The 57,671-nt window shown below is 38.6% G+C and carries 48 protein-coding genes and 1 pseudogene (1 of these 49 running past the window's edge); 40 read left to right on the top strand and 9 right to left on the bottom strand.

Annotated features, from left to right (window positions below; all coding sequences use genetic code 11):
• Positions 1–583 precede the first annotated feature (583 nt).
• From DS745_RS04750 to murA, 14 genes are all read left to right on the top strand, one after another.
• On the top strand, positions 584–955 hold the full coding sequence (locus DS745_RS04750) for an NADH-quinone oxidoreductase subunit A (protein WP_129077140.1): 372 nt from the start codon (positions 584–586) through the stop codon (positions 953–955).
• On the top strand, positions 946–1,482 hold the full coding sequence (locus tag DS745_RS04755) for a NuoB/complex I 20 kDa subunit family protein (RefSeq protein WP_129077141.1): 537 nt from the start codon (positions 946–948) through the stop codon (positions 1,480–1,482). The genes DS745_RS04750 and DS745_RS04755 overlap by 10 nt, the downstream gene beginning before the upstream one ends.
• Complete coding sequence (locus DS745_RS04760) at positions 1,479–1,955, top strand: NADH-quinone oxidoreductase subunit C (protein ID WP_129077142.1); 477 nt, start codon at positions 1,479–1,481, stop codon at positions 1,953–1,955. The genes DS745_RS04755 and DS745_RS04760 overlap by 4 nt, the downstream gene beginning before the upstream one ends.
• 15 nt (positions 1,956–1,970) lie before the next feature.
• Positions 1,971–3,080, top strand: coding sequence for an NADH-quinone oxidoreductase subunit D (locus DS745_RS04765; protein ID WP_129077143.1), 1,110 nt, complete (start codon positions 1,971–1,973; stop codon positions 3,078–3,080).
• Entirely contained in the window at positions 3,080–4,036 is a 957-nt protein-coding gene (gene nuoH / locus DS745_RS04770) for an NADH-quinone oxidoreductase subunit NuoH (protein WP_129077144.1), read from the top strand. The genes DS745_RS04765 and nuoH overlap by 1 nt, the downstream gene beginning before the upstream one ends.
• 5 nt (positions 4,037–4,041) lie before the next feature.
• Positions 4,042–4,497 (top strand): NuoI/complex I 23 kDa subunit family protein, encoded by a 456-nt coding sequence (locus DS745_RS04775; protein ID WP_129077145.1) that lies wholly within the window; start codon positions 4,042–4,044, stop codon positions 4,495–4,497.
• Positions 4,494–4,991: an NADH-quinone oxidoreductase subunit J gene (locus DS745_RS04780; RefSeq protein ID WP_129077146.1), complete on the top strand. Its 498-nt coding sequence runs from the start codon at positions 4,494–4,496 to the stop codon at positions 4,989–4,991. Before DS745_RS04775 ends, DS745_RS04780 begins: the two co-directional genes overlap by 4 nt.
• Position 4,992: 1 nt before the next feature.
• Positions 4,993–5,301 carry an NADH-quinone oxidoreductase subunit NuoK gene (nuoK, locus tag DS745_RS04785; RefSeq protein WP_196121195.1) on the top strand — a complete coding sequence of 103 codons (309 nt, stop codon included), beginning with the start codon at positions 4,993–4,995 and terminating at the stop codon, positions 5,299–5,301.
• Positions 5,302–5,490: 189 nt separating this feature from the next.
• The gene (gene nuoL / locus DS745_RS04790; RefSeq protein ID WP_129077147.1) at positions 5,491–7,380 is read left to right on the top strand and encodes an NADH-quinone oxidoreductase subunit L; all 1,890 of its coding nucleotides are present in this window, start codon (positions 5,491–5,493) and stop codon (positions 7,378–7,380) included.
• The gene (locus tag DS745_RS04795) at positions 7,377–8,903 is read left to right on the top strand and encodes a complex I subunit 4 family protein (RefSeq protein WP_129077148.1); all 1,527 of its coding nucleotides are present in this window, start codon (positions 7,377–7,379) and stop codon (positions 8,901–8,903) included. Before nuoL ends, DS745_RS04795 begins: the two co-directional genes overlap by 4 nt.
• A gap of 5 nt (positions 8,904–8,908) precedes the next feature.
• Complete coding sequence (locus DS745_RS04800) at positions 8,909–10,363, top strand: NADH-quinone oxidoreductase subunit N (protein ID WP_129077149.1); 1,455 nt, start codon at positions 8,909–8,911, stop codon at positions 10,361–10,363.
• 347 nt (positions 10,364–10,710) lie between these two features.
• Positions 10,711–10,944 carry a DUF1146 family protein gene (locus tag DS745_RS04805; protein WP_129077150.1) on the top strand — a complete coding sequence of 78 codons (234 nt, stop codon included), beginning with the start codon at positions 10,711–10,713 and terminating at the stop codon, positions 10,942–10,944.
• Positions 10,945–11,084: 140 nt separating this feature from the next.
• Complete coding sequence (locus DS745_RS04810; protein ID WP_129077151.1) at positions 11,085–11,870, top strand: YwmB family TATA-box binding protein; 786 nt, start codon at positions 11,085–11,087, stop codon at positions 11,868–11,870.
• A gap of 33 nt (positions 11,871–11,903) precedes the next feature.
• The gene (gene murA / locus DS745_RS04815) at positions 11,904–13,229 is read left to right on the top strand and encodes a UDP-N-acetylglucosamine 1-carboxyvinyltransferase (RefSeq protein ID WP_129077152.1); all 1,326 of its coding nucleotides are present in this window, start codon (positions 11,904–11,906) and stop codon (positions 13,227–13,229) included.
• 109 nt (positions 13,230–13,338) lie between these two features.
• Here the strand turns inward: murA and DS745_RS04820 are convergent, their stop codons facing one another.
• Complete coding sequence (locus DS745_RS04820; RefSeq protein ID WP_129077153.1) at positions 13,339–13,596, bottom strand: hypothetical protein; 258 nt, start codon at positions 13,594–13,596, stop codon at positions 13,339–13,341.
• 164 nt (positions 13,597–13,760) lie between these two features.
• On the bottom strand, positions 13,761–14,462 hold the full coding sequence (locus tag DS745_RS04825; RefSeq protein ID WP_129077154.1) for a hemerythrin domain-containing protein: 702 nt from the start codon (positions 14,460–14,462) through the stop codon (positions 13,761–13,763).
• Positions 14,463–14,621: 159 nt separating this feature from the next.
• On the opposite strand from DS745_RS04825, the gene DS745_RS04830 reads away from it, so the two are divergent.
• The 5 genes and pseudogenes from DS745_RS04830 to DS745_RS25085 all read left to right on the top strand — a co-directional run bounded on the left by DS745_RS04830 (position 14,622) and on the right by DS745_RS25085 (position 20,310).
• Positions 14,622–15,056, top strand: a complete 435-nt coding sequence (locus DS745_RS04830) for an SRPBCC family protein (protein ID WP_129077155.1) — start codon at positions 14,622–14,624, stop codon at positions 15,054–15,056.
• A 473-nt stretch (positions 15,057–15,529) separates the two neighbouring features.
• The gene (spoIID, locus tag DS745_RS04835; RefSeq protein ID WP_129077156.1) at positions 15,530–16,567 is read left to right on the top strand and encodes a stage II sporulation protein D; all 1,038 of its coding nucleotides are present in this window, start codon (positions 15,530–15,532) and stop codon (positions 16,565–16,567) included.
• A 104-nt stretch (positions 16,568–16,671) separates the two neighbouring features.
• Positions 16,672–18,546 (top strand): FAD-dependent oxidoreductase, encoded by a 1,875-nt coding sequence (locus DS745_RS04840; RefSeq protein ID WP_129077157.1) that lies wholly within the window; start codon positions 16,672–16,674, stop codon positions 18,544–18,546.
• A gap of 121 nt (positions 18,547–18,667) precedes the next feature.
• Complete coding sequence (locus tag DS745_RS04845) at positions 18,668–19,456, top strand: stage II sporulation protein SpoIIQ (protein WP_129077158.1); 789 nt, start codon at positions 18,668–18,670, stop codon at positions 19,454–19,456.
• A 527-nt stretch (positions 19,457–19,983) separates the two neighbouring features.
• Positions 19,984–20,310: pseudogene (locus DS745_RS25085) on the top strand (putative nucleotidyltransferase substrate binding domain-containing protein).
• A 25-nt stretch (positions 20,311–20,335) separates the two neighbouring features.
• Here DS745_RS25085 and DS745_RS04860 read toward each other — a convergent pair.
• Positions 20,336–20,965: a class D sortase gene (locus DS745_RS04860; protein WP_129077160.1), complete on the bottom strand. Its 630-nt coding sequence runs from the start codon at positions 20,963–20,965 to the stop codon at positions 20,336–20,338.
• Between the two features lie 73 nt (positions 20,966–21,038).
• A complete protein-coding gene (locus tag DS745_RS24515) occupies positions 21,039–21,866 on the bottom strand; it encodes an LPXTG cell wall anchor domain-containing protein (protein WP_161568179.1) in 828 nt (275 codons plus the stop codon).
• A gap of 658 nt (positions 21,867–22,524) precedes the next feature.
• Here DS745_RS24515 and DS745_RS04870 point away from each other — a divergent pair.
• The 9 genes from DS745_RS04870 to DS745_RS04910 all read left to right on the top strand — a co-directional run bounded on the left by DS745_RS04870 (position 22,525) and on the right by DS745_RS04910 (position 31,331).
• Positions 22,525–22,887, top strand: coding sequence for a nuclease-related domain-containing protein (locus tag DS745_RS04870; protein ID WP_129077162.1), 363 nt, complete (start codon positions 22,525–22,527; stop codon positions 22,885–22,887).
• 792 nt (positions 22,888–23,679) lie between these two features.
• Positions 23,680–23,964, top strand: a complete 285-nt coding sequence (spoIIID, locus tag DS745_RS04875; protein ID WP_129077163.1) for a sporulation transcriptional regulator SpoIIID — start codon at positions 23,680–23,682, stop codon at positions 23,962–23,964.
• Positions 23,965–24,070: 106 nt separating this feature from the next.
• Positions 24,071–25,075 (top strand): rod shape-determining protein, encoded by a 1,005-nt coding sequence (mreB, locus tag DS745_RS04880; RefSeq protein WP_129077164.1) that lies wholly within the window; start codon positions 24,071–24,073, stop codon positions 25,073–25,075.
• Between the two features lie 69 nt (positions 25,076–25,144).
• Positions 25,145–25,954, top strand: coding sequence for a flagellar hook-basal body protein (locus tag DS745_RS04885; RefSeq protein ID WP_129077165.1), 810 nt, complete (start codon positions 25,145–25,147; stop codon positions 25,952–25,954).
• Positions 25,955–26,075: 121 nt separating this feature from the next.
• Positions 26,076–26,912 carry a flagellar hook-basal body protein gene (locus tag DS745_RS04890; RefSeq protein WP_129077166.1) on the top strand — a complete coding sequence of 279 codons (837 nt, stop codon included), beginning with the start codon at positions 26,076–26,078 and terminating at the stop codon, positions 26,910–26,912.
• A 31-nt stretch (positions 26,913–26,943) separates the two neighbouring features.
• Complete coding sequence (locus DS745_RS04895; RefSeq protein WP_129077167.1) at positions 26,944–27,210, top strand: DNA-directed RNA polymerase subunit beta; 267 nt, start codon at positions 26,944–26,946, stop codon at positions 27,208–27,210.
• A 98-nt stretch (positions 27,211–27,308) separates the two neighbouring features.
• Complete coding sequence (gene fabZ / locus DS745_RS04900; protein WP_129077168.1) at positions 27,309–27,740, top strand: 3-hydroxyacyl-ACP dehydratase FabZ; 432 nt, start codon at positions 27,309–27,311, stop codon at positions 27,738–27,740.
• A 585-nt stretch (positions 27,741–28,325) separates the two neighbouring features.
• Complete coding sequence (locus DS745_RS04905; protein ID WP_129077169.1) at positions 28,326–29,795, top strand: C40 family peptidase; 1,470 nt, start codon at positions 28,326–28,328, stop codon at positions 29,793–29,795.
• Between the two features lie 147 nt (positions 29,796–29,942).
• Positions 29,943–31,331 (top strand): N-acetylmuramoyl-L-alanine amidase, encoded by a 1,389-nt coding sequence (locus tag DS745_RS04910; RefSeq protein WP_129077170.1) that lies wholly within the window; start codon positions 29,943–29,945, stop codon positions 31,329–31,331.
• Between the two features lie 35 nt (positions 31,332–31,366).
• Here the strand turns inward: DS745_RS04910 and DS745_RS04915 are convergent, their stop codons facing one another.
• Complete coding sequence (locus DS745_RS04915; protein WP_129077171.1) at positions 31,367–32,206, bottom strand: polysaccharide deacetylase family protein; 840 nt, start codon at positions 32,204–32,206, stop codon at positions 31,367–31,369.
• 156 nt (positions 32,207–32,362) lie between these two features.
• On the opposite strand from DS745_RS04915, the gene DS745_RS04920 reads away from it, so the two are divergent.
• A complete protein-coding gene (locus DS745_RS04920; protein WP_129077172.1) occupies positions 32,363–34,273 on the top strand; it encodes a S8 family peptidase in 1,911 nt (636 codons plus the stop codon).
• 42 nt (positions 34,274–34,315) lie between these two features.
• Here DS745_RS04920 and DS745_RS04925 read toward each other — a convergent pair whose 3' ends face one another.
• The gene (locus DS745_RS04925; protein WP_129077173.1) at positions 34,316–35,329 is read right to left on the bottom strand and encodes a C40 family peptidase; all 1,014 of its coding nucleotides are present in this window, start codon (positions 35,327–35,329) and stop codon (positions 34,316–34,318) included.
• 532 nt (positions 35,330–35,861) lie between these two features.
• Between DS745_RS04925 and DS745_RS04930 the strand changes: the two genes are divergently transcribed.
• The 5 genes from DS745_RS04930 to DS745_RS04950 all read left to right on the top strand — a co-directional run bounded on the left by DS745_RS04930 (position 35,862) and on the right by DS745_RS04950 (position 45,454).
• Positions 35,862–38,468: an S-layer homology domain-containing protein gene (locus DS745_RS04930; protein ID WP_129077174.1), complete on the top strand. Its 2,607-nt coding sequence runs from the start codon at positions 35,862–35,864 to the stop codon at positions 38,466–38,468.
• Positions 38,469–38,729: 261 nt separating this feature from the next.
• A complete protein-coding gene (locus DS745_RS04935; RefSeq protein WP_129077175.1) occupies positions 38,730–41,420 on the top strand; it encodes a copper amine oxidase N-terminal domain-containing protein in 2,691 nt (896 codons plus the stop codon).
• A 116-nt stretch (positions 41,421–41,536) separates the two neighbouring features.
• The gene (locus DS745_RS04940; RefSeq protein WP_129077176.1) at positions 41,537–42,022 is read left to right on the top strand and encodes a VanZ family protein; all 486 of its coding nucleotides are present in this window, start codon (positions 41,537–41,539) and stop codon (positions 42,020–42,022) included.
• A 107-nt stretch (positions 42,023–42,129) separates the two neighbouring features.
• The gene (locus DS745_RS04945) at positions 42,130–43,755 is read left to right on the top strand and encodes a stalk domain-containing protein (RefSeq protein ID WP_129077177.1); all 1,626 of its coding nucleotides are present in this window, start codon (positions 42,130–42,132) and stop codon (positions 43,753–43,755) included.
• Between the two features lie 259 nt (positions 43,756–44,014).
• Positions 44,015–45,454 (top strand): ArnT family glycosyltransferase, encoded by a 1,440-nt coding sequence (locus DS745_RS04950; RefSeq protein ID WP_129077178.1) that lies wholly within the window; start codon positions 44,015–44,017, stop codon positions 45,452–45,454.
• A 54-nt stretch (positions 45,455–45,508) separates the two neighbouring features.
• Here the strand turns inward: DS745_RS04950 and DS745_RS04955 are convergent, their stop codons facing one another.
• Positions 45,509–45,871 (bottom strand): EamA family transporter, encoded by a 363-nt coding sequence (locus DS745_RS04955; protein WP_129077179.1) that lies wholly within the window; start codon positions 45,869–45,871, stop codon positions 45,509–45,511.
• A gap of 8 nt (positions 45,872–45,879) precedes the next feature.
• Positions 45,880–46,638 carry a glycosyltransferase family 2 protein gene (locus DS745_RS04960; RefSeq protein ID WP_129077180.1) on the bottom strand — a complete coding sequence of 253 codons (759 nt, stop codon included), beginning with the start codon at positions 46,636–46,638 and terminating at the stop codon, positions 45,880–45,882.
• A gap of 234 nt (positions 46,639–46,872) precedes the next feature.
• Between DS745_RS04960 and DS745_RS04965 the strand changes: the two genes are divergently transcribed.
• The 6 genes from DS745_RS04965 (at position 46,873) to DS745_RS04990 (ending at position 56,643) form a co-directional block, all read left to right on the top strand.
• A complete protein-coding gene (locus DS745_RS04965) occupies positions 46,873–48,174 on the top strand; it encodes a stalk domain-containing protein (RefSeq protein WP_161568180.1) in 1,302 nt (433 codons plus the stop codon).
• An 86-nt stretch (positions 48,175–48,260) separates the two neighbouring features.
• The gene (locus tag DS745_RS04970; RefSeq protein WP_206662913.1) at positions 48,261–49,130 is read left to right on the top strand and encodes a copper amine oxidase N-terminal domain-containing protein; all 870 of its coding nucleotides are present in this window, start codon (positions 48,261–48,263) and stop codon (positions 49,128–49,130) included.
• 15 nt (positions 49,131–49,145) lie between these two features.
• Positions 49,146–50,375: a L,D-transpeptidase family protein gene (locus DS745_RS04975; protein ID WP_206662914.1), complete on the top strand. Its 1,230-nt coding sequence runs from the start codon at positions 49,146–49,148 to the stop codon at positions 50,373–50,375.
• Positions 50,376–50,480: 105 nt separating this feature from the next.
• On the top strand, positions 50,481–52,238 hold the full coding sequence (locus DS745_RS04980) for a stalk domain-containing protein (protein ID WP_129077183.1): 1,758 nt from the start codon (positions 50,481–50,483) through the stop codon (positions 52,236–52,238).
• Positions 52,239–52,449: 211 nt separating this feature from the next.
• Positions 52,450–55,920 carry a S8 family peptidase gene (locus DS745_RS04985; RefSeq protein ID WP_129077184.1) on the top strand — a complete coding sequence of 1,157 codons (3,471 nt, stop codon included), beginning with the start codon at positions 52,450–52,452 and terminating at the stop codon, positions 55,918–55,920.
• 18 nt (positions 55,921–55,938) lie between these two features.
• Positions 55,939–56,643 (top strand): S-layer homology domain-containing protein, encoded by a 705-nt coding sequence (locus tag DS745_RS04990; protein WP_161568181.1) that lies wholly within the window; start codon positions 55,939–55,941, stop codon positions 56,641–56,643.
• Between the two features lie 206 nt (positions 56,644–56,849).
• Here DS745_RS04990 and DS745_RS04995 read toward each other — a convergent pair whose 3' ends face one another.
• Positions 56,850–57,671, bottom strand: the 3' portion of a protein-coding gene (locus DS745_RS04995; protein ID WP_129077186.1) for an acyltransferase. It continues 342 nt past the right edge of the window; 822 of the gene's 1,164 nt are visible here — the last part of the coding sequence; its start codon lies off the right edge, out of view — the gene reads right to left on this strand; it ends in the stop codon at positions 56,850–56,852.

The raw sequence follows: 57,671 nt of genomic DNA on the forward strand, positions 1-57,671 counted from the left end.
GGGCACGATAGGACCTCTTGCGTTACCTTTTCTTTCACTCTCCGCTCGGTTTGGGCACGATAGGACCTCTTGCGTTACCTTTTCTTTCACTCTCCGCTCGGTTAGGGCACGATAGCGCTTCTTGCGTTACCTTTTCTTTCACTCTCCGCTCGGTTTGGGCACGATAGGACCTCTTGCGTTACCTTTTCTTTCACTCTCCGCTCGGTTTGGGCACGATAGGACCTCTTGCGTTACCTTTTCTTTCACTCTCCTCTTCGTTTGGACACGATAGCGCTTCTACATTCTACATTCACATCACAATTAACAATTATTTAATATAACAGCCAAAATTTCCCTATATAACACCGCCCCACCAATCTTCTAAAATTAGACACATTTAGACTGTTGTAAGACAGGCAGCTGCTTGTACTACTAATCTGAAAATTCCTATAATATCAAGTTTTATCTTGTTTTCAGTATTTTGATAGTTTTATGTATAAAAATTTGAATATTTAAAAAATTATGGACATAATTTTACCGGCTTTGTTATAATTTAGTAGGGGAGTTGAATACAAATAAAGCAATGAATGGAGGGAGAGAGCGCATGGATTTGGATTTATATCTAAACAGTTATGTGTATGTCATCATATTTTTGCTTTTAGGTATAGCACTTCCAGTTGGAGGATTGACGTTTGGTAAGCTTTTGCGGCCCCATAACCCATATCCTGATAAGTTAGTTCCATATGAAAGTGGAATTTTGCCGACTGGAGATGCACAAGTGCGGTTCAGCGTGGCCTACTACATAGTAGCGCTAGAATTTGTCATATTCGATGTTGAAACCGTTTTCTTATATCCTTGGGCGGTTGCTCTAGACCATCTTGGATGGTTTGGGATCAATGCAATGCTTATATTTATTGTTGTACTTGGGTTAGGTCTTGCGTACTCTTGGAAAAAGAAGGTGCTTGAATGGAACTAAAAAAACAGGGGTTAGAAGAATTCGATCCGGCGATAGTCGAAGAAGTACGACGCAATGTACTTATTACAAAGGTTGAGGAAGTTAAGGCGTGGGCTAGGACAAGATCATTTTGGCCGTTAACATTCGGTTTAGCGTGCTGCGCGATCGAAATGATGGCTACGGGTGCTGCCCGTTATGACTTGGACCGCTTCGGGGTACTTTTCCGAGCTTCACCACGACATGCGGACTTAATGATCGTTGCAGGAACAGTAACTGCAAAAATGGCGCCAGTTGTAAAACGCCTATACGATCAAATGCCTGAACCGAAATGGGTCATTGCAATGGGATCTTGCGCAACATGCGGCGGTCCTTATCACAAAGCTTATAGTGTTGTTAACGGCGTTGACAAAATCGTTCCTGTGGATGTATATATCCCAGGTTGTCCACCAACTCCACCTGCGCTGTTAGATGGCATTGAGAAACTTCGTATACAGATTAGAGAAGAAGCCAAAGGCAAGAGAAGGAAGAAGGTGGGCCAAAGGATATGAGTCAACTATTACTAGATACTGTCTTGAAAAAGTTTGAAGATATATCAGGCCCTGAAGTGGTTGAAGAAAGCAAAATAAATTTTAATGAGCCTTTTTTAACATTGGCTAGTGAGAAGTGGAACTTAGAGTTAGCTCGATTACTAGTGGAAGATGAAAAATTAAGGTTCGATTTCCTATGCTGTTTAACAGGTATTGACTACGAAGAGCATATGGAGGTAGTTTACAATTTTTACTCAATGGAATTAGATCAGTATTTATGCATTAAGGTAAAGATGCCAAGGTCTAATCCAAAAATAATTTCCGTGCAGCCTGTTTGGAAAACGGCCGATTGGCATGAGCGAGAAGCTTATGATTTATTAGGTATCGAGTTTATCGGTCATCCAAATCTAACTCGTATATTTTTAGAGGATGATTGGGTCGGTCATCCACTTCGTAAAGACTACAAGTTTGATAAAGAAGAAATGGGTTTATAGTGGGGGTGACTGTAGATGAGTATAAAAACTGAACAAATGGTATTGAACATAGGCCCGCAACACCCTAGTACACATGGTGTATTCCGAATCGAAGTAGTTATTGAAGGAGAATATATCAGAAAAGCGAAACCTGTCATCGGCTATTTACACCGAGGAACAGAGAAGCTTGCTGAAGATTTAATTTACACCCAATTCATTCCGTATACGGATCGTCTTGACTACATGAATGCAATGACAAATAACTACGTTTATTGTGCTGCTGTTGAGAAGCTAATGGAGATTGAGGCGCCAGAGAGAGCAGAATACTTACGTGTCATTACGATGGAATTAAATCGAATTGCTAGTCACTTAGTTTGGTGGGGAACATACCTTTTGGATATTGGAGCCTTAAGTCCATTCTTATATGCGTTCCGTGACCGCGATACAATTCTTGACCGCTTGAACGAAATTAGTGGGGCGAGAATGACGTTTAACTACATGCGTATTGGTGGCGTTAAGTGGGATGCTCCGGAAGGTTGGATTGATAAGGTAAAAGAAACAGTGAAGTTACTTCGCGAAAATTTTGCTGAATACCACCAGCTTGTCACAGGTAATGAAATCTTCATTGGTCGTACGAAAGGCGTTGGCATTATTACCAAAGAAGATGCGATTAACTGGGGACTTTCAGGACCAATTCTTCGAGGTAGTGGTGTGAAGTTTGATTTACGTAAAAATCAGCCTTATTCGATTTATGACCGTTTTGATTTTGACATTCCGACAAGAGAAGAAGGCGACTGTTTTGCAAGATATGAAGTGAGACTTGATGAGATGTTTGAGTCGTTAAAAATTATTGAGCAAGCATGTGACCAGATTACTGAAGGAGAAATTGTCCATAAAAAAGGTCAACGGATCATGATGATTAAACCACCAGCTGGTGAAACGTACTTCCGTTGTGAAGCATCAAAAGGTGAAATTGGCGTTTACCTTGTAAGTAACGGCAAAAATAAGCCTTACCGTCTAAAATTACGCAGACCTTCGTTTGTAAATGTTGAAATCCTTGCAGATATGTTAATTGACCGAAACATTGCAGACTTAGTCGCAATCTTTGGAAGCCTCGATGTTGTACTCGGGGAGGTCGATGCATAATGGATTTAGTGAATATGATTATTTATGCCGTTACTGTGTTAGGACTACTTCTAGGTGCAGTAACGTATGCGATCCTCTTTGAACGAAAAGTAATTGGTTATATGCAGGTCCGGATTGGACCAAACCGACACGGCCCTTGGGGCTTACTTCAAACCATTGCCGACGTTATGAAACTATTAATGAAAGAGGATATTATTCCTTCTCAAGCAGACCGTAAAATATTCATGATTGCTCCAATCATTGCTTTTGCACCAGCGTATATGGTTCTCGCGGTGATTTCATGGAGTGAAAACATATATGCGGCTGACTTGAACATTGGCGTTTTGTATTTTATCGGTATTTCCTCTATTACCACAATTGGCGTATTAATGGGTGGTTGGAGCTCGAATAACAAATATTCCTTAATGGGAGCGATGCGTGCAGTAGCTCAAATGGTTAGTTACGAAATACCGTTAGTTCTTGCGATAATTGGTGTTGTTATTTTAGCTGGATCCCTTAATTTACGCGATATCGTTTTTGCTCAACAAGACTTGGGCGTCTGGTTTATTATTCCACAATTTTTAGGTTTCGTTATTTACATGATTGCAGCGATTGCCGAGCTAAACAGATCTCCGTTTGACTTGCCAGAAGCTGAGAGTGAGCTAGTATCTGGTTACCATACTGAATACAGTGGTTTCCGTATGGCATTCTTCATGCTTGCTGAATACGTATACGCAATTGCGATTGCCGCTCTTGCTACAACGTTATTCTTAGGTGGCTGGTTAGGACCAGTTTTACCGGGAATTGTTTGGTTCTTATTAAAAATGTGCTTATTTATGTTCATTTGGTTCTGGTTACGTGCAACACTTCCGCGTGTAAGGGTGGATCAATTAATGTCCTTTGGATGGAAAGTTTTAATACCACTAGCGCTACTTAACATTGTCATTACGGCAGTGATAAAAGTATGGATGGGGTGAGATAAATGTTTAGATTTTTAAAAGGTTTCGGAATTACACTCAAGTATTTTGCTGGAAAGAAAGAAACCATCCAATACCCTGAACAAAAACCGGAAATCCCAGACCGTTTCCGCGGAATTCAACGATTTTTTCCAGACAAGTGTATCGTTTGTAACTTATGTGTTCAGGTTTGTCCCACGGATGTCATTACGCTAACAGGTAAGAAGGCGGAAGATAATCCGAAGAAAAAAGTAATTGATACGTATAACATTGATTTTCAAGGGTGCATATTATGTGATTTCTGTACGGAGGTTTGTCCAACTGAAGCGATTGTGATGACGACAAAGTATGATAATCTGTCAGACTATACTCGCGATCCAATGTTTAAGGACATGGAATGGTTAACAAACAACGAAGTATACGGAAACTATAAAATTGATGAACCTGCAGAAGAAGAAACAGAGCGAGGTGACGAGAAATGAGTGGAGAGTTAGTTATATTTCTCATCCTTGCAATTCTAGCAATCTCTTCTTCCGTAATGGTAATTATTTTAAAACGAATTGCTCATCGAGTTTTATCAATGGCTTTTGCATTCTTTGCAGTAGCTGGACTTTACTTTTTACTACGAGCTGAATTTATTGGGATCGTTCAAATCATGGTTTACGTAGGGGCTCTTTCCATTCTCTTTGTATTCGGTATGATGATGACCGACCATAAAACAGTATCGTTTGGTCCAGAAAGAAAGTTTGCCCATAAAGCGTTGAGCTTAGTTGGGGTAGCCATTCTATTAGGACTAATGTTAACTGGTATTTTTTCGCTTGATTTACCAGTAAACCAGGAACTTTATATTGGAACTGCAGAGCAAATTGGGATCGATCTTTACGGTAATTATGTCATAGCATTCCAAGGAGCAGGTATTTTACTACTTGCCGCTTTAGTAGGAGCCATTGTATTGGCACGAAAGGAGGCCGATTAGAATGGTTCCAATAACGTTATATCTTGCCTTAGCAGCTATTCTATTTTGTATCGGCTTATATGGAGTACTTACGAGAAGACATCTCGTAATCGTTCTTGTATCAGTAGAGTTGATGTTAAATGCGGTAAATATCAATCTAGTAGCATTCTCTAGTATTGGCCCGTTTGCAAACATTACTGGGCAGGTATTCACTCTATTTGTAATAACAGTAGCTGCAGCTGAAGCAGCCGTTGGTTTAGCGATTTTAATTGCCTTATATCGCAATCGAAAATCAATTGATGTTATTAAACAAGATCTTATGCGTTGGTAAGGCTAGCTTAAATGAAAGTTCAAAAATGAGGATAAGCGGGGCGGAGAAGATCGAGGCGGCGGAGATTCGAGGAACGGAGTGTACAGAAATACATGAGTACCGCAGAAGCGAGCCAACGAAGAACTGCGACAGCAATGGTTACCGGAATTTTTGAACATCAGCTAGACTAAAAGAGGAAAAGGTGATGGTATGATGCAATTTGCCTGGATAATACCCGTCTTCCCACTATTAGCCTTCGTGTTGCTTCTATTTTTTGGAAGAATACTGAAAGAAAGAGCGGCTTATGTAGGAATAGTTGCCATGGCTGCTTCATTCGGGGTGTCAGTAGTTGTCTTATTCGAAAGAATCGGTGGGGAAGGTTATAAGTACGTTGTAAGGTGGCTTACCTTCGGGGAACACACCATAACAATGGGGTACGAAGTAACAGCTTTAAACGCGATGATGTTAGTAGTTGTTACGACTGTTAGTTTACTTGTTCACTTATTTTCAAAACAATATATGCATGGGGATGATCGTTTCCCTGTTTTCTATTCATACCTAGGGTTATTCTCATTTTCAATGTTAGGTCTTGTGTTATCACCTAACATTCTTCAACTCTTTATTTTCTGGGAGTTAGTAGGGGTTTGTTCGTTCTTACTTGTAGGTTTCTGGTTCTTCAAGCCTGAAGCTGCAGCGGCGGCGAAAAAGGCATTCTTAACAACAAGAATTGGGGACGTCGGGTTATTCATTGGTCTTGTACTTACATTTATTTATACTCGATCATTTGAATATGAAGCAATTTTTGCAGCAATCAACGCTGGATTAGTTGAACAAACAATGGTCACGGTAATTGCTCTTTGTATTTTCCTAGGAGCTGTTGGTAAGTCGGCGCAATTCCCATTACATGTCTGGTTGCCTGATGCGATGGAAGGTCCAACACCTGTGTCCGCTTTAATCCATGCGGCGACAATGGTAGCTGCTGGGGTTTACCTAGTGGGAGTTATGTACCCTGTCTTTTTAGCTTCACCAACAGCGATGACAGTTGTTGCTTATACAGGGGCGATTACAGCCATTTTTGCGGCATCGATTGCGCTTGTAAACACAGATATTAAGCGTGTTTTAGCATATTCAACAGTCAGTCAGCTAGGCTTTATGATTTTGGCTTTAGGAACAGCTGGTTATGTGGCTGGTTTATTCCACTTAATGACACATGCATTCTTTAAAGCACTTTTATTCCTAGGAGCTGGTAGCGTTATTTATGGAATGCACCATCGACAAGACATCCGTGAAATGGGTGGTTTGTGGTCAAAGATGAAGGTTACGGCGATCACATTCTTAATCGGTACACTCGCTATTGCTGGTGCGCCACTACTCTCAGGGTTCTGGAGTAAAGAAGTCATTTTAGCTGCTGTTTGGTACAATGGCGATCCGTTTTTATTCATCATTGCATCGATTACAGCTGCGATGACTGCATTTTATATGTTCCGTCTATTCTTTAAAGTATTTACTGGGAAATACCGTGGTAGTGACTCATTAGAAGCTGGTGAGCACCACCATGAACCACATGAAAGTCCAAAAGTGATGACAATACCGTTAATCGTCTTAGCCGTCCTTGCTGTAGTAGCAGGTTACGTGAATACACCGATTTTCGGTTTTGGACTCGAAGCATTTTTAACAGAAGGTTTAAATGTGGGGAAACAAGCCCATGGTGAGCTTTGGTTAGTTGGTTACTCGATATTAATCGCTGCCGTAGGATTTGGGTTATCCTATCTGATTTATTTTAAAGGGACAATCAAAGAAAATTACTTCCCGAACATGGCGCCAGGAGTACATAAGGTACTACTGAACAAGTACTACATGGATGAGTTTTACTTAGCGGTGTTTGTACGTCCAGTAGTAAGCCTAGGGAAATTCCTTTGGGCCATTGACCGTTTCATTATCGATGGAATTGTCAACGTAACTGGTTATCTTGCAAAGGGAACAGGCTATGTCATTAGCAGAAGGCATACAGGTCAATTGCAAACTTACGGTTTAGTCACAGTCGTTGGTGGAATCGCAGTTATCGCCCTAGCCTTTGTATTAAGGGGGTATTTAGGATGATCCCAAATATATTAACATTACTTGTCTTTCTACCATTACTAGGTGCTTTAATTGTACTCACAATTCCTAATGAGCATAAAAATGTGATCCGTTCGATTGCAGGCATAACGTCATTCGTGACATTGATTATTTCAATTATTGTGTGGAGCAATTTTAATCGCGGTTTATCAGGAATGCAATTTGCTGAGAATTACACGTGGATTGATTTAGGCTTTGTTTCCTTCAATTATGAGCTTGGTGTTGACGGACTTTCCATGCCACTATTAGTTCTTACAACAATCGTCACATTCCTAGCCGTAGTAGCTTCTGTGACAATTAAAGATCGTGTCAAAGAATACTTTGTTTGGATGCTAATCCTTTTAACAGGAATGCTTGGAGTATTTGTTGCACTAGATATGTTCTTGTTCTTCTTGTTCTTTGAGTTAACGCTAATTCCTATGTTTTTTATCATCGGAATATGGGGTGGAAAAGAACGAGAGTATGCAGCATTTAAGTTCTTAATTTACACGGGGCTTGGAAGTGCGTTAATGTTAATTGCCTTTTTTGCGATGTTCTATCAAGGAGCGATGGCATCAGGTCAACCAACATTAAACTTCCTTGCGTTAGCAGAAATTTACGGGAACCCGGCATATGCTGGCATGATATCTAATGCATTCAAAGCAGGCTTGTTCTTAACATTATTTATCGCCTTTGCGGTAAAGTTACCAATCTTCCCGTTCCACACATGGTTACCGGATGCTCACGTTCAAGCGCCTACGGCTGCTAGTATGATCTTAGCAGGTGTGTTGTTAAAAATGGGTGCTTACGGATTACTTCGTGTTGGGTTTGGGATTTTACCGGATCAAGCTGCTAACTTTGCATATTTGATTGCCATTCTTGGTGTGGTAAATATCATTTATGGTGCATTACTTGCTTTGGTTCAAAAAGACCTGAAAAAGCTTGTTGCTTACTCAAGTATATCTCATATGGGGATTGTCTTGCTTGGTGCCGCATCATTTACGACTTCAGGTATGCAAGGCGCTATTTTCCAATTAGTATCACACGGATTTATTGCAGCGCTACTATTCTTTATGGTAGGTGCGATTTACGAACGAACACATACACGCATGATCGAAGAGTTAGGTGGACTTTCAAAAACAATTCCGATCCTAGCTGGATTTTTACTAGCGGCTGCGATGGCCTCGGTAGGACTTCCAGGGATGTCAGGATTTGTGAGTGAGTTTCTAGCGTTTATGGGTATCTTCTGGGCATCTCCTGATGTCATTCCAGCTGCAAAAACAATCGCTGTCATTGCTGCTCTTGGGATTATTCTTACCGCTGCCTATCTACTTTGGGCAATGCAAAGAACGACGTTTGGTCAATTACATCAATCTCATGCACACCTTGAAGATGCACGTCCGATCGAATATGTTCCAATGGTTTGCTTGCTAGGATTAATTATTTTAATCGGCGTTTATCCAGCGATTTTGGGTGATGTTATCAATACTACAGTGATCGACATAGTGTCGAAGATAGGGGGTTAAAGACAATGACAGCATTTAACGCAGACTGGTCTTTAATGACTCCGGAGATTGTCTTAGCAGTTTTAGCTTTAACCGTTTTTACGATTGACTTTACTACAGGAATTCGTGGTAAAAAGCCATTCATCGGAACGTTAAGTGTCATTTCACTTCTTGTCACGATTGTACTGGTAGTCATCTTTAATCAAACTCCAGGTACGATTGGTTCAACATTTGTCGTCGATCCTTTTGCGATGCTATTCAAAATCGTTATCTTACTTGGAGTAGCGTTAGTAATTGTGAATTCGATGTCTTACCTGGATAAACATGATGACATGTATCAAGGCGAATTTTATTCACTATTATTGTTCGCAGCATTAGGTGCGATGCTAATGGTATCTTCTGCAGATTTAATTACGTTGTTTATCGGATTAGAGATCCTAAGTATTTCTTCTTACTGCTTAGCTGGTTTCCGAAAACATCAAGCTAAATCAACAGAAGCTGCGCTGAAGTATGTAATACTTGGCGGAACAGCATCAGCGTTTATTCTTTACGGAATGTCATTTATGTATGGCTTAACTGGTTCGACGAGCCTACTAGAAATTGGAGCGGCTATGCCAACTCTTTACGCTCAGTATCCGTTCTTAATTATGATGTCACTATTCTTTATGGTAGCAGGCTTAGGGTTTAAAATATCAATTGTTCCATTCCATATGTGGGCTCCAGATGTTTACGAAGGAGCACCAACACCGATTACAGGGTTTTTAACAGCTGTTTCAAAAGTAGCGGGATTTGCGATCATGATCCGTATTTTAGCAGTTGGATTTGGTGGAATTTACGATCAGTGGTATTTCGTAATCGCAGTCATTGCAGCTCTAACAATGATTGTAGGTAATACAGTTGCCCTAGTCCAAACCAACATTAAACGCCTAATGGCTTACTCGGGAATTGCGCAAGCTGGATATCTTTTAGTGCCTCTAGCTGCATTGTTAAATATTCATATTTCTCTAAGTATGATTGTGTACTATGCATTTGCGTATGTATTTATGACGTTAGGAGCGTTTGCGATCATATCATATGTGACTGAAAAAGAGAATGATGAAGAAATCTCAAGCTTTGCAGGTCTATATCGAAGATCACCGTTTCTTGCGCATTCAATGACTGTGTTTTTAGTGTCAATGGCGGGACTACCGATTACTGCAGGGTTTGTTGGGAAGGTCTACATTTTCTTAGGGGTAATGACGAGTCAGATGGTTTGGCTTGCGGTTATTATGATCGTAACAAGTACAATCTCATTCTTCTATTACTTCGGGATCATCAAACAAATGTACATGAGGGCACCTAAAGAAGAAGATAGCATGCTAAAAGCACCGACAAGCATTTCGCTTATCGTGACGATTTCTCTTATCGGTACTTTTGGGCTAGCTCTATTCGCCAACATGCTAACCAATTATATGAACGGCTTAAATTGGATCATCCTTTAGTATTACCAAATTATACATGGTTAAACCTACCAGAATAAATATTTTGGTAGGTTTTTTCTTATGAAAATTAAACAATGTCGAACTTTCGAAAAAAATCTCGAAATAAATCTTATTTTGTAGTTTATCCTCCATTTTTCACATAGCTTTTTTCCCTGAAATTCGTTATCATATAAATTGTGACCATGTTTAGGAAAATATGGTTTCAACAATCGATTGCACGGGAAATAAAAGAGAAATAAAGGAAATTTGAATATGAAATTTGAATTGAACTTGAACATCCTAGATAAACTCACACAATTCATAATTCATAATTCAAAATTCACAATTTCTCTCAAGGAGTTATACATATGTATGAGCCATTTGGTCAACAAGCACTTGTACACCTTTTTGTTAACTTAATGTTTTTGGTTGTTATTTGGTGGGCGTTACAAGCATTTCGCTTTGACGTGCTTGTAAAGAACCCGAAAAGTCCTCAGGGAATTGTCTTAACAATTGTCACTACGATTGCGTTAACTCATTTAGTAAGTAGCTTTTTCTTAGATTATCTGAACTACTCAAAAATGCTTCGATTCCTATTTTAACTTTTTAACTAAGCAAAGTTTGCAGTAATCGGCTGATTATGTCGACTTTTAACTACAACTTCCATGTATTTATCCTCTCTATTTGGCAAAAATGCTAGTAAGTAGAGTTCGACGAAACGAACGTTAAGGAGAGAGAGAACATGGGGAATATACAGAGAAAAGATATTATGCAATATGTAGTATACTGCATAGCTTTATTAGGTCTTTATTTTGGTATAAGTTGGAGTGGAGAAGCAACTGATCATAAGTCGACGGGCGAGCTTGCAAAGATTATAGAAGTTATGGACAAACATGAGATTGAATTAACAGATTGGACGCTTTATACAAGGGAGCATTTAAATAGTTGGAAAACTGAAGGTGAGTATGAAGAAGAATTCCGGTTACTCAAAGAGAACACTCCAGAGTTTACATGGGAACCACTTGCAAATGATGAGCTACGAGGCCAAAAAAAGGCAGTAGCTACACGTACTTACCACGACACTCGTGTCACAGAAACACTTACCTACATTGTTTACCCTCACAACGAACAACTACATTCATATCTTATATATAACGTTCATGGCGAGAAGAAAGTAACAGAAGATCAATGGCAAACGCTAGACTGGATTATACAAAATAGGCTTGAAGACTTATTTCAGAACAATACCAAAATTTTCACTTGTGTATCAGGAAACAGCAGTGATAAACTAAATTTTGGTTTTAAAAAACAGGCGGATGCGTTGTTAGCTGATTTTTCGGCACAAACAATTGAATCGTTAAAAGAGGAAACGTTCATTTCCATCTCTGCATACACTAACATATGGAACAATTCTTTAACAACGAATAATCAAAACATGAATTTACAAGTTGCAATTCGAGCAACACAAGGATTGGGCGGTAAAACAACCGTTACAATTGGAACGCCGATAATTACGACTGAATATTAATATATTAGAAACTGGACGTCGGAGGGGAATACGTTGGAAAAAATTATTGTCCGAGGAGGTAACCGATTAACTGGCAAAGTAAAAGTAGAAGGCGCTAAAAACGCCGTTTTACCAGTGATCGCTGCATCTATTCTAGGAAGTGAAGGCAAGAGCCATATTTATGATGTACCAGCACTTGCTGATGTATACACGATAAATGAAGTACTGAGAAATTTAAACATTGATGTGATATATGAGAACGGAGCTATTGAGGTTGATGCCCAAAAGGCATTGAAAACAGAAGCCCCATTTGAATATGTACGCAAAATGCGTGCGTCCTTCTTAGTTATGGGACCACTACTTGCCCGAGTTGGTCATGCAAGAATCGCTTTACCTGGAGGTTGTGCGATTGGCTCAAGACCAATTGACCAGCACTTAAAAGGTTTTGAAGCAATGGGAGCTGTTGTTGAGATAGGTAACGGCTTTATTGACGCCAAAGTTAGCGGGCGCCTAAAAGGAGCAAAAATTTATTTAGACTTCCCTAGTGTTGGAGCAACTGAAAACATTATGATGGCAGCTGCTCTTGCAAATGGAACAACAATCATTGAAAATGCTGCTGAAGAACCTGAAATCGTCTGCTTAGCTACCTATTTAAATTCAATGGGAGCAAAAGTACGTGGCGCAGGTACTGGTACAATTCGTATCGAAGGTGTTGAAAAATTGGTTGGTGCGAGCCATACAATTATTCCAGACCGAATTGAAGCAGGGACATTTATGGTAGCAGCCGCAATTACAGGTGGAAATGTGCTTGTAGAGGGTGCTTTATCAGAGCACTTACGACCTCTTATTGCCAAAATGGAGGAAATGGGTGTCACAATTATTGATGAAGAAAATGGGATCCGTGTCATTGGTCCAGAAAAACTGAAGCCAATCGATATTAAAACGATGCCACATCCAGGCTTCCCAACGGATATGCAATCACAGATGATGTCTCTGTTACTTAGAGCAGAAGGCACAAGTGTAATTACAGAAACTGTGTTTGAAAATCGTTTCATGCACGTTGAAGAATTCCGTCGCATGAATGGAAATATTAAAATTGAAGGCAGAACAGCCATTATTTCTGGCCCAGCAACATTACAAGGAGCAGAAGTTGCCGCAACAGATCTTCGTGCTGGAGCAGCTCTTGTTATCGCAGGACTTGTTGCTGAAGGTTACACGAGAGTGATTGAATTAAAACACATTGATCGTGGATACGTTGATTTTGCTGGAAAATTAAAAGCATTAGGTGCAAATGTTGAACGCGTATACGAGGTTGATCAGTCAAAACTTGAAAACCTTGATGCACCAGCACCACTAAAAGTTAATCCAAACTTAGCATAACGTATCATAGGGACTTACATCGATAAAGGTGTAAGTCCTTTTTACATTCAAAAAAGCAACAGTAAATTTACTGTTACTTTAATTTATTGTTTAAGCGCTTTCATTAGTACTACAAAAGTACTTTCTTTTTGTCTAAATCTTGCTTCATCACAAGTAACTTATAAACAACAGTTTCTGCAATTGTTTTCGGATCTTCTCTGACGACTTTGCAGCGTATTTTTTGATTTTTTAATTGATGATATTGTTGATAAATCTTATCACGATCTGTGTCTTGGCTACCGTGCATGACAACTTCCCACTTATCTGTGATGAAGATGGTGAAAACAACTAGAGCTACAACCGGTCCAATGAGGAATGAAAGAGTCATCCAAAAGCCCCCTATTAATGTAATTACTTACATTATAGCAAATGTTCATAAATTTGTTAAGAATTATTCACAAATTTGTTGAAAAGTATAGTTGACTTTCCTTAGAAAGTTATTGACAAATAGAAAAAGTCACTTCGGAGGAAGTGACTTTCACTAATAAGATTTTATGCAATTGAGAGCCCTTGCTCAAGTTCAGTCCAATCTTTTTCAGCAAGAACATTTTTTGCTAACTCACAAACACCACGGAATGCTTCAGGTGGTGCAAATTTCTGCATTTGGCTCAGCATGCCAACACGCTCATAAACGTTCATCGCTGGTAACATATAAGAAAGGTATACGGCCATTTCTTCTGGAGGAATAGAAGAACGAAGCTTAACAGAAACTTCATCTAATTCCTCATCGGTCATATGCTGCCACAATACTTCCATAACTTCTACTTCTTCTGTTTGTAAGTGATTAAGATATTGTGCAAAAAAGCGATTATAATTTTTTGACCAGTTATTCCAGGCAACTTGACGCTCTTCTTTTGATAGTTGAGGTAAAATGGCAATTGCATCATCTAAACCAACAAGAATTTCCTCGGTACTAGTATGTTCTTCTTCTAATCTTTCAGATAGCGCAGGTGCTAGCTTGTCAACTATTGGTTGAACGAAACTATCCTCGTGTTCAGCGTGACTATGTAACACTCGTGAAAGAGTTTGGAAGACTCTTGTAAACTCAGCTAAAGAAACATCATCCTCAACATTCAATGAACTAGCAGCAGACGAAATGTTACCTAACTCATACCTAAGTCCTTTATGTACAGCAGTAAATAATTCATATCGTAATTCCGTAATTATCCTACTTAGTAAATTAGTGTAAATTATTCAATAATCATAACATGTTTTGGAGGTGGTTTAAATAACTTTTGGATACTTTTTACTATGAATATAGTACTAAAATACAAAGCCGTAACCCTTAATCATTAAAACTTAACTCAACTCATATGATTGAGAAAAAGGACAATTATTGGGGGAGTTTCTAAGATGAAAACAGTAGAACATAGTGTTGTCATTAATAAACCAGTTGATGAAGTGTTTTCTTTTATTGAAGATTTGCAAAGACGGCCAGAGTGGGAACCCGGTGTGGTTGGGGTTGCGGTTTTAAAAGGTTGTTACAATCAACCGGGCGCGGTGATTGAAGTTACAAATCAAGTGTTAGGTAAGAAAATGGTCGCTGAGGCGGAAGTCATTGAATACATCGAAAATGAGAGAGTCATCTGTCGAGCAGAAAAACCATTTTATCATGAGATCGCCAATATATATGAGGATATGGACGGTAAAACAAAGTTTACACGTAGAGCGACGGCCCAATTCGAGAAAGGCGCAGCAAAACTCGCCTCCACTTTAATCATGAACAAACTAGAAAAGACGTTTAAGAAAACCGTGGAAAATGCGAAAGAAGTGATAGAAAGAGAGTGAATTGGTTTGTATTGAGGGTGTCAGGCACCTAAAATGGACAAAATTACTCGAAATGTACGTTTGGAATGGAAAAAGTAATTAGAATAGGTTGGTCCAGAATGAATTCTCTGGGCTTTTTTATTGTAGGCGGACTGAGAGGCTCTTATTTTGCCGAAAACTTTACATTTTCGGTTTTCGCGGTCACAGAAGACCTTATTTGACTAAAATCAGGCTAAAACCGCATAAAAATTAAGAAATAAGAGCCGGTGAGACCGCAAAACTTAAAAATGAGCACTTTTTTCAAAAATAAGGTCTTCTCAGTCCACTCCACCAGAACTTGTCTATCAAAATATACTAGGTTTGTCCTAAACATCCTGAATTTTTTCCTCAAACTTGGTCTAAGCCCTATCATTTTTGCATACAATGCTAGAGAGTAAAATGAAAGAGACCGTCTACTAATCACAGCACAAAATCAAAGTATGGAGGCGTATGTAATGCGACAATTAATTATTTTTGGCACGATTCTCTGCAGTATTATCCTTATTATTCCCACAATGCTAGTTCTAGCATTTCAAGGGGAAGACACTCCTGACAAATCTATGAAACCTACTGTAGTACAAACTTCCAACACAAGTTCTACTAATGTAACCATTCTACCAGCCGAAAATATTAGTGTACCTGTCTTCCGTACAAAAACGCAGGTTCTTGAAGAAGTTGACTTTGAAGAATACATTATTGGAGTTGTCGCTTCGGAAATGCCAGCAGAATTTTCTTTAGAGGCCTTAAAGGCGCAAGCATTGACGGCAAGAACCTTCATTATTAAACATATGCTAAACCCTGGAGATATTACTTTACCTGAGGGCGCAGTTGTCACTGATACGGTTATGCATCAAGTATTTCGAAACGATGCTGAACTTCGAGAGTTTTGGGGCAAGGATTATGCCTGGGCAAAAGCAAAGGTAACAGAAGCAGTTCAAGCCACACGTGGTCAAGTCATTACGTATGAAGGAAGTCCAATTACAGCTTCTTTCTTCTCAACAAGTAATGGCTATACAGAGAATTCTGAGGACTATTGGGCCAATGAGTTCCCTTACTTACGAAGCGTAGAGAGCCCGTGGGATAGTGAATCTCCTAGATACACAAAAGAAACAGTTGTTAGCTCGCAAGAATTTTTCCAAAAGCTTGGTGTGAAACTTCCGGGCGACGGTACAGTTGGAAAAATTACTTCTCGAACAGATAGTGGTAGAGTAGCGTCTGTTGAGATTAATGGAAAAACATTTACTGGTCGAGAAATACGAGAGAAGCTAGATTTAGACTCTAGCGATTTTCAATGGAAGAGAAATGGAAACAACGTAGTAATTCAAACAAAAGGCTGGGGCCATGGTGTCGGAATGAGCCAATGGGGCGCAGAAGGTATGGCAAAAGAAGGCAGAACATACCGAGATATTATTAACCACTATTACCAGGATGTTCAAATTAGCTCAATTGAACCGTTTATCGCAAATCTAACAGCTTCAAGCAGTGTCCAATAGGATGCTGCTTTTTTGAATTCTACCTTTTCAATACATCCTAAATATGTAAAAATAAAAAGGTGACTTTATATCAGAAAAATCATTTAGGGAGTAGAAACTTAATTATGATGAAAAAAATAACAGCATTCTCTTTCGTTTTAGCATTTTTAGGGGTAGGAATATATTTTTTATCCAACTATTACCTTGACGCAAAAAGACAAGCATTAATTGAAAACTATCAACCACCAGAAGAGCAACCAATGTTGGATACTGAATATGATGTCATAGTCATTGGAGGAGAACCTGAAGGAGTAGCTGCAGCAGTTTCCGCAGCGAGAAATGGTTCAAAGACATTGTTGGTTGAAAAAAGAGAAAACCTAGGTGGATTAATGACATTCGGAATGCTGAACTATATTGATATTGTTCATGGAGTTAACAATAAAAGTGCAGTAGGTGGTATTTATAACGAATGGCATAAATTAGTTGGGAGAGGTACATCCTTTGATATTGAACTTGGGAAAGCAGCATTTCTAAAATTAGTTAAAGATGAACCTAACTTAACATTGGTATTAAATACAGAGTTTGATGATGTTATAAAAGAAGATTATTCACAACATGTAATTGGTGTCAATCTTGTAAACGAAAATGGTCACTCACTTGTTTATGGCAAACGTTTCATTGATGCGACTCAAGATGCTGACTTCGCAGTAATGGCAGGAGCACCTCACTTTATTGGTGGCGAAGATATTAATATGAAGGATCGCTTAATGGCGGTTACAATTATGCTTCACCTTAAGAATGTTGATTGGAATGGTGTGCGTAAAGCAGCGAGAGACCAAAAGTTTGGATACGGAGAGGTGACCAGGTTAAATGCTTGGGGCTTTAACGACCTTCATTTTATGTACGAGCCTAAAGAGGAAAACACAAGGTTACGAGGTCTAAACATTGTCCGTGTACCTAAGAAAGAAGAAATTTTTATTAATGCCCTACAAATCTTTGGTGTTAACGGGTTAGATGAACAGGAAAAGCAAGCTGCTCTTGAAAAAGGAATTCGAGAAACAAATCATATCGTAGATTACTTGCGTAAAGAATTTCCAGGTTTTGAAAACGCAGAAGTTGCTAGTTATCCTTCAGAGTTATATGTACGTGAAACACGACATCTTTTAGCAGAATATTATTTGCCAATGTCTGATGTTTGGAAAAATGCGGATCACTGGGATAGCATTGGTTTTGGTGGCTATCCAGTAGATGTACAAGCAACGTCGATTGGTGATTATGGATACATTATGTCTAATCCTGTGCAATATGCCATACCGTTTCGATCGTTAGTGCCTTTAGAGATTGAAAATGTTCTCGTTGTTAGTCGGTCAGCAGGGTATTCATCCATTGCAGCTGGTAGTGCGAGGATTATTCCTACAGGAATGGCAGCTGGTGAGGCTGGAGGCGTAGCAGCGAGAGTTTCCATTGATCATGACCTAACATTTAGGCAGCTTTCTCAGAGTGTTGATTTAATTATGCAAGTACGCGAAACTCTATCAGCTCAGGATGCAAAAGTTGATTATTTCAGTGTTAATTATCCTTATGAAGGTGAATGGTTTGACGAATCTATCCAATTTCTAATAGATTACGGCTTAGTTTCAGGTGGTTATGAAAATGAACTGTTTGTAAACGATCATATGAACTTAATTGCTTTTTCAAACATCATTAGCAATGGATTACTTCGAATAGATGACATTCTATACCAAGAGTATTGGGATAAAATTAAGCGAGTATATTCAATTGAAGGCGCTGGTAATCATAATGTTGATCGAGATACTTTGGCAGCATACTTAGTTTCATCATTCAGCGACGAACCTGTTGATTATGACAACTGGGATACTGCTTTTCAATTAAACCTTATTGATCACTATATATATGATTTGATCCCTGAGAACCGAGAATTAATCCGTGCTGAGGTATTTTATATAGCAGAAAAATTACTAAAACATTTATCAAAATAAATTTTTAAAATCTATGAATAATTTCAGCGATCTTGTCGAAAAATAATTTGTTAAAATTTATTTGTAATTGTGTATATAATTCTCGCAATTTGATCAGACTGATTGCTGAGGTGATGATCAAATGAGAGAAGAAAATCAATCTTCTAAATTAGCAAAAATGAAGGCAAGCCTTCAAAAACAAATGAAAAAACGTTGGGTATTACCTGCAGTGTATCTTGGTTTAGCAGCGGTAGTATTAAGCGCAGTAATCTGGCTTCAAGGATCTGAAGAACAAATCGTACAAGAAGATCCAAATATGGAGCAAGGACAAACTGATACTAATCCTGGTGTAAACTATGAAGAAGCACTACCGGTAACAGCAGTCAATGAAGTATTCAAGAAGCCATTCTTAAATGAAGCAGAAGTGAACGTAATTGGTTACTTCTTCGACTTCAACGCAACTGAAGAACAACAGCAAGCTGCTCTCGTATTTTACGATAATACTTACTACCAAAACAAAGGTATGGACTTCGCATTAGAGAGTGGAGAAACATTTGATGTTGTTGCAGCATTAAGTGGTACTGTAGTTAAAGTAGAAAAAGACGCTTTATTTGGTAACCTAGTTCATATCGAACATGACAACCATGTTGTTACAGTGTACCAAAGCTTAGAAGGTGTAAAGGTTGAAGAAGGCCAAGCTGTAAAACAAGGCGAGGTTATCGCACAAGCTGGTAGAAACCTTTACAACCAAGATGCAGGAATTCACGTTCACTTCGAAGTACGTCATGATGGCGTTCCAGTAAACCCAGCAACACTATTCGATCAACCAGCAACAGCACTTCCAAATGCTGCTGAAGGCGATGTAGCTGAAGAAGCTGACGATGAAGAAGTAGAAGAACCAAGCGAAGAAGAGCTTGAAGAACAAGATTAATTTGAAAAATAGTCTCTAGCAATCGTGCTGGGGGCTATTTTTTTGTAGTATGAAACAAAAACTACGGTTACTTCAACCTAAATAATTGTTTACAGTCCAACTCGGTAGGTTCCAATCCAAACTATTGGTGGCCGCGGCGAGCAATTTTTGTTAAAGGATCAAGATCATTTTTTTAGTGCATGAGGCTAACTTCCAACAGCTCGGTAGCGAGATAGTCAAGCAAGTGACTTAGCAGGCTACGAGCATTGTAAAGGGTTGATGGCCAGTGAAGAGGGCTAGTAAGGTTTCGTCTCATACTGGAATGATCGGCTCCGGCGTTGGAGTGTTTCTTCAACAAGCGAGCACGTCCTCCTAAGGAATAACTTTTCTCGTTGGTGACCCATATCTTCATAACCGCTTTCTTTCTACTACAAAAGAGCAAAGTGATAGAGCTCGAATTTTTTTGGGCAGGGTTGAGAAGGAACACCGCGGACCATCGCTAGATCATCCAATTCGCGCTTAGTTCCGTTGGAAATAGCTTCGATCGAATAAAAAAAGAAGTGCTGTTTCCATTCCATCATTGCTTGCAGCTGCTGGCGATAAAAGATGGTATTTTTGAAGGAACACCGTTGCAGAGAATTACGGAGCTGGCAAAGCTTAATGCAATCAACGAAGACTTTGCCGGAGAACTAATGTACGCTTATAGTATTCTTTTATAAATTCGAGTAACGCAAGGTTGGACTCGTTTTAAACAGGGCATTGAGAGTAGCTCAGTTGTGAAATTTACTCACTTAAAGTCGCGGGAGAAAGAAGAACTAATTCAGGCATTGAAGATAGTTTCTGCGTTGCAAAATCAAGTGCTAGCTTCGTTTTGATTGTAATGTAAAAAGGCGCATAACGTTATGCGCCTTCTTCTATTCTTTTCGCATGAACAATTAACCGGTGTGTTGGATTGGTCATGGGGTGGCAGGTGATTAACGTAATGATATCATGTCCAGTGTCTTCTAATACTGAAATATCGCTGGGTAAAACAAGCTTGATATCTTGAACAATATAGTTTGTCATTTCTTGGTTAGTATAGATAGCAATCTGATCACCCGTAGTCAACTCATCTAACCGATTGAACAGCTTTCCAAATGCATGACTTCGGTGTGCGGCAACCGCTGTGTTTCCAGTTCCCCCTAATGGCGCAGTGCCTTCTAAAAATCCGGCTCCAAATTTTAAATTTGCCTCTGTAGCACCGTACAATATTGGTAACAACAAGTCAATCTTTCCAATCTCAATCATGCCTATAACACTACTACCAATAATCTCAGGATTTACCTCTTCTTCGACTTCAGGCATATCCTCATCGTATTTAATTTCTAACAAACGGTTTACTTCAGAGAAACTAGCTACTGCCGCATTGCTACTTCTAAACTCTTTAATGAGTTTATTTTTCTGATAGTAACTATATTGATCAGCGATCTTTGGATAAAAAATTGTTATGATGCCGACCGATATTAGGAAAATTGCCATAAACTTCTTCATTGCTTAACACCCCTTCAAAAGAATGAAGGGTGACTAACATGGTGCCTGGCACCACACTAGTCACCCTCATGTGTTACTTAACTCTTTGTCTTCTAAATAGACCTATTCCGAACAGCGTAATAATAGCACCAATTATATAGTAATATATTGGGTTGGTTTCCCCGGTTTGAGGTAATGTTGATCCATAATCACTTGTTGGAAGATCTGGTTTCTCATACTCTTCCTCTTCCTCCGGAAATTCTGGTGATACTTCGGTCGGAGGATCTACCGAATCTTCACCAGGTGGTTCTTTGATTGGTGGCTCTTCAACGGGTGGTTCTTCAATAGGAGGCTCCACTATCGGTGGTTCTTCAACTGGAGGTTCCTCTATTGGCGGTTCTTCAACCGGTGGTTCCTCAGGTGGAGGTTGAGTGGTAGCCTCTGCTGTTAAGATGATATCAAACGCACAAGATAGCCCTTGATAATCATTGCCGTAATGGAATGGAAATTCTACATTGAAAAAAAGTTCTTCTGAACTCCCGCTACTAAGATACCGAGAAGTGGTATACCCTAACAAACCTTCTAAACTACCACTGTACCATTCTGTACCATTTTGGTCTGTGACGGTTATTAGCAATGCTCGAAAAAATTTCTCGGAACCTTCCTTCTGTTTTACAGATAACCTATAGGAAAAATTTCTCCGACCATCATTTGCAACCGCTAAAGTTGCAGTAGACCAATCTCCAGGTTTAAAGTTTCCGACATTGTATAAAACCTTTTGTGGTCTAGTAGAAATCTTTACTTCCCATGTGTCTCCTTGAACTTCTTTAGTACCCAAAATAAAAAATAGACCTAGGGTTAGTGCAAAAGTACAAGTTACTGAGAGAAGAAGAGTTAACACTAGCTTTCGCTTAAGCTTCATAGGCATTCTCCTAATCTACATATTTAATTAGTTGTGTCGTTTTATTAAGTTCGCAAGTTAGAAGTATTGACAACACTCCTCTCAGCCTTGAAACATATATAAACTGTATAGGTTCGTTGAAAACGGCGACAACGTAATGTTCTTTATAGAGAACTATCTATTCTTTGATTATAAAACGTTCTAATGAAAATATAAACGTAAACTTATCTCCAAAATACATCAAATATCGTGATTATTGGTCATATCTCCTCTTAACCTTATTATTAAAACACCAATTTTATTCTTATTAAAGAACGTAAATTGAAATTTAGCGACATTGCATAGCGGTTGAAACGGAATAGTCAAATGCTCAAGAAGAAAGACAAGCTAGTAGTAAGTGCTGGAGATTTGAGTGTGGTCACCTAAATTAGGGTTATATTTAGGCATTTGATAGAAAAAAGCTTCTAATTGATAGAATAACTGAAGTATTTGATAGAATAATTAATTCAAATGATAGAAAAAGCTCTTTAATTGATAGAAAAACTTTTATTTAATAGAAAAAAGCTTTTTAAAGGGTAACGGCAACTTAGTTAGGATGATTTAAAAATGATAATTAACTAAATTGTCACGGCCAAGTACAGGACTTTACCTTATAATTATTTAAAAAAGGAGTGATCAAATGACGAAAAACAAGCGAGAACAGTCGCCCTACCTTCAAGCCCTACAAGCTCTTAAGCTGCGAATACTTCCAGAGCATCCGAAACTACCATTAATTAACGAAAAATTACGTCGACAACTCTCAGGTTACCGAGGTGAGTGCGCAGTAGACTATCAATTAACCTACCTACCCGAAAAAGACTACATAATTCTCCGTGGAATTCGCCTTTATACTGGAGAACACTACTTCCAAATTGATACCCTATTAATTACACTGAAATTCCTGCTTATTATAGAAGCAAAAAGTCATGCTGGAGAAGTTACGATTGATGAAAAAAACCATCAAATGGTCCAAGAGATCGATGGGACGAGGAAGGTTTACTAGGATCCTTTAATCCAAATATATTTTCATGAACATAACCTCAGAAAATGGTTAAATCAACAAGGCTACGCTCAAATTCCAATTCTCGCGTTAGTTGTTTTTACAAATCCCAACACCATCCTTCACACTATTTCTAACAAAGTTCTACGAAATGAATTTCTCACCATCAAAATAAACCTACTTGAAAAAACTCATCCCGAAACTAACATAACCAATAAAGAAATAAAAAAGTTAGCAAAACAAATCCAAAAACAACATCAACCGCTCCTGCCGAATCTCCTACAGGAATTTGACATTAAGGAAGAAGAACTATTAACCGGTGTTCATTGTCCGAGTTGTAACTATCTTCCGATGGCTAGAGTACATGGCACCTGGAAATGCCCCAAATGCCAAACCAAGGCCCCAGAAGCCCACCTTACCGCGATTTCTCATTATTCTTTATTAATTAGCCCTACTTTTACAAACAAACAAATTGGAAATTTTCTAAAAGTCACAAACTCACTCCAAATGAACCGCCTCCTTCAACCTCCTAAAATCGCTCGAATTGGTACCACAAAAGCAAGAATTTACAAAATTCTAAATTAAAGACCTCGTCCTATTACCTTTTTATGCATATATACCCGTCTACCTTAATAAAATGTTACAAATCAAAAGTTATCAAACGAAGGGCCTAAGAAAACTGGACGGGGGCGTATTGAAATGAGAAGTCATCTTTACATATAAGGGATGAATTTTTATAACGGGACAGCTTCAGTCTAGCTCGCGGGACCCTCATTGAATTAGGAGGCGAGAGGTGTGCACGATTACATCAAAGAACGAACAATCAAGATTGGCAGGTACATCGTCGAGACAAGGAAAACCGTCCGAACAATTGCAAAAGAGTTTGGCGTTTCCAAAAGCACAGTTCACAAGGATCTAACAGAGCGATTGCCTGAAATCAACGCAGAGCTGGCAAATGAAGTGAAGGAAATTTTGGAGTACCACAAGTCGATCCGTCATTTACGTGGTGGAGAGGCGACGAAGGTTAAGTATCAGAAAACGGAACCAGTACAAAAGAAGTTAGCTGAAACACAATCTTAATCTGAAAAAATTTTCCCTGCAGTGACAATATATGATAAAATATTACATTAGATATAAACTATTTAGTGATAGATGAATCGGCTACCAAAAGCAGGGAGGAAAAATCATGTTTGGCAGGGACATTGGAATTGATTTAGGAACGGCAAATGTACTCGTTCACGTAAAAGGAAGAGGCATTGTGCTAAATGAACCTTCAGTTGTTGCAATAGATACACATACGAATAAAGTACTTGCAGTAGGAGATGAGGCGTTCCGAATGGTGGGACGTACTCCAGGAAATATTGTTGCGCTTCGTCCGATGAAAGACGGCGTAATTGCAAACTTTGACTTAACAGAATCAATGCTTAAACATTTCTTAGACAAAGTTAATGTACGAGGATTTTTGGCGAAGCCTAGAATTCTAATTTGCTGCCCAACAAACATTACCTCAGTTGAGCAAAAAGCAATTCGTGAAGCTGCAGAAAAAAGTGGCGGAAAAAACGTGTATTTGGAAGAAGAACCAAAAGTTGCGGCAATTGGAGCAGGCATGGATATTTACCAACCAAGCGGTAACATGGTCGTAGACATAGGCGGTGGGACAACAGATGTTGCTGTATTATCAATGGGCGATATTGTCACCGCCTCTTCAATTAAAGTCGCAGGGGACAGGTTTGATCAAGAAATACTCCACTATATAAAGAAGCAATATAAGTTGTTGATCGGTGAACGTACGGCTGAAATGATTAAAATGCAAGTGGCAACTGTTTTTAAAGGTAGTCGTACGGAAGAAATTGACATCCGTGGACGTGATTTAGTCAGTGGACTTCCACGTACCATTACCGTATACTCAGATGAGATACATAAAGCACTTGAAGAGCCGGTTTCACACATTGTACAAGCCTCCAAAAGTGTCTTAGAGCAAACTCCACCTGAACTTTCTGCTGATATCATTGATCGCGGTGTAATTCTTACAGGTGGTGGCGCATTATTACATGGACTTGACCTTCTCCTTGCTGAAGAATTAAAAGTTCCAGTACTGATTGCCGATGAGCCGATGCAATGTGTCGCTAAAGGAACGGGTATTTTACTTGAAAACTTGGACAAGGTGTCGAAGCGAAAATATAAATTCTAAATTTTACAATTGAAAATATAAGTCCTATAAACCGATATATAAAGAAACAAACCATAGGGGTGAAATAAAATGATCCGTGGATTTTATACGTCTGCTGCCGGAATGATCTCACAGCAACGACGCCAGGAAATGATAACAAACAACTTAGCGAACGTGAATACACCAGGCTATCGTGCTGATGATGCGTCATTACGCGCGTTCCCAAACATGCTAATTAAAGCGATGGGAGTCGACAATCGCCCCTTAGGGAAGTCTCACACGGTCGGTGAATTAAGTACAGGAGTGTACCTTCAAGAACGCACGATGAATTTTCGCCAAGGAGATATTCATGAGACCGGAAACAGTACAGACATCGCCTTACTTCAAGGTGTCGTACCTATGAATGAAGAAACAGGTCGTCCTGGTTCATTATTTTTTACTGTTGAAAATCAAAATGGTGAAGTACGTTACACAAGGAACGGAAATTTTACAATAGATGGACAAGGTTTCCTTACGACAAGTGAGGGTCATTATGTCCTTGATAATAACGGAACAAGAATTAATGTTGGTAGTGAGGATTTTCAGATGTCTAGAGAAGGCTTACTATCTACAGGTGCTCAGATCAACGTAGCATTTGTTCAAGATCCGAACCAATTAGTAAAAGAAGGAAACGGACTCCTTCGTTACGCGGGTGGACAAGCTGTCGTATCAGCAATCGGTAATCCGAATATGACATTCCAATTGCAACAAGGCTTTGTTGAGCGTTCAAATGTTGACTCTGCGCAGGCAATGACAGATATGATGACAGCGTTCCGTGCCTTTGAAGCAAACCAAAAAATACTTCAAGCATATGACCAAAGCCTAGAAAAAGCAGTAAACCAGATTGGAAGGCTAGGATAAAAGATAATTAGGAATTATCAATTATGAATTGTCAATTGGGTTGAGGGCTTTGCTTCGAAGTTTCACTTTCAATAATTCATAATTCTTAATTGACAATTGACAATTATAAAGAGGTGCTTTCATGAATCGATCGATGATTACGGCAACAGTGACGATGGGCCAATTGCAAAAACAGTTAGATACAATATCTAATAATGTAGCAAACGTAAATACTACTGGTTTCAAACGTCGTGATGTTCAATTTCAAGACTTGCTATTTCAACAACTGAATAATCAACCTGTGGCAAGACAAGAAGTTGGTCGTAATACACCCCTTGGATTACGTATGGGCACGGGAGCGCGGGTTTCGCAAACAGCCTTAAGAATGGAACAAGGTGCCATTATGCAAACTGGACGCACACTTGATCTTGCCTTAGGTGATAAAAACTTACTTTTTGAAGTAGTTAGTACGGATGGAGCACGCCAGTTTACGAGAGATGGTGCCTTTTACTTTACACCTAATCCTAACAATGAAAATGAAGTTTATTTAGTAACTTCAGACGGACGATACGTAATGTCTGAAACTGGACAAGCTATCACAATTCCTGCAAGGCACGAGTCCTTACTAATTACCGAAACTGGCCGTATTCTTGTTACGACGAAAGGTGCTAATAACCAAGATGTTGAACAAGAGGTTGCAAGACTTCAAATTGTTCAAATAAATAAACCGCAATTGCTACAAAATATGGGTGACAATTATTTTGGTTTTCCTAATCTTGAGGCACTCGGTCTAAATTATCAAGATGTACTAGAAGGGGTTCCTGGTAGACTAATTCAGGGGGCACTTGAAGGCTCCAATGTTGACTTAGGAAAAGAAATGAGTGACCTCATTTTAGCGCAACGAGCATATCAATTTAACACACGTTCTATTTCTATCGCTGATCAAATGATGGGACTAGTAAATAATATTAGAGGGTAAGTTTTACTCTAGAATAAAAAGGTGTAGGTACATGACTAAAGACATTGAAAACCAATCGTCAAATAGAGAGCAAATCCGGAAAAAGAAGGAAGAAAGAAAAAAGCGTAATCGGCGTAAGCCAATTCGTATCTTCCCAATTTGGTTACGCATTGTGTTCGTGACAATAATTTTTGCTGCGAGTATCCTAGCTGGCGCCATGTTTGGTTATGGTGTTGTTGGTGATGGTGAACCGAAGGATGTCTTAGGAAAGGGTCCTTGGTTAAAAATTTATGATATCATCTATGGGGACGGAGATTAAGGCTGTGAGAACAATTTATGTTTTCGCAGCTTTTTTGTTTTGGAAAATTGTGATACAATCTAATTATTATCTGTTACTAATAGGAGGTACTAATTGTTATGTTAGATATCCAACAAATCAAAGAAATTATCCCGCATCGTTATCCATTTTTACTTGTAGATCGAATTCTTGAAGTAGAAGAAGGGAAACGAGCGGTTGGAATTAAAAATGTGACTGCTAATGAAGAGTTTTTTAACGGACATTTCCCGGAGTTTCCGGTGATGCCTGGTGTGCTCATTATTGAAGCGCTAGCTCAAGTTGGTGCAGTAGCTATGTTAATTAAGGAAGAGAACCGTGGACGCTTGGCTTTCTTTGCAGGTATTGATGGATGCCGCTTCAAGGGACAAGTTAAGCCTGGAGATCAGCTTCGCCTTGAAGTTGAAATGACACGTTTTAAGGGATCTATCGGTAAAGGCAAAGGAACTGCTTATGTAGATGGAAAATTAGTCGCAGAAGCTGAATTAATGTTTGCATTAGGTGAAAAACAATAGGAATCTTCAAAAAGACAGTGCTGAGGCCTGTCTTTTTATTTTTATTGTCTGGAAATAACGGTTTATTGTCTGGAAGTGCATCTTTGTTGTCCAAACTGAGCCACTTATTGTCCAAAACGAAAACTTTATTAGCGAAACTCAATATTTGAACTATTCCTCAAGCAAACTCACCAAGCCGAATACATTGAAAACTAAAAATATAGTCCAAACTGCAGGGGTTACGGTCGGAAATTAAAATTTACAGTCCAAACTGCACAATTTACAGTCCAAACACGACCATTTACAGTCCAAACGTCAAAATGCCTACTCGTAGTTACTGTTCAAGGTAAAAACACATATCCCAACAACTTCAACCAGCCAAAAAAAGATATCCAGAGTGGAATGCTTAACAAACTACCCCAGAACATACCTTTGAAAAATCTAAATAATAATCCATCCACTGATACCAACTCCTTAAAAATATTATTGGTATGCAAAAAAGTTTTATACCAAATTTTTCATGACAATATAACCTTTGTCCCATAACAAACCTTGTCGATTGTTGTAAAATAAGAGAATATTAGCAGGAAAGAGGAAGGTGCTAACATGAAGAGAAGCATCAAAAGAGGAATTATTACAACATCAATAGTAGCTGGGGGAGTTTTTGCAAGTGGAGGAGTGGCAGAGGCTGCGCTAGGTGACCAACAACTGTCACCTGGAATGCGACATCAAGATGTGAAAGAACTCCAAGATGTTTTAAGACAAAAGGGCTTCTTTACACACCATACGTCTACAGGTTTTTATGGAGAAGTAACCAAACAGGCAGTCGCTAAATTTCAACAAGCGAATCAGCTACCAAGAACAGGCGTTGCCAATCAACAAACACTATCCCTACTAGCACCTAAACAATCAATTCAAAACCAGCAGCAAGTAACACTTAAGGTAGGGTCCCGAGGACAAGCTGTCACTCAGTTACAATTAACTCTTAAACAAGCAGGCTTTTTTCAAGCTAATCCAACTGGCTACTTTGGACCAGTAACCGAAAAAGCTGTAAGAGAGTTCCAATTACGTAATGGGTTGAGATCTACCGGAGTTGTTGATACGGCAACCCATACAGCATTACTACGTAAAATGGATCAACCATCAAAAGCTGCAACTAACACTTCAAGAAGCCCTCAACAACCTGCACTTACAATTGGTTCTAGAGGGCAAGCTGTTACTGATCTACAACAATTGCTAGATCAAGCTAAATTTTTCTACTACCATACATATACAGGATATTACGGAGAAGTTACTGCAAAAGGAATCAGAGATTTTCAGAAAAAAGTACAATTACCGGTTACAGGTGTTGCCGATAGTCGCACTCTCGAAGCGCTTAGAGATTACGTAAAAAAAACTGAAGTCGTACCTCCCACAGAGCCAGTGATCCAGACGCAACCAATCATCCACCCCGAAGCTAGCTTTTTGTTAAGAGTTGGATCCACAGGTGATGCTGTTCGAGAATTACAAAATCAGCTGAAGGTAGTCGGTATGTATCTAGGAGATGTCACAGGGTTATTTGATCAGTTAACGGAAGAAGCAGTTAAGGTGTTTCAACAGCAGCACAAATTGATTGCTGATGGACTTGCAACGACTAGTACCATTCAGAAATTAGAAGAAGAAGCAACGAAGAAGTTATTACCGGTAATCACCTTACCATCAGAAGTAAGAGATAGCTTTCATATAATGAACGTTATCGCCGATGCATCTCATTTATTAGGGACTCCTTATCAATGGGGAGGAACAACTTCCTCTGGATTTGATTGCAGCGGATTTATTCAATATGTTTTTCAAAAAAATACAATTCAGCTCCCGAGAACTGTTGCACATATATGGGAAGTTGGGGCAAATGTAGATCAATTACAAGTGGGGGATCTAGTTTTCTTTGAAACTTATAAACCTGGCCCATCTCACGCTGGTATTTATATTGGTAATAACCAATTTATCCATAGTGGCTCTTCATCAGGTGTAACGATAAGTAGCCTTACTGCAAATTATTATAGTACAAGATATCTAGGTGCAAAGAGATATAACTAAGACCACGGTTTCCGTGGTCTTTTTTTATATTGGTCCTACCAATACTTTCCTTAAAATAAAGCCTTTCGTTCAGGTCAGTTTGCGAGACTTTTATGATAGACTATACTAGAGTTATTTCGACATTATTCGGGGGGTGCCAGGCACTATATGAGAAAGGTCTTTCTACTAACACTAGCAGTCATCATCGGTTTTGCTTCGACACTTGTACATACAGGCAAAGAAGTATATGAGGCTAGTTCATTATTTAAGGATGTTAATAGTTATGAAGTAAATCTACTAGCCCAGCAAAAAATAGTTCAAGGTTATACAGACCAAACATTCCGACCGAATAATCCAGTAACAAGAGCAGAAGCGGTAACGATGATTGGTAGAGCACTAGGGTTTGATGAAACAAAGAGAGAAACTACTTTTCCAGATGTTCCTCTAGAACATTTTGCCTCTGGACTTATTGCCGAAGGTGTTGAAAAAGGAATAGTTACCGGATACGGTGACGGTACATTTCGTCCTCGTACTGAAGTTACACGAGGTGAAATGGCTGTATTTATAAATCGAGCATTTGCTCTTGAAAAAACGAGAACAGCAACGTTTAGTGACATTCGTCCACAAATGTTTTCCTATCAGTCAATTATTAGATTAGCAGAGAGTGGAATTACAGTCGGGTATTCTGATGGTACTTTCCGTCCTGATCGTTCGATAACAAGGTTGGAGTTTGCACTTTTTCTTGCGCGGGCGATATATCCTGACTTACGCCCAAAGCCAAAGGCTCCTGAAGTAATTGCATTCGGTACGGTCATTAATGCACCAGAAGGGTTAAATGTAAGAACTGGGCCGGGAGCAACGCACCCCGCCCTTGAACAGAGACTTCCTAACGGAACAACAGTTAACATCTACTCAATACAAAATAACTGGGCCCATATGGAGGCATTAGGGGTCACAGGTTATGTTTCGCTTAACCATATTAAAGTAGATCATTTGTCTGCCACCGGTGCTCTTAGTGGGATTACCCTAGTCGTGGATCCTGGTCACGGTGGAAGAGATAGCGGGGCATCAGGGAATGGTTTAGTTGAAAAGGTGCTAGTTCTTGAAGTAAGTCTTCTCCTTCGAAATAAATTACAAGCGGCAGGAGCAAATGTCATTATGACACGATCGACTGATGTCTTCTTAGAATTAGCCGACCGAGCAAAAATTGCCAATGATGCTAAAGCAGATGCCTTTATTAGTATTCACGCGAATTCGTTTACAAACGGTAGCGTCCACGGAACAGAGACGTATTGGTTTGATAAGTTTAGTGGTGATGAAAGCAAAGAACTAGCGGAAACGATCCAAAAGCACCTAATCTCTAAACTACGTACAGTTGATCGGAAAGCCAAAAAAGGAAACTTCCATGTAATCCGAGAAACACAAATGCCAAGTGTTCTAGTTGAATTAGGTTTCCTAAGCAATAAAGCCGAAGCAGACTATATGAAAACAGCTGCCTTTAAAGAAGCGGCAGCAGAAGCGATATTATTAGGTGTTCTTGAGTTTTACGCAAAATAGTGATGAAAAAGAAGCAGCGTCCCCGCTGCTTCTTTTTATTTACTGTATTTTTCAATTTCCTTTAGCAAGTCGGCGCCTGTAAATTTACCGTCTGCATTAATTCGATTAAGTTCATAAGGACTATCACCTTTTTTTACAAGTCCTGGCTTCACTGTGTACATTAACTGATGGCCAAGTTCAGTGGCAACATCAATGACAGTCTCATTAAATGCACCAAAAGGATAAGTTAACGTGAATACTTCATTACCTAACTCAGCTTCAATGACCTCTTTGGCTAATCGTAAATCTTCCATAATTCTCTCGCGATACTGCTCATCAGTTTCTTCAACTCCATCGATAACCATTTTACCGACTAAAACAGGACGTTCTTTCCCGTTGATCGTTTCAATTGTGAAGTGGTGGTCAAACGTATGGTTTTGAATATCAATCCAGCCCGACGCAACCATTTCCCTTGCCTCATCCCAATCAAAGTGAGGAATATAGCCAGGGGTTGTACCACGACTATTGACGATGACATAAATGGTCGCGTGCATTTCTAGTTCTTCTAAAATGGGATAAGCGATTGTATAGTTGCTCATGTACCCATCGTCTATAGTAATAACTAATGGTTTATCAGGCATATCAACCTCAAGCCCATTTAAGTAGTCAGCCAACTGACGTTCAGTAATCGTTTCATAACCCGCTTCCTTCAAAGTAACTAACTGGTCCCGTAAACGCTCAGGATCAACAGTCACACTTGTTTCCTCACCTTCAGCAAAGTGATGGTACATGAGAACCGTAATATTTTTTTCCTCAGTTGAGGAGTTTGTCCAACCGCATCCTGTAACACTTATAAGGAAGAACGTAACGATAAGAACGCTTAAGAGTCTTTTCAAAAATACCATTCCTTTGCTCATACAATTTTTTACACTTAATCATTATAAATTTCTTTGTCAGGAACTTCAACCCGACAAGAGGATATTGGTAGTTTCAAAGCTAGCAAGCTTAATGTAAACTGGTATTATTCTAGTAAAATAGGAGGCAGGCAACAAATGAAATGGATAAAAGTAACACTCTTATTTTTATTATTGATCGGGAGTTTTCTTTCACCTATAAATAGTTTAGCAGATGAACGCTATCAAAGAGTTCTAATTATGTTTGAAGGTACCATTGATGAAGAATTGATAAAATCGAAGAACGGTCATGTTCTTGAAGAACTACCTTCAATAAATTCGGTAGTAGCAATGGTTCCTTTAGAACGGCTTCCATCACTTATGGTTCATTCGAAAATAAAATATTTAGAAGAAGATAAAGTGATCTCTGTTTCCTCACATTGGGTCGATTGGGGAACAGAGAAAATTGAAGCTTCAAACGCTTGGTCACAAAATTTAACCGGTAAAGGTGTTAGAGTTGCCGTCATGGATACGGGTATAGCACCACACACTGATTTAGACATAAAAAAAGGTGTATCATTTGTTTCCTATACGGACTCTTACGCAGATGATAATGGCCATGGTACTCATGTTGCTGGAGTCATCAGTGCGGGTAAAAACTTGCAAGGTTTAAAGGGGATTGCTCCTGAAACGGAATTATATGCCATTAAAGTTTTAGATCACGAGGGAAATGGTTATCATTCTGACGTTATCAAAGGAATTGAATGGGCAATAGCCGAGGAGATAGACATCATCAATTTAAGTGTCGGTGGATCAGAAGGTTCAGCTTTTCTAGAGGCAGCTCTCAAAAAAGCGTACGAGCAACATAATATCTTACTAGTTGCGGCAGCAGGGAATAATGGACACCCGTTAACAAGAGGAAATACCGTTGAATACCCTGCTAAGTACACTACAGTAATAGCGGTATCTGCAACAGATCGTTTTGACCAACGCCCAAGCTTTTCAGGTCATGGAACCGAAGTTGAATTGGCAGCACCAGGTGTCCGGATTCAAAGTACCTACTTAAACGGAGGTTACCAAACGTTAAATGGTACGTCTATGGCAGCACCACATGTCACAGGGATGCTAGCGCTTCTTAAACAAGCACAACCGTCAAAGACAAATGAGGAGTTAAGAAATCTCATTCGAACCTACACAGTCGATCTAGGCTCACCTGGTAGAGACTCGTTATTTGGTTACGGTAGAATTAAGTTTCCTAACCAAATCAAAATTGAATTACCTCCACCAACTCCGCCTATGAACGTAAGTTATGTAAAAACCTTTGAAAATGGAGAATTAATTCTTACGCTAATGTGGCAACATTCAGAGGCAACAACTTTTAAAATATATCGTAATGATAAAAAAGTTGGTGAAATTAGCGATCAACAATCGTTCACTGAAAAAATTACTCGAGGTGCTTATACTTACGAAGTTTCAGCAGTAAACGAAGACGGTCTAGAATCTAAGCGCGCATCTATTTATATTGAAAGTGAATATCAAAAAACAGCGAAATTATATTCAGATGTTAATGTAGGAGACTGGTATATTAGTGCCCTTCATCAGCTTCAAGAAGAAAGAATTGTAGGTGGCTATCCTGATGGCACGTTTAAGCCTAATCGCGCTGTGACAAGAGCTGAATTAGCTGCCTTTATTGGAAGAGCGTTAAAGCTAGATGGGACAAAACGAAGAACGGTGTTTCCTGATGTTCATGAGCCATTGTTTGCTTCAGGTTTTATCCAAACTGCACAGGAGTTGGGTCTGATAACTGGCTATCCAGATGGCACATTTCGACCAAACAACCCTGTGACAAGGGAAGAAGTAGCCGTATTTTTAACACGTGCCTTCAATTTATCGAAAACAACGAACCAAACATTCCCGGATGTAGATCCAAAACATTACACATTCTCTGCCATTCAACGGACTGTAGGTGAAGGGATTGCCACTGGTTATCCAGATGGGACGTATAGGCCAAAGCAACCAGTAACTCGAGCGGAGTTAACCACATTTTTAGCAAGAAGCCTAAGTAAGTAAAAAAGAACGACGTCCAAACAAAATGGATGTCGTTCTTCTAATTTATTTCATATGTAATGCTCTAAATAGGAAAACTGAAAACTCAGCCCTTGTCACTTCGTTTTTCGGGCGATATGTAGAGTCAGAATAACCTGAAGCAATACCGTTAGATGTTAGACGCTGAATGGCGTTATGTGCCCAATAAGTTTCTGGGATGTCAGTAAAGGAAACCTTCTTATTCTCATTCACTGTAAAATTAAACACTCGCGTAAATAATACTGCAATTTGTTCTCTCGTCAAAATTTCCTCTGGTCTAAAAACGTCGTCATAACCTCTAAAGTAACCAGCTTCTGTTACGGCTGTAATTGCTCCTGCAGCCCAATGATTTTCTGGGACGTCTTTAAAGCCACTTTTCTTATTTGATACGTTCATCCCTAATGCATTAGCGATAATGACAGATGCTTGTGATCTTGTAACAACCTCTCCAGGTAAGAAGAAACTTTGGTCATAACCGTTAATGATGCCTTTTTCACCGAGCCATTTAATTTGGTTATATGCCCAGTGATCAGTGCTAACATCATGATACTCTCCAGCAGGAAGGATGGCTAATACCATTTGGATTGGTTCATCAACAATTCTGCGTGCCCCAAGGTAACGAGAATTCCAGTAATGTGGATCATCTACAGAAGATATTGAGATACCATTACTAGAAGAAGCATGAATAAATTTACGGTCACCAACATAGATTCCTGAGTGGGATGGTCCTGACCTGTACGTTTCAAAGAAAACTATGTCACCAATCTGTAAGTCGCTTTTTTTAATTTTGTCACCAATATTGTATTGGTCACTTGATGTACGTGGCAAAGTAATTCCAGCTTCCTTAAATATATAATATAAGAAGCCCGAACAATCAAACCCACTTGGTGAAGATCCCCCGAACCGGTAAGGAACTCCTAATTGCTTTTTTGCCAAGGAAACAATTTCTTCATTTTTTGATGTTTGTGTGTAACCTTTTGGTGGCAGTAACGTCAGTATTAATGTAAGTATTAGAAAACTAGCTAAAAATTTCCTTATCACTGGAACACCTCTTTATGACATTTTGTTGATTCTTGTAAAAAAAGCTATGCTATAAGTCTACCATATGAAAAGGTTGTCTATTATTACAATCTCTTAACAATTTGGAAGTAGAGGTTTAATATACCATATTTTTTGGTATATTAATGAAGGAAATGAAATGTTTATCAACAATTGTCCACATATTCTGTTAATTTTCTTAAAATTTTTGAAAAATACTATGAAATTATTGGATAGTAATGTATGATATTGATAACTTATGTTACTAGTCCTCTAACCTTTAAGGTATAGCTATTATTACAAAAAATGTATTTCGTTGCACTTTTCTCAGGAAAATGGTTGACAATACATTTTGAGGAAATTATACTAATCTTGCAGGTAAAATTGGACTTAACTAATTTGGGGAGGCGAAGCTATTCGAAAAGAGAGTTAACTAGATTAATAGTCGGCACTTCGAATTAGTAGTTTTGTAGACAACCAAATTAGAAATATATTCGTACAGTAACTGTACATATTCAAGGGAGGAAATATTTAAATGGCTTATCAACCAAAGTCTTATCGCAAATTTTTAACAGCATCAGTAGCAGCAGCAATGGTGGCTACAGTTGCAGCACCACTAGCTCCTACTAGCGTAGAAGCTGCAGCTCCAACGTTTTCTGACGTGGTAGCTGGTCAATACTACACTGAGGCTGTAACTCAAATGGCAGCTGCAGAAATGATCAACGGTATCGGTGGAGGTAAATTCGGAACAACTAACGAATTACTTCGTCGCGATGCAGCAGTTTTATTCTCTCGTTCATTATTATGGGAAACTAAAGATGTAGCAGCTCCTGCTTTTACTGACGTACCTGCTGGTCAATACTACACTGATGCAATTGCAAAAGCAGTTGAGCTAGGTGTTATTACTGGTAAAACAGCTTCTACATTCGCTCCAAACGATAAATTAACTCGCGGAGACATGGCTGTATTATTACAACGTGCTCTTAAGTTAACAGTAGATCCAGAAGTAGAAGTACCTTTCACTGATATTGAAGGTAAATACTACACTGAAGCTGTTAAAGCTGTTTACCAAGCTGGTTTAACAACTGGTGCTACAGCTACTACTTTCAATCCAACTGGAACAGTTACTCGTGCTCAATTCGCTACTTTCTTATACAGAAGTGAATTAGTTCAAGAGAACGTTAAAGCTGAAATCAAGAGAATTGAAGATGCTAAAATTGGTGAAGCGGTAGTTACAAAAGTAGAAGCTAAGAATGCTACTCAAGTTGTTGTTAACTTCAATGTAGAAGTGAATGAAAGTTCTGCTAGAATACTTGCTAACTATTCAATTAACGGAGTTAATCCATCTGGAGTTGCTTTGAACTCTGATAAGAAGAGTGTTACATTAACATTCACTAATGCTTCTGATGTAGAGGTTTCTAACAGAGTACTTACAGTTCAACCAGTTACTACTGCCAAAGACTCTTTAGTAAGCACTAAACTTTATACTACAGTATTTAGCTATAAAGATGAAGTGAAACCTGAAATCGTAAGTGTTGAGTCTGTTACTTCTGGAAACACTGCTTCAACTTTAACGATTAAAGCTAGTGAGCCAATTCTTGCTGCAGTATTAAAGGTAAATGGTGCAAATGTAAGCATCAATTTCAATGGGTCTGATACAGCAACTGTTACTGGACTTTCATTAGACGCTACTAAAGCACACACTGTTGAAATTATTAACTTAACTGATAAAGCTACAACAGCAAATATCACTGCATATACTTCAAAAACATTTACACCAGTAGTTGATAAAGAATTACCAACAGCTACACTTTCAGCTCAAAGTGACAAGCAAATCTTAGTTACTTTCTCTAAAGCAATGAATGTAAACTCTGTTACGTCTGCTTTACAAAACGGTGTAGTTAAGAATGAATCATTAGCTGGTGTAACTAGTTTAACAGCAACTCTTGTTCCGAATTCTGGAAATAAACAATTCTTGATCTCGGTTACTGAAAATTTATTCGCTAATACAAACACAAGAACTCTTTATGTGGTTTTACCAAATTCAATTGAAGATTCTCTAGGAAATAAATTAACAGCTACTACTACTTCTGTTACATTAACAAAAGATACTGTGAAACCTGCTGCTCAAGGCTTCTCTGTTGAAAGAGATGCTAATGGTAATGTTACTAAGTTAGTTGTTGATTTTAGCGAAGGTTTAGCTGCTGCAAATGCAGGTACTCTAGCAGCTCCAACTGTAATCGATCAAAATGGTGTATTAGTAACTAGCTTACTTGGCGGTTTAACTTCTGACGCAGTGACTGCTGGCGACAAAAAAGTTAAATACACTGTTGCTACTCCTGGGAAATTAACTGGAACATATACTTTTAACTTCGCTGGAAGCTTAGTAAGCGACAGAGCAGAAACACCAAATAGATCTGATGCATTCACTTATAACTTTGATTTTGGTGCTGGTGCAGCTGCTCCTTCAACATTCACTTTAGCGAATAATGCAGTTACTAACCCAAGTGGAACTAAAAATGTTATCCAAGTAAACTTTGGTACTCCAGTATTAGGTGGAGCGGTGTTAAACTCTGCTACAGCATTAAGTAGCTATACACTAAACGGTTTAGCTTTACCAGAAGGTACTACAATTACTTTAAGCGCAAACAGAGAAGTTGCTACAATTACCCTACCATCTGTAGACTCTGTGAAAGCAAATGATGACACAGCTGTATTTACTGTAGCAAATGTTAAGGCTGTAAACGGTGCAATGCTTAATACTGCTGTTCGTACAGTAGCTATTGAGGACAATACTGCTCCTACACTAACTGCGGCTCAAGTAATTGGTAACTCAATTTACTTAACATTTGATGAGGCGTTAGACCCAGCTACTGCTGCTGATGCAAACATCGCTGCTGTATTACTTAACTATAAGATTACTTCTGGTTCTAACACTGTTGTTGCTGGTTCTGGTGTAGCAACTACTACAGTTGTTCCAAACAGCGGTAACAAACAACTTGTAATTACTTTTACAAATACTACTGACACTAACTTTAATGCATCTCAAACAATTACTGTTGAGACATTATCAACTGGTGATTTAACTGATGCAAACAACATTAAAGTAAGAGCTGGAGTAAAAGTTACTGCAACTAAATAATATACACATAAAAGAGCTACCCGTTTGGGTGGCTCTTTTTATTTTTCGGTTATTCCTTGAAACCATTCCTCTACACTAACGTCTAATAATATGTAGTTAATAATTTCCATAATTGCACTCTAAGTAATCTAAACCCTACACCAAATTTCTGTACTCAATCGATCATCCCAAAAATACCCTAATAAAAGAGGTGATTTATTCATCTAAAGCGAATTATTATTATAAAGTGTAAAATTATTCCTACTCTAAGGAGGTAGAAAAGTGGTTACAAAATTAAAGCAAACGGTCGTGGTCCTATTAGTGCTTTTGCTTGCTTTACCAAGTTATGTAGGTGCAAATACTCAGCCAATTAAGATTATTGTTGATGGTGTACCTATTAGTTCGGATCAGGCACCAATCATCGTTGATGGAAGAACGTTAGTACCGGTTAGGGCCATCTTTGAGGCATTAGATGCTAAGGTATCATATGTGTCGGCTACAAAACAGGTAATTGGAACAAGAGACAACACAACAGTTATCCTAACTTTAGGTTCAAATCGGGCGATTGTTAACAATGAAGTAAAGATCCTTGATGTACCCGCCCAAACAGTAAACGGCAGAACTCTGGTTCCTGTGCGTTTCGTAAGTGAGGCATTAGGGGACGACGTAAAGTACAATGCTAGTCGAAGAGAAGTGGTAATAACAAGGAAGTACTCAAGCAATGTGACAGTAAAAGATGTCAACAATTTTGGGGATGGGCGCGATATAGAAGTCAGCTTTAACAAAGCACAGAATGAAGCTCTTGTTGATCATTACCGCATTATGATGGTGAAAACGTCGAAAGCAAATTCTTTTACATTAAGTAATGCTAATCAAACCTCTAGTAATTACTACACTTATGTTGCTAAAGAGGGTAAAAATATCAAACGAACGTTGAACAGTTATACAATGGATACTGACGGAGCATATATACAAAGTGGGGTATCTTATACTGCATTTATTTTAACAGTAGGAAGAAATGGTTCTGTTAATACTTTGGAAAGAAGCTCTAACTCTGTTACCTTAAATACTTCAAGAACCTTACCACAAATCACTAACCTTTCAGTAAATGATGTTAGCGACTATGGTGATGCTCGTGATATTGAAGTAGATTTTACTAGATTATCAGATGAAAGCTATCTACTAGAGTACCGTGCGATTATAGTTAGAGCAAATGAGGCAAACTCTTTTAATCTAACCAGTGCAATGGAACTCCCTTCATCCAATTATACGGTTATTCCAAGACGAGGAACAAATATCAAAGAGACATTACAATTTCAAACCAGAGACCACCAAGGAAGATTTATCGAAACAAATACTGCCTATCGAGTATTTATCTTAGCTGTTGGAAGTCCTGGAAGTGGCTATGGAAGCTCTTTATCTAGACAATCCAACGAAATTCGTTTATCAACAAACCCTGAAGAGATTAGAGTAACTGGTGTTGAGGTGCGTGATGCTGGTGACTATGGTGACGGACGTGACCTTGAGGTTAGCTTTTCAATTCCTCGAAATGAATCAAGAGTTAGTGAGTACAGAATAATGGTTGTACCGACAAATGAAGCAGGTAACTTTAATATTTCTAGAGCCAACAATCTCACGTCGAACCAATACACAGTTGTAGGCAAGACTGGATTTAATATTCGTACGACACTACCTTCATATGCCAGTGATGTGAACGGTAGACAGATTGAATCCAATCGTTCATATCGCGTATTTGTTTTTTCATATGGTGGTGCTGCTAATAGCTATTACAATTCGTTATCGTATTCGTCAAATACAGTTACTTTAACGGAGAATTTCCAAGCTATACCAGTTACAAATCTTCAAGTCTCGGATGTCAGTAACTTTAGTGACGGTAGAGATCTACAAGTTAGTTTTAACAGAGTATCAGACGAGACGATGATCCAAGAATATCGGATTATGGTTGTAAAAGCTGCGCAGGCAAATGCGTTTACCTTAGCAATTGCCAATAACGTTTCTTCTAACAACTATACCTATGTTGCAAAAACTGGCTCAAATATCACAAGAACTTTATCGTCAACTAGTACCGATGCTTATGGAGACTTAATCCGTGAAGGCGTAGATTATAAAGTGTTTGTCTTATCTGTTTCAGCAGGAGGAAACACTGCCAATGCTCTTTCAAGTGCGTCTCAAACGATCCGACTAACCAATAATACAGTCGTTGATACCGTGTCTAATGTAGTAGCGGAGGATATAGCAAATGCTGGTGATGGTAGTGATATGCAAGTAAAGTTTAACAAATTACCAAACGAGTCAACACTCCAAGAGTATCGAATTATGGTTGTTAAAACTGATCAAGCAAATTCCTTCAATCTAATTGCAGCAAACAATGTTCACTCAAATAACTACACAAGAGTGACAAAAACAGGCTCGAACATTACGCAACGATTAGCGTCAACTACAAGGGATATTCATGGGAATTTAATCCGACCAAGTGAGCCATATAAAGTGTTCGTATTAGCAGTATCAAACGTTAGCGGTGACCGTAATACACTTTCCCAACCTTCTAGTGAGATTATACTATCAAATCCAGGTGTCGATGTTGCGACAGGAATTACCGTATTTGATATTGGAAACAATGGAAACGGTCAAGATATAGAAGTGAACTTCCTGAAAGCAGCAAACGAAACCCCAATCTCGTATTATACGGTATTGGTTGTTCGCTCTCATGAAACGGCAAACTTTACGTTAGATCAGGCAAATGCTGTTCCAGTGGCCAATTACACAAGAGTAGATAAAACTGGCAGTAACTTAAAAATTACTCTACCATCGACAGCGCGGGATGTGAGAGGTAACCTAATTACAAATGGGGTAGCTTATAATATCTTTATACTATCGGTAGCCGATGGTACGAATGCTACTAAGAATTCCTTATCAGCTCCATCTAGTTCGATTACGTTAGCTAACAATTAATAGTAGAGAGTACTTCCAAATTGGAGGTACTCTTTTTACTTTTTTAGGTAAATTCCTGTAGTAGAAAGAAAAAGTAGGCTATAATAGACTTTATTAGATTAGAACGAGGTGCCCCATTGAGAGTAAAAGAGTTAGTATTGACGATTCTTCCACCGATCGTATGGATCGGTATGATATATTTTGCTTCATCCCAGCCATATGAACAGCAGGATTTACGCCCGATATTGGGAGAGATGGATTTAAGCTTTGTTGAGCGTTGGTTTTCTTGGGTTTCCTTTACCTATTCAAATACTGTTATAAGTATTGAGAATAGAGGTGTAACAGGTTTTGTAGAATTTTTCTTGCGCAAAGGTGCTCATGTTTTTGTTTTCTTTGTATTGGGATTTTTGATTTTTAGAGTGCTTAAGCTTTTCAAAATAAAAGCAGTGCCACAGTTCTTTTTAACTCTATTATTTATTATAGCTTTTGCCTCTATTGATGAGTTTCGCCATTTTCATCACCCTAACAGAACTGGATTAATAGAAGATGTCATCTTAGATACAGTCGGTGGTCTTCTAGGAATTTCCACAGCGTTATTTTTACAAAAAATAAGAGAGCGCTAGAAAAAGTTAAGTGTCAGAGCACCACATCGGTGCCTGACACTTTTTTTGACATACCCTATGAGCTGTTTTCATATATATTACAGACATTCAGCTCAGGGGGGATTTCGTTGCAGAAAAAAATAGTTATGTTATTTATCGTTTTATTCATTACAACATTACCTAGTTATGGACAAGCGACAACTTCAAAGACACTCGATGCTTATGTAAAACCGTTTTTTATTCAGTATGAAAACCAAGAAATCCTGGCAGAGCATGATATGCTCACAATTCATGGTCGAGATTACTTTCCATTAGTAGATTTGTTAAAACTGTTAAACGGCAGTGTGAGGTTACTAGATGAAAAGATTGATGTACATCTAGTACCGAATGTAAAGCAAACTAACTTTATCGAAGTTACCAGACCTTTACCTAAAAAAGTACAAACACTAATTTTACCAACATTTCAAGAGAGCATCCAAGCCGGAGCCGGAGCTATTATTGAAAACGATCCTTCAAACATTATGTTCTCGAAAAATGGCAATGAAAAGCACTATCCTGCAAGCACCACTAAAATTATGACAGCGTTAGTTGCCTTAGAAAAAAGTGATCTAAAAGAAAACGTAAAAATAAGTCAGGATGTTCGAAATATTCCTTCCGACAGCTCTAGAGCAAATGTCCGTCCTGGAGATGTAATGACGCTAGAACAGTTACTATTTGCCATGATGGTTCCGTCTGGAAATGACGCTGCAGTGGCTGTAGCTGTTCATATTGCAGGGTCGGAACGAGAATTTGCCCAATTGATGAATCAGAAAGCGAAGGAGTTAGGGGCAACAAACACAAATTTTGTTAATTCACATGGTTATCATGATCCAAACCAGTATACGACAGCCATAGATTTAGCGAAAATTACATATGCTGCTACGAAACACCCACAATTCTTACAGTTTATCTCAGTTCCAAGCTACCGAGCTACCTATAAGAATAGTAGTGGTACTACGGTTACAAGAACATGGGAAGCGACAAATCAACAGGTGAGAAAAGATCGGCCTAATTACGCTCCTAATATTATTGGAGGAAAGACGGGCTATACTAGTGCTTCTCGACATACATTGGTAAGTGTGGCAGAGAAAGACAGCAACCAATATATTACTGTAATATTAAGAGGGGATCCAACAGGTAGATATGTCGATACCCAAAAGCTAGTAAAGAAAGCGATAGCTGCACGCAAAGCTAATAATGAAAAATACAGTGTACCAATAAAGATTACATATGTGGATCGCGAGCTAGTAGTTAATGGGAAAAGCCAAGTCTTGGATCAGCAAGTATTTACCTACCAGGGGAGACTATACATGCATATGGATACAATTCCTCTCTTAACAGAAAAGGTAAAGGAAGTGACTGTTAAGCAAGAAGATTATAAGTTGGTGCTTGACCAAATCATGGTCCCGCATATTAATGACTTACTCCTTTTCCGAGACAGCCGGTTGTTCTTACCTTTTCGTGCTATATCGGAGCACTATGAGTTTGCAGTGAACTTCAATAAAGATGGTGGTGTAATAAAAGCTAGTAAACAGGGTTTTGAAATAAAACTGACAATCGACTCCAAAACAGCTGAAGTAAATGGTAAAAAACTTGTTCTAGATAGCGCCCCTTTCATTATGAATGGTACTACCTATTTACCAACGAGGTTTCTAGCAGATACGATATCTGATAGCTTTGATTGGGGAATAGGTCATACCTTAGTTCTAAAGTAGGGAATTGGTCCATATATTAGCATAAGTGGAAAACAAACATATATCGACAAACTTCGACAAATTGTCGTATAATAAATTTGCGATAAGATTTCGGTTGCTAAGTCAACCTTACTAAGCTGCATTCTTTGGTTGGGAATGCAGCTTTTCTGATTCGACAAATTCCGAGGGGTGCCTGTCACCACCCGACAAAAGTCGGGTGGTGACAGGCACCCCTCAATGAATATTTCTCTCTCTTTATGGATAATAAAGAAGAGAGGGGGTGGTAGGAATTAGTGCGCAAAAAAAACTTACGTACATAACGGTCTTTGTTTTTATTTTATTATTTATCCTTCGTCTTCCTTATATTGACAATCCGCCTTTTGAACGCTATGAGATGTGGAGACAAAGTGATACAGAATCGATGGCGAGGAATTTCCTTGATGGGAAGTTTAATATCTTTTACCCGCAATTAAATTATGACGGCCCAGCACCGAATTATGTTCAACTAGAATTCCAGCTCGTTACGTTTATAATTGCCATCCTATATAAGTTTTTTGGGTACCATTACGAAATAGCAAGATTTGTACCAGTTTTATTCTTTATGGGGTCGGCTGTATATCTGTACCTCATTGCCAAAAGATATTACGGACAACTTGCAGCAATTATGGCCACATTTCTTTATGGTGTGTATCCACTAAATCTATATTTCTCAAGAGCAGTAATGCCCGAAACAGCAGCTTTATTCTTTTACATAGGGGCTTTTTACTACTTTGACAGTTGGATTAGAAAATCAAAAAATTCGTCAATCATAGCAGCTGCCCTATTTACAGCATTGGCAATTTCTCTAAAGGTTCCAGCTGTCTTTGTTGGTATTCCAATGCTAGTAATGGCAGTTGTAAAATATAAAGAGAAGGTCTTTAAAGTGTGGCAACTCTATTTCTTTGCAGTCGTTTCACTATTACCTCCATTCGCTTACTTTAAATGGCTTGAAACAATCTCTACTAAGGCATTTGTGTCAGGAATTGCATCAAAGCATATCATTCCGAAAGCTGGTTTTGCGATCTTCACTGAGGAAGCCCAGCGATTTTTCACCACAAAGATGCCGGAATCTTTAACCTGGGTTGGGATCACTTTATTTTTCGTCGGTTTATTCGTAATCAAATGGAAGCGTGAATATCCAATTGGAGTTTGGGCGATTGCGATGATTATAGAAGTGTTACTTATCGTATCGATCATTCGCTTTAACTATTACCTTGTATTTATTACACCATTAATGGCAATTCTTTCAGCGAAGGTATTAGTGAGCATTTCTAATAAAAAAGTTGGTATGGTTACTGTCGCCGTGTTTCTATTGTTATTTGGGTCCTGGAATTATTATCAGGTATTGCCCCGGTTTGAATTAAATGATAATGTCTTAGGCCAGGCCGAGGTTGTCAAAACGTTGACCGATAAGGATGATTTAATTATTATTGCTACACTTGGTCCTGAACTCCTCAATGCTAGTGAAAGAAAGGGATGGCGTTTCCATCTTCCAAGTGACAGAAAAGATTTTGAAACCTGGAAGCTAAGGCTTGAGATTTTAACAGGTAAAGGTGCGAAATATTTTGTTCCAGCAGGTGGCTATATTTATGCAGATGAAGGAGCAAGGTTTAAAACGTATCTTGAAGAAAACTTTGAAACAATAGAAGCGGGGAAATTTACGTTTTACAAATTACAATAATAACAAGAGACTATCCGAGGTGCTCATTCTAATAAGCAACTTGGATAGTCTCTTTTATCTGTTTAGGATAATTACTCCGACTATGATAAAGGCAATACCAGCAATTTTTGCAGTCGTAAAAGGCTCTTTAAATAGAAAATAAGATAAAACGACGACGTTGATGTAACCAAGACTGACCATGGGATAAGCGTAGCTTAAGTCGAATTTGGTCAAAACCTTTACCCAGAGAACGAAACTGGAGCCAAAAAAGAGTAGCCCGATAATAATCTCTGGTACACGGACCATTCGAATTAGATCGGTAATAAGCGTTTGTGGATGTAAAGCGAGCGTGCCTAGTTTATTGGCCCCAATTTTTAAAATAACTTGTCCAATCGAACCTAGTAAAACAGAAACAATAATAAGAACTAATTTATTCATGGATACTCCTATTCTAAGAGAGGTGGTTTTTTAACTTTCTTTAATAACTTAAAATAGCCAACAATCGTTTTTACGACAGGTAGTTTGCTGTCCCCTTCTTTTAGGTGGTACTCAAGACGCAATGGAAATTCTCCCGCATGAACACCTATTTTGCTAAAGCGAGCCAAAATCTCCACCATGCATTCAAACCCATTTGTCGTAATTAGCTTTCCGCCGTATATTTGATAAGCCTTTTTCAGATAGCCGAGCCGATAAGCGCGATACCCACAAGAATAATCATTTACATAAGGTATCGGATAGAATGTTTTCAAAAAAAGCTTCGCACCACGACTATACACCTTGCGAATGGCTGAAAGTCCAATTTCTTTTCCACCCTTCGTAAACCGGGAAGCGATCACTACGTCAAGGTCCTCATCATCTAATTTTTTTACTAGCCCAGGAATGATAGCAGGATTATGAGTGTTATCAGCATCAAGTGTAATCAAGATATCCTGATCAGCAAATGTCTCAACAGCATGTTGAAATAAGGTTTGCATAGCTTTCCCTAAGCCTTTGTTTACGTCGTGGTTGATGTATTGGACAAAAGGGTATTGTTTAGCATAGCTTTTCAAGACTTCTTCAGTTTGATCTGAACTACCGTCATTTACGATCAGTATAGAAAACGATTCAGGCACCTGGTCCTTTAAAGCGATCATCTTATCAAGTAATTTAGGCAAACCATTTTCTTCATTATAAGCCGGTAAGCCCACAACTACTCTCCGTTCCATGCTCATGTCGATCACCCTATAAAAGTATTTTTAGAAAAAAATCCCTTACTAAGAGTCTGAACTTAACATCGAGAAATTATACCGCTAGCAAATGCTGAAATGTACGCCCGAAAAATGTCAGTAAGAACCGAAGGAAGGGAAGAGACTGCGCTATTTGACGAGAAGTTCCTAGAGGAGTTAAAAAGTAACCGTCGTAATTTAAAAAGAGTAATAAATTGGAAAAGGGTGGTGCGCGTGAAAAGAAAACCTGTGATTGTTTTTTTAGCATTCGTTTTATTAATAATGAATACCGTTCACGTAACAGCATCTAACCAAATTTCAGTAACCATTGATGGCGAACCACAGTATTATTCTTCAGAACCAGTCCTAGTAAATGGGAGAATTATGGTTCCTCTAAGAGATGCTTTTGAAATGTTAGGAGCAACTGTTACTTGGGATAGTCTGACAAACAAAATAACCATCGTATCAGAAGGAAATGAGATTTTACTAACGATAAAACAAAAGATAGCCTTCTTAAATGGAATGCCCATCAGTCTTATCGTGGCACCAAAGATTTTCAATAATCGCGCTTACGTTCCTTTACGCTTTGTAGCAGAAGCTATGAACTTTGAGGTTACCTGGTATCCTTCAATTACTACAGCCGAGATCTGTACTTGTAAAAACAATCCGTCACTCTCACAAGAAGATGCTCTTACTTATTCAATTGCCGGTATCCAAATCGGAGATCCAGTGACAGACGTTACAACTAAACTTGGATTTCACCAAGATCGCTTACCAAGTCAATATCCGTTTGATTGGTTTGTCTATCACCAAAATTATCAGAACTATCTCCAAATCGGTATGAATCAAGGGGAAGTTGTTGGTTTTTATTCAAATAACGATCAATTTAAAATTGGATCAATCACGATTAACTCAACGAAAGAAGATGTTCAAAAAGCCTTTGGAACGCCAATTACTTCAATTATTAGAGGTTCGCGAAGCTATAACTATCACTCAAGAGAAGATTGGGACTTATATCTTTTAGATGGAAAATATTATACAACGTTCTTTTACGATATATATGATCAACGAAAAGTAACAGCTGTTCATATGGTTAGCAAAGATTATGAACTTTCGTTGCAGGGGTATTATGGACTAGGAAATGAGACATTACGAATTGCCTACGAAAAGCAAATGTATCATCTGGTTAATGCAACAAGAGTAAAAAATCAGGTACCCCCACTTCAATGGAATGAACTAGCAGCTAGAATAGCCAAAGCACACAGTGATGATATGGCGCGCCATGACTACTTTGATCATTATAACCTTCAGGGCAAGTCACCCTTTGACCGCTTAAAAGAAGGGGGCCAAAATTATCGATATGCGGGTGAAAACCTAGCTGTTGGACAGTTTAGTGCGATTTTTGCTCATGAAGGATTGATGAATTCCTATGGGCATCGGAGAAATATCCTAAATCCTCAATTTCGACAAATTGGCATAGGAGTAGCCTTTCAGGAAAACCGTCCATACTTCACACAAAATTATGTAACGCCATAGTCATTTTAGGTCTAAATAATCAAAACGTTTCATACATTTTCTAATATGTGTAGAACTTACTATATTTGTGAAAAGGGTGGAGATGTATGAAGCAAACGTTGAAACAAGTCGTCGCATTAGTAGTCCCATTTTTCATGCTAGCAGTATTAATCTTACCAATGGCCAACCCTGTAGCAGCAAACGAAAGAGTGTCAGTTTTCATTGATCGACAACAGCTGTATTTTGATCAAGACCCAATTATAGAGAATGGACGCACGCTCGTTCCAATGCGTCATGTTTTTGAGAAGCTTGGTGCTACTATCCACTGGAATGCAAGTACTAACACAATCACCGCAAAAAAGCATCGTATAACGGTGGTACTGAAAGTGAACTCAAATCAAGCAATCATTAATGGAGAAGCAGTGAGATTAGACGTTCCAGCAAAAATAGTGAATGGACGAACCCTTGTCCCGTTACGCTTTGTGACACAAGCGCTAGGGGGGAAAGTGGAGTGGGATGGGAACGCGCAAAACGTTTATATTACCACAGTTAAATCGGACATCGATGTCATTCTAAATACAATCTTTCAAATAGAAATGAGTACGTTACGTATTCTTCATAAAGAAATGGAAAGTGAACTTTTTCATGGTGCGAAAAAACCATTTTCTAGTATAGAGCCAAAACTAACTAACTATTACACAGATTCATATATTCAAGAATATTGGAAGCCATTTTACGAGAGTTCTCACTTTAGTGAGTGGTACACACATACAGGTTACCTGTTTAATTTTCTAATAAATGAGCCTTTTCTATCGGAGACATTAAATTTTGAGTATAGAAAAGATCAAAGCGAAATTATGTTTCGATTTCGAGATGATCCCAGAGTCAATGAAGGACCGATGGGGGTTACGATTAAAAACCATGAATATATATTACTAAACATTGAAAATGGTTGGCGGGTTGACCGTATCTACTAAGGGGAGGGACCTTTGTTGAGAAAGGGTGTTATTTTAGCGTTTCTAATTAGTCTTCTTGTATGTGTATTTCCTTACGAAGGAGCGCTGGCAAGTCAAGGGCAAGGGCAATTAATTATCATCAATAAATCTACAAATCAATTAGGCTATTTTAATAATGGTGAATTAGTCCGCACTTTTGCCGTTGCCACTGGAAGAAGCGACTCATTGACACCTGAAGGTTCTTTTACGATAGTAAATAAAATAAAAAACCGTCCTTATTATAAAGATGGAATTCCAGGTGGGGATCCAAGAAATCCTTTAGGAGACCGCTGGTTAGGCTTAGATGCAAGAGGCACATACGGCACGACATACGCCATTCATGGTAATAATAACCCTGACTCCATTGGGAAATATGTGAGTGCAGGCTGTGTTCGTATGCATAATGAAGATGTACATTGGCTTTTTGACCAATTGAATTTATATACTCCGGTAAACATTGGTCACTTCAGCGCTGATTTTGAAGAGGCTGCTAGAAAAGTAGGATATGAGCTACGACAACCAATTGAAGTGTTTGTAAATGGAGAGCTGTTATCATTAGAGAATTCGCCTAAGTCAGTTAATAACCGTGTATTAGTTCCGTTACGGGCAATTTTTTCATCGCTAGGAGCGAAAGTTACCTGGGATCAAAAAACACAATCGGTCACTGCAATTAGAGGTGATCGAAATATAAAACTAACAATTGGTTCAACTAAGGCATACATTAATGGCCAAGAAACGATTTTAGATGTACCAGCGGAAGTTTATAATGGTTCAACGTATGTCCCAATTCGGTTTGTGAGCGAAGCCTTAGGGGCAAAAATAAACTGGGATAACGAAAAGCGTGTCATTGCCATCGAAACAGAGACGGCCCCAGTGGTTGCGACTTCAGTGGATCTTAAAATAAATGGAAAGTTAAACCCATTTGAACAAAGAGCCTACTTAAGAGGTGGTACAGCAATGGTTCCATTAAGGGGAATCTTCCAAGAGTTAGGCGCGCAGGTAACTTGGAATCAAGAAGAAGCTGTCATTTATGCTCAAAAAGGTGATCGAAACATCACACTTTACCTAAACGAATCAATTGTTTTTGTAAATCAAGTCGCTATTAACCTAGCTGTACCGGCAGAAATTATCGCCGGTACAACATTTATCCCAGCAAGGTTTATCTCAGAAACCTTTAACGTCCCCATTCATTGGGATCCTACACTGCAGCTAGTTACAATCATGTGATAGGTGAGGTCTATCCTCATCTATCAGATTGCTCATTGCACCTTATTAACTATTCTAGTAAAATATGGGTGAACAAGTAAGAAATACTAGATTGAGGTGCATCGTATGAACAAGTTATTGAAGTCAGCATTGATCGTTTTATTAGTAGTATCTATTTGGAGCTTCCCGGAAGGCGGAGGGGCTACGGCAGAAACATTGAAGGAAAACAAAGTAACATTGATATTAAATACGAGACAGCTATACCATAATGGCGCTGTATATTTATCAGGCGCACCACATGTGGTTAACAAAGGCGTAACATTTATATCAATTAGAGCATTAGCGGACCGACTTGGATACAAAGTATCTTATAATCGAGATACTAAACAGTACACATTTTCTAATGAGACAACCAGCTTGCAGTTAGCAGCAAATGAAAAGCAATATCGTTTTAACGGCAAGCAACTTAGCTTTACTGATAAAACAGTGCCTTACACAACGAAAGGAACAATGATGGTTCCTTTGAGAGATGTAACGAAGATGTTTGGAATGAGAGTGTTTCCAAAACTATCAGAAAACAAGGTTGAATTAATTTGGTATACTGAATTACCAAAGCCTGCAGCAAAGCTAGAAGCGAGTTTTGAAACAAACAAAGTTCAGTATAAAATTGGTGAACCAATTGAATATTTTGATTTAAGTGTGGCTGAAGGCAGTAAAATAAAAAAAGTAAATTGGACAAATAATGAAAAGGCTTTTTTCACATCTGGTCTGCAAACCATTACATTGCAGATTGAAAATGAGCTAGGCCATACGAGTATAGCTTCTCAAACAATTTTTATTGAAGAAGAAGTCATGTACACCAAACCTGAGTATGATGCTTTATTCACACCAGTTGGTGAGAAATTCCCGATTGTTCGTGAAGCAGTTTTAGATTATTTACTTGTCCCATTTCAGTTAAACCATCAACCAATGAAGCTGGTTAGAAGTAATAGTCCTGAGCGGATTGTTCAAGAAGGAATTTACTATCAAGACCATTTATCAGGTAATATTCGCTTTTTAATTCATCATCAGAATGCAAGACCTAATCCAGTAAAGATTTATTTATTGGCAAAAAATAATGGTAATACGACAGCAACGGTTACTGTTAATAATTTAGGAATGTTTGGACCGAACCGATTTGTTTCAGCAACAGGAAAAAATTCGGTTGCTAACTATTTAACAGGACTACAACAGTATCAAACTGAAACGATTACAATTAAGCCAGACCATGCTGAGCTTATCGTTGCCGAACTTAGCTCAAAAGCCATTCCAACCGAAAGCGTTATGACATTGTATGCGGATGTTTACGCTGACCAGGAGCTAAGCTTCCAAGTGATTGTTTTAGATGAAGAAAATGATCTTCAACGAACATATCCTTTCCTACAAGGTATTAATGCGACTCGTGATGGTAAGCATACAAGAGGTACATTTGAAAACGGTAATCGAGAGCTAGTCGTTTCTCAAGTGTTTGGTACCCAACTTAGCAGAATTATTCTTGGCGATGGTACTCAAGATCCTTATGTTACTGGTGTAGATAACTTCTCTGGCTATAATGAGACGAATTTCGGTAACAGAGGTGTCTTTTATACTGTTCAGCTAGAAAGGGTTGCGCCAAATACGGCACTAGTTTTAAACCCGAGAGGTGGTCATTATGCAGGGGCATTTTTAGTGAATGGTCAGCTAGTAATGGCACCAACGAATGGGGTTCTTCATGATCCAAACGAAGTAGTCGTATTACACAGAACAGGTCAAACTGAGGAAAAAGTAACAATTCAATTTATTCCAGCATCAGGTAGTAACCTACCAATTAATCTTTTATCGATACCATTAAAAATAGTAGAATAGTTATATGAAAGAGGCTGTCTCAAAAGTGTCTGACACTTTTTTGGGGACAGTCTCTTTTTTTTCGCCAAAAACCACAAAAATTATTAACACTATCTTCCAATTTTCCCCTTGTTCATTCTAGTAGGAAAGAGTAGTATTGTAATAGGAAAATATAGAAATTGAGGAATATTCTATTATTTTTCATGAAAAATTAGATGATGGAGGCGAAGAAATGAGGTTTACTAACAAAAAGATAGTTTCTGCATTATTAGTGCTAATTCTAGTATTTAGTACGTTTATGCCAACTTATGCGGTTGTAGAACAAACCCCAGAAAGGGATCAACAAACGGTACTAGAAAAGTTGAATCTCTCCTTGGAAGATCGACGTGATGTCCATATGAGTCAAGTAGCTGATGAAAGATTGAAACCAAGTGAGGATACGTTAATTGTAAAATATAAGTCACCGATTTCTGTTGAACAGCACCAAAGATCAGGTGCGACGTTATCAAAACGTATTTCATCGTTAGGCTATGATATTGTCAGACTTCAACGCAATCAGAAGATGGAAAACGTCATAGCGGCTTACCGAAAGCTTTCAAACGTAGAATCGGTAACACCAAGTTATCCATATCAAAAGCTAGAAACGAACGATCCAAAAAGTACTTCAATGTATCACTTAAGCCAACTTCGTATCAATGAAGCTCTTAAACTAGCAGGTAAACATGAGGTAGTTGTTGCTGTTATTGATTCAGGATTAGATCAAAATCATCCAGAATTAAAAAATAAATTATTACCGGATTATAATGCTGTTAATCCGTTAAAACGTGGAATGGCCGATATGCACGGAACTCACGTTGCAGGGATTATTGCTGCTGAAGCCAATAATGGGATTGGTGGAATGGGGATTAATCCTAATGCCAAAATATTGCCAATTGATGTATTTGGCCGTGAATGGGGTGCATACGATTATTCAATCGCAGAAGGTATCATGCACGCGATTGAGAAGAAGGCAAATGTCATTAATATGAGTCTCGGTTCATTCTTTCCGTCTCCTATTATTGAAGAAGCTGTAGAGAAAGCCATTGATGCTGGAATTGTTGTCGTGGCTGCGGCAGGTAACTCAGGAAGCAACATGAAGGGTTACCCAGCGTCATTCCCTGGCGTAATTAGTGTTGGAGCAACAAATGAAAATAAGGAGTTAGCACAATTTTCTACATATGGTCCTAGTGTCGATATCGTTGCACCTGGAGAAGATGTGTATGCACCTGTATTTGATGTAGATAAGCGATCTTCTTTTATTAAAGCTAGCGGGACATCAATGGCTTCGCCAGTTGTCGCTGGGGTCGCTTCATTACTATTATCTAAGTACCCTAACTTAACACCATATGAAGTGAAATATATTTTGGAGAAAACAGCGAAGGATTTAGGAGCTCCAGGATACGATGTGAAATTTGGATATGGATTAGTTGATCCGGTTGCAGCTCTTAAATACGATGTAAAGCAAGTACCGAAACAACCAATGAAAGAAGAAGAAGCGATTCAAAGAGCAAAGGTACTCCAATTTGGTGGTAAAGCTGAGGCAGTTGTTTCAGATACAATTACCGTTCCGCAACAGCAAAATTGGGTGCGTTTCAATATGGTTTACGGTGAACTAGCTCAGATTGTCTTAGATGTTCCAGAAAACTATGACTATACCCTTGTATTACAATATTCCTCTGCTGGAATTAATGAAACAATAGAAATTAATGAGGCTAGCGAAGGAAAAGTGGAAGCTATTTTATATGAAGCAAAAGATAGCGGTACTTTATATATTGGTGTCAAGGATGCTAATGAAAAGTACGACGAAAAAGGGAAATCCGAATACTCTTTAACAGTTACAAAACACGGTTCAATATTGGAAGACGGAAACAATGCAGAGAATGTTGAGAAAATTGATAAATTCCCATATAAAACAAACAAGTTTTATTTAGCTGGAGAAGATGGCGATAGTGACTACTTCAGTTTTGCTGTTGAAGAAGCAAAGGTAGTGGAAGTTCGCCTTGGTGCTATACCTGGTATTAATTCATCAATTAAAGTTTATATGGCTGATGAATTTAACATGTATGCTAGCGAATTAATGCACATGCCAAAACCTGAGAACCCTTGGGATTACTTTGGCCCTTATCCAATGTTCCAGAGAAATAATAATGGAACAAGTGAAGGCGAAGTGCTTGTATTTGATGCAATGCCTGGTATGGAGTATGTCATAGAGGTAACGAGTAATGCAGATTATTATTTTGATCCTTACTATTACTTCTATATGGAAGAGTTCGGTGAAAAGCCTGATAAGCTAAACGCAGCAAACGTTCCTTATGAGCTTTCTATTGTTGCTGAAGTGCTTCCACCTGACGAAGATGGTTTCCCAAACTTTGGTTTTGGTATGCCGCCAATGTTTGAAGAAGGAATGGAGTATGAGGAGTATCATCAAAAGCGTAATGCTTATGAAGAAACTTACTACGATTATTACTATGGCGGTTACTATTGGGGCGAAGATTATGTCTATGAAATTTTAAATGCAGCCATACCGCTTGACCATGATGAAGCCGTTGAAGGTTATTTCCAATATAGTGGTGACGTTGATGTATTTACGATTGTTCCTGAAAAAACAGGAATATATGAACTTCACTTTAATAAAACTGAAACAATGAAACCATCAATGGAAGTTATGAAATATACAGAAGATGAAGAGGGCGTAGCTCGTTTAACAACAATTGCATACAGTGGTTCTTACTACTATTACTATCCACCAGTTGTTGATGATGAGACGGAAAAAAGTGTATATGTAGGGCTAGAAAAAGGTGAACAATATGTTATCACACTTAGCAATAATTATTCGCCATCCCTTGACTCATATACGTTAGCTACAAAGCTCATTCTTGAAAACCCTCAAGATGCTTATTATGGAAATGATACGTTTGAGAATGCTAAACCATTACCTAAATACTCATTTACAGGTAACTTCGCATTGTCTGAAACGATGGATGTCTTTTATATGAAGGCTGATAAAGATGCTGTTTATGGCTTGCATGTAGAAAATGGAGATGTACCAAAACGTTTGAAAGAAACACTTCCAAAAGAGCTATTTGAACCACTCTGGCCGATGGTAGCTATTGTTGAGGACAGAAATGGTAATGGGGAGTTAGATAAAGAAGAAGAGCGTGGCGCGATGAGCTTCTATGGCTATAATAGTCCAGATGTTCGAGCTTCTTTTAAAGCGAAAAAAGGCAGTGGTTATTTCGTGATCATTATGAAGGATTACTATTACGGCGGGACAGCAAACCTTACTCCTTACCGAGTAACCTTGTCTCAGGTTGATGAAAAAACCAGCGTAATCATTCCTTTTAGTGAAGTAGCAAATGGAACTTGGCAAACGAAAGGCTTCCTACCGTTTGGAGATCCGAAAAAGACTGAAAATCGTTACCGCTTTACAGCAGAAACTAAGGGAACATACGAAATCAAATTTGATATGCCAAGTGATATCGATGGAGTTCTAGCCATTTATACGAACACTGGTAGATTAATTAAAGAAGTGGATTATTACGGTGCGGGCGATGCAGAATTCTTAACGCTTACCTTAAATAAAGGTAGTTACTTTATTGGGGTCAAAGACTATTTCGGTCATACGAGCGTTAGTCCATATACGTTATCAGTAAAGAAAAAATAAGTAGAGGAGGTAGAGAGCGTGAGTAAATCTAAATTCTTAAAACTAATGGTAGCTGGGACATTTGCGATGAGTACAGCATTAGCAGCAGTTCCTAGCTTTGCAGAAGAGCTTGAAGAAGATGAATTAGTAGCTGAAGAAGAGATGATTTTTGAAGAAGAAGAGGAAGAAGAGGAAGAGGAAATCATCATAGTACCAACCTTTAGCGATGTTGGGGTAGATTACTTTGCATTTGGGGCAATTGAATATTTAGCAGGTCTCGGATTATTAGAAGGTTCGAACGGAAAGTTTAATCCGAAGGCCCCAATTAAACGTTCTGAAATTGCCAAGATTATTGCATTAGATAAAGGTTACAAAGCACCACCAAGTTATGTAATCAAAGCTCGTGACATTACGACAAAACATTGGGCGTATGACTATATGGCAGCTCTTGAACGTGAAAAAGTATTAGTTGGCTCTGATGGACTTATTCGTCCAAATGATAATATTACCCGTGCCGAACTAGCTGTATTATTAAACAGAGCATACAATTATGCACAACCACCAAGATTTTATTCATTTACTGATGTAAGGCATAGCCACTGGGCATACCACAGTATTAATAAGTTGGCGACAAATGGAATTACTGCTCAAGGAGGTAGCGCATTTAACCCAAATGCCCAAGTAACAAGAGCTGAGTTTGCGTTATTCTTAGCACGAACATTGGATGATCGATTTAAACACTAGTAATGGAAGAGGGTGCTTTTGGCACCCTCTTTTGTGGTATTATGAGTCGAGTTGGTTGATCAGGATAATTTCGCGGCCACCTTATGACCGCAAAAAATAAAACAACAGCAAAAAAAAAGTTGTCCGTAGTAGTATCCACAACAGACTAGAAAAAAAGGCGGACCTCAAAATCATTTTTCATTGACCTATTGAGTCTGCCTCTTTTTTTATGCAACTTCTTTTTTAACTTCTTCTCGTTTTTTCATATATGGCATCGATCTTGGGATAGCTCCAAAAATCCACCATGACCATTTTAAATATCTCATCGTAAGTCCAACTACAATCCACGAACCTAGAAGGGCGGATAAGAAGCCTCCTACCACAGATAAATGGTAAACGACTGGGTTTCCACCGAATTCAATCATACGGTAGTAGTACAAAATAAATGGATGGAACAAGTACACTCCGAAAGAAACTACCCCAAGATGGATCATCGTATTAATAATTTTTGGTGACCATTTTGCATAAATCCAATAGGAAATTTGCAATAAAACAATAGCGGTCGTTAACGTATGAACATTCCATAATAATGTGTAGATCTTCGTATCAACAACTGCACTTGCCGTGCGAACAATATACCATAAATAAACGTGAGCTAATGCACTCGCAATCCAAAGCCCCCAAAGTGGAAACCAAAACAATGCTTTTTTAGTCAGTAAGTTTTCGCGCTTTACTTTTAACCAACCAACAACGTCCTTATAATAAATCCCAATGTAAGCTCCGATAAAATAATATGAGAAGTACCAAATTGATAAGCTACCAGTTCGTGTATAGCCCAAATAGTAATGGTTGTATAGAACAAATCCCCACTGGATTAGAATCCCAAGCCAAATCAGATTGCGAGTCACCCAACGACTTTTTTGGCAAATATATAAGAAAAGTGGGAACAGAATGTAGAATTGAATACTAATATAAACAAAATACAGATGAGTATAAGCTCTTCCTTCTAGAATTCGTTGCGGTACATCTGTATATAGATATGACCAGTT

The sequence above is a fragment of the Anaerobacillus alkaliphilus genome, from assembly GCF_004116265.1.
GTDB lineage: Bacteria > Bacillota > Bacilli > Bacillales > Anaerobacillaceae > Anaerobacillus > Anaerobacillus alkaliphilus.

Bases quoted from the DNA above. Each gene is read 5' to 3' on its own strand.
- DS745_RS04775 (WP_129077145.1), top strand. From the start codon at position 4,042: ATGTTTAGATTTTTAAAAGGTTTCGGAATTACACTCAAGTATTTTGCT.
- DS745_RS04890 (WP_129077166.1), top strand. From the start codon at position 26,076: ATGAATCGATCGATGATTACGGCAACAGTGACGATGGGCCAATTGCAA.
- DS745_RS04895 (WP_129077167.1), top strand. From the start codon at position 26,944: ATGACTAAAGACATTGAAAACCAATCGTCAAATAGAGAGCAAATCCGG.
- DS745_RS04885 (WP_129077165.1), top strand. From the start codon at position 25,145: ATGATCCGTGGATTTTATACGTCTGCTGCCGGAATGATCTCACAGCAA.
- DS745_RS04830 (WP_129077155.1), top strand. From the start codon at position 14,622: ATGAAAACAGTAGAACATAGTGTTGTCATTAATAAACCAGTTGATGAA.
- DS745_RS04750 (WP_129077140.1), top strand. From the start codon at position 584: ATGGATTTGGATTTATATCTAAACAGTTATGTGTATGTCATCATATTT.
- fabZ (WP_129077168.1), top strand. From the start codon at position 27,309: ATGTTAGATATCCAACAAATCAAAGAAATTATCCCGCATCGTTATCCA.
- DS745_RS04780 (WP_129077146.1), top strand. From the start codon at position 4,494: ATGAGTGGAGAGTTAGTTATATTTCTCATCCTTGCAATTCTAGCAATC.
- DS745_RS24515 (WP_161568179.1), bottom strand. From the start codon at position 21,866: ATGAAGCTTAAGCGAAAGCTAGTGTTAACTCTTCTTCTCTCAGTAACT.
- nuoK (WP_196121195.1), top strand. From the start codon at position 4,993: ATGGTTCCAATAACGTTATATCTTGCCTTAGCAGCTATTCTATTTTGT.
- spoIID (WP_129077156.1), top strand. From the start codon at position 15,530: ATGCGACAATTAATTATTTTTGGCACGATTCTCTGCAGTATTATCCTT.
- DS745_RS04960 (WP_129077180.1), bottom strand. From the start codon at position 46,638: ATGGAACGGAGAGTAGTTGTGGGCTTACCGGCTTATAATGAAGAAAAT.
- DS745_RS04800 (WP_129077149.1), top strand. From the start codon at position 8,909: ATGACAGCATTTAACGCAGACTGGTCTTTAATGACTCCGGAGATTGTC.
- DS745_RS04905 (WP_129077169.1), top strand. From the start codon at position 28,326: ATGAAGAGAAGCATCAAAAGAGGAATTATTACAACATCAATAGTAGCT.
- DS745_RS04860 (WP_129077160.1), bottom strand. From the start codon at position 20,965: ATGAAGAAGTTTATGGCAATTTTCCTAATATCGGTCGGCATCATAACA.
- nuoL (WP_129077147.1), top strand. From the start codon at position 5,491: ATGATGCAATTTGCCTGGATAATACCCGTCTTCCCACTATTAGCCTTC.
- DS745_RS04970 (WP_206662913.1), top strand. From the start codon at position 48,261: ATGAAGCAAACGTTGAAACAAGTCGTCGCATTAGTAGTCCCATTTTTC.
- DS745_RS04910 (WP_129077170.1), top strand. From the start codon at position 29,943: ATGAGAAAGGTCTTTCTACTAACACTAGCAGTCATCATCGGTTTTGCT.
- DS745_RS04820 (WP_129077153.1), bottom strand. From the start codon at position 13,596: ATGACTCTTTCATTCCTCATTGGACCGGTTGTAGCTCTAGTTGTTTTC.
- DS745_RS04930 (WP_129077174.1), top strand. From the start codon at position 35,862: ATGGCTTATCAACCAAAGTCTTATCGCAAATTTTTAACAGCATCAGTA.
- DS745_RS04985 (WP_129077184.1), top strand. From the start codon at position 52,450: ATGAGGTTTACTAACAAAAAGATAGTTTCTGCATTATTAGTGCTAATT.
- DS745_RS04870 (WP_129077162.1), top strand. From the start codon at position 22,525: ATGACGAAAAACAAGCGAGAACAGTCGCCCTACCTTCAAGCCCTACAA.
- DS745_RS04955 (WP_129077179.1), bottom strand. From the start codon at position 45,871: ATGAATAAATTAGTTCTTATTATTGTTTCTGTTTTACTAGGTTCGATT.
- DS745_RS04795 (WP_129077148.1), top strand. From the start codon at position 7,377: ATGATCCCAAATATATTAACATTACTTGTCTTTCTACCATTACTAGGT.
- DS745_RS04980 (WP_129077183.1), top strand. From the start codon at position 50,481: ATGAACAAGTTATTGAAGTCAGCATTGATCGTTTTATTAGTAGTATCT.
- DS745_RS04805 (WP_129077150.1), top strand. From the start codon at position 10,711: ATGTATGAGCCATTTGGTCAACAAGCACTTGTACACCTTTTTGTTAAC.
- DS745_RS04840 (WP_129077157.1), top strand. From the start codon at position 16,672: ATGATGAAAAAAATAACAGCATTCTCTTTCGTTTTAGCATTTTTAGGG.
- mreB (WP_129077164.1), top strand. From the start codon at position 24,071: ATGTTTGGCAGGGACATTGGAATTGATTTAGGAACGGCAAATGTACTC.
- nuoH (WP_129077144.1), top strand. From the start codon at position 3,080: ATGGATTTAGTGAATATGATTATTTATGCCGTTACTGTGTTAGGACTA.
- DS745_RS04755 (WP_129077141.1), top strand. From the start codon at position 946: ATGGAACTAAAAAAACAGGGGTTAGAAGAATTCGATCCGGCGATAGTC.
- DS745_RS04765 (WP_129077143.1), top strand. From the start codon at position 1,971: ATGAGTATAAAAACTGAACAAATGGTATTGAACATAGGCCCGCAACAC.
- DS745_RS04920 (WP_129077172.1), top strand. From the start codon at position 32,363: ATGAAATGGATAAAAGTAACACTCTTATTTTTATTATTGATCGGGAGT.
- DS745_RS04845 (WP_129077158.1), top strand. From the start codon at position 18,668: ATGAGAGAAGAAAATCAATCTTCTAAATTAGCAAAAATGAAGGCAAGC.
- DS745_RS04760 (WP_129077142.1), top strand. From the start codon at position 1,479: ATGAGTCAACTATTACTAGATACTGTCTTGAAAAAGTTTGAAGATATA.
- DS745_RS04810 (WP_129077151.1), top strand. From the start codon at position 11,085: ATGGGGAATATACAGAGAAAAGATATTATGCAATATGTAGTATACTGC.